This window comes from Arthrobacter sp. TMP15 (assembly GCF_039529835.1).
In the GTDB taxonomy this organism is placed as follows: domain Bacteria; phylum Actinomycetota; class Actinomycetes; order Actinomycetales; family Micrococcaceae; genus Specibacter.
The window spans coordinates 747,737-803,887 of sequence record NZ_CP154262.1 but is presented as its reverse complement, the minus strand read 5'-3'; the positions used below and the strand labels follow the sequence as shown (position 1 = coordinate 803,887).

Genomic DNA, 56,151 nt, shown 5'->3' with positions numbered 1-56,151 from the left:
GCAGGTAAGGGGCGGGGCCCGAAGGACTTCCGCCGCGTGATGATCATTTCGCGGCAGTTAAGGGCTTTTATGAGTCATGCGCCGCTGGACTCCGCGACAAGTCGGCAGGAAACAAAAACCAGTTGAGCTAGGACTCGGGTGCGTCCGCCATGGCCCGCCCACGGACTTTCGAGACATGCGCTGCCATCATCTCCGAAGCAAGTGTTGCATCCCCGCTCAATAGGGCATCAAAAATTGCCTGGTGCTCAGAAATTGCGTGATCCGCATCCGTAATGCCAATTCCGCCGAACAAACGAAACCGTTGGACTTGGCCACCCAGAGCGTTATATGCAGCAAGCATGAACGGATTACCGGCATTTTCGGCAATCAAGCGATGAAAAAGCTCGTCTGCATCAAAATAGTCTCTAAATTCAGCAAACGAGGGGCCTCTTAGGGCGGTTGCTAAATTATGAATGGATCGCTCAAGGGCCGCCAGGGTCTCCGGCGTCATCCGCTCACAGGCAAGTCTGGTGGTGACGGGCTCAATGGCAAGCCTGGCTTCCATCAATTGAGCAAAATCCTCAGAGGAGAACAGCGGCGCCACCCTGTACCCCTTCAACGCCACACGACGGACCAACCCGGTGTGCTCCAACCGAGCCAAGGCTTCCCGCACAGGAGTGGGCGAAACCTCCAGCTCCCGGGCCGTCCCGTCAATGCTCATTGAGGCGCCGGGTTCCAGCCGCCCATCCATGAGTGATTCCAAAATTTCATCATAAACATGGTCCGCCAACACTTGGCGGTTGATGGCATGGGATCCGGACAAAGGCTTCATGGCGTTAAATCCTATAGGATTCTCAATTGGTTGATGGCTGTGGCGATCATTACCGAACATACACTATGGATACCTCTTCTGAATTACCGCCAGCGGGTAACGGCTGCCGTCGACGCGCGCAGTAAAAAAAATGGCTTGGAGTCGTGGAAGCGTGAAAGAATGAGATCGAATAATTATGACTACCAGCACAGCATCTCACAGCACAGCGCATCAGGACGAGGAACCGGAACGGCCACCTTCTGATGCCAAACACACACGCCAGATTCCTGACGTTCCCCGCAGGTTCTTTTTCCTGACCATGGGCGCGGCCGCCGTAACTACCGCTTTTCAAACCAACATTGCCGTTGATACCAAGCTCACCGAGCGCACGCAATACCGGATCACAACACCGCAGAATGCGGAGAATAAATCTGCCGCATTGAAGTTTCCCGGTAGGACTTGGTATTTACTTGGCGGCTTTCGGGTCAGTTACCGTGACTCTGGCCGCAAATTAGAGGCCCTACAATCGGCAATGAACCGCCGGGCCTCGGCGTCCTACATCGGCTACTCCAACGAGGGCATCGACATTGCCCAGCTGTTCATCGCCATTCAACGCGATGTCTTTGAACGGAAAATCAACACTGTCTACTTTTACGGAGATAGTTTTGGTGGGATGGCCGCAGTGGTTTTGGCATCTCTGCTGACACAAACGGGTATCCGTGTGAAGCTGATTGTGATGGGCTCCAGCCCCAGCAACGTTTCAGACACACTGGACCCCGGCAGCGAGTACATCTCACTGGCCGGCCAGGTTGTCCCCTACCTTGGTTTGCTTGGCCGGTTGGGCGCAGGGATCTGGGGCGGGTTAGCCAATCCCAACGGCCAGGGCATGTACCAGGCCGCTCGCAGTGGAATTTCCAGCTCCCTTGACCCCAACAACAATTCACTGATCCTGAGCACAACCCAAGCTACATTTTTGCAGGCATTCCCGCGGCAGTACGACGGCGGAGTGCCCGCCAGTACCGGGATCGGTCTCATTTACGACCCCGAAGACTTTATTGTCAATGCATCTTCAGCGATTCGTGGCTGGGAGGCGCTTTTGGAGAAGAATCCGCATTTTGTCTACGACGTTCCACACACAGGTCACGCCAGTCCTGAGATCCACCCTGAGATTTACCGCACAGCGCTCACAGTGGTCCTTGATGAGCTAGATCCGCCACCAGTGACATCCAAGCCTGTTCAGCCGATCTTCTAGAGAACCGGAGTTTCAAAGTTGCCGCTGCGTCAGCGTCGCTGCGTTTGTGCCAACAGTTCTTCAAAAGGCAGCGTGGACATAGTGGCCATTATCTGCTGAGCGCGCCTGTCCTTGTGGCTGGAAGCATCCACAAGGTCCTGCTCTACCTGACCTGAGTCACCGGAAGTGGACGTGCCAGCATTGGTGCCATCCGTCGTCGTACCTTGTGAGCTCTTGGAAGAAGTCAGACGAGCCGCAAGAACGGCGGCAAGCTCACCGGCGCCTTTTCCAATACGATGCTCCAGGGGGTTGGTTCCGGAGCCGCCCCAGTCCTCCGGCGAGGCGTAAACGGCCGTGGCCATGGTGTTCGCGCGCAGGTAGCTAAAGAGTGGACGGATTGCCATCTCCAGCACCAGCGAGTGGCGCGGGGAACCGCCTGTGGCACCAAATAGCACAGGCATACTATCAATAAATTTTGGATCAAGGACGTCAAAGAACGACTTGAACAAACCTGAATACGAGGCACTGAAAGTTGGTGTAACAGCGATCATGGCATCCGCGGCCCCAACCCGTTCAATGACGGTGGCCAGCGCTGGACCGGCATATCCGGTGACCATATTGTTGGCAATATCCACGGCATACTCACGCAGGTCGATCACATCCAGGACAGCGCCGATTCCCCTAGCGGACAGGCGTGCTAAAACTTTGGCACCCATTTGATCTGCGAGCATTCGAGTGGTCGATGGAACGCCAAGGCCGGCTGAAACCACAACAACTTTTTGCCGCACAACTACCCCTTTGAAACACGCCAACCGTTCATGCATCTGCATCTGCTGGATTCAACGGCAGTGCCCCGGCTGTTATTCCCAACCGGGGCACGGCGTGTCAGTCAGGTTCGGCGCGTCAGTCGCCGAGGTTGGCCAGGTGCTCCGGGCGCAGCAGCTCATTGAGTTGTTCCGCGGTAAGCAATTTGTGCTCCAGAACCAGCTCGGCAACACCGCGCCCGGATGCAAGCGCTTCCAAAGCGATTTTGGTCGACGCCGCGTAACCCAAAACCGGGTTGAGGGCTGTGACAAGGCCAATTGAGTGCTCAACCTGTGCACGCAACTTGTCCTCATGAGCTGTAATGCCGCTGATGCACTTGTCAGCCAGCGTGGTGCAAGCAGCTTCCAGGTGACGCATGCTCTTGACCAGGCTGTGCACAATGATGGGCTCAAACGCGTTCAACTGAAGCTGACCACCCTCGGCAGCCATGGTGATGGTGACATCGTTACCAATCACCTCGTAAGCAACCTGGTTCACAACTTCTGGAATCACGGGATTGACCTTGCCCGGCATAATCGAGGATCCCGCCTGCACTGCAGGTAGCGTGATCTCACCGAAGCCAGCACGGGGGCCAGAGGACAGCAGACGAAGGTCGTTGCAGATTTTGGATAATTTCACGGCCACGCGCTTGAGTACTCCCGACAGGTGCACAAACGCACCAACATCTTGGGTGGCCTCGATCAGGTCAACGGAGGTTGTCAATGGCAGCCCGGAGATTTCTACCAGATGGCGGCAAGCCAGTTCCGAATAGCCCAGGGGTGCGTTCAGCCCTGTGCCGATCGCAGTGGCGCCGAGGTTGATTTCATGGACAAGCAGCGTTGATTCGGCGAGGCGTGCGCGGTCCTCCCCCATAGTGACCGCGTAAGTGTTGAACTCTTGGCCAAGTGTCATGGGTACCGCGTCCTGCAGCTGGGTGCGGCCCATCTTGACAACTGTCCGGAATTCAACTGCCTTGGCTGCGAAGGCATCACACAAATATTCCATGGCACCCACCAGCGACTTTGCCGCGAAAATCGTGGCCACGTTAACGGCAGTTGGGTAGACATCGTTGGTGGACTGGCTCAGATTTACATGGTCGTTCGGGTGCAGGTGCTGGTAGTCGCCTTTTTGGTGGCCGAGGATTTCCAAAGCACGGTTGGCAATGACCTCATTGGCGTTCATGTTCGACGACGTTCCGGCCCCGCCTTGGATAACGTCCACCACGAAGTGCTCGTGTAAGTTCCCGGCGATGATCTCCTGGCACGCTTGAATAATGGCGCCAGCACGCACATCATCAAGCAAACCCAGCTCGTGGTTGGCTTGGGCGGCGGCCTGCTTGACCATGGCAAGTCCATTGACAAGTTGGGTGTTGTTGCTGAGTGGAATACCTGTGATGGGGAAATTTTCCACCGCCCGCAAGGTGTGTACACCCCAGTAGGCGTCTACGGGGATGTCCCGGTCACCAATCAGATCGTGCTCACGGCGGTAGGCCACTGTTGGGGCGATGGGATTACTAACAATTGTTTGAGTCATGATTCTCCTAGGTGCGGGCGAGCTTCGTTGCGCCTTATAAAAGTGGATGAAAATATGTGTGTTTGTGTCTGGTGTTAGCCGGTCAGCGGCAATCCGCGCAGTTCCCCGACCTGGCGTCCGCCCCCGTAGACGGGAAGTTCGTTGAACGCGCTCAACAATGCAGGGTCCACACCCAATGCCACCAAGGCTGGGACTGCAGCTGGCATCCGGGCGCGATCACCGCCGTCGGCAATCTTCAGAGCTACTGCGCTTCCATCAGCGAGGGCTATGAGTTGGATACCTTCGAATCCATCTTTTGCCAGCAGTCCGGGCACGGCCAGCATGAGGGCAGTGACGTCACGGCCGCGTCCGGCAACCATGTCAGGGTGTGCACGCATGGCGTCAGCAACTCTGCGTTCGGGTGTGCCGGGAGCCGCCGTGACCAAACCGCTAAAGGCCCGGGCCATCCCTGTCAGGGACAAACCAAACACTTCCGTGCCACAGCCATCGGTGCTGATGGCAGTGATTTTCTCCCCTGTCAGCTCAGCCACCGTGCTCCGGATGAGGGCCGCTAGGGGATGGTCAGGATGTAGGTATGTCTCCAACGGCCAGCCGTTCGTCCTACATGTAGCCAGGAGTGCGGCGTGTTTGCCGGAGCAGTTTTGCGCCAGTTGGGTGGGCTTGGCTCCTACGCGCAGCCATTGCTCTCTTTCAGCCACGCCATAAGGCAGGTCGCAGGAATTGCGCAGGTTTTCAGGTGACAGCCCAGCGTTGGCCAAGATCGTGGCGGCGCTCTCTTGATGCTGCGCGGAACCGGAATGGCTTGCGGCTGCCAGAGCCAGCTGACCTGTTGGCAATTCCAGTCCAGCCCGGAGCATGGCTACGGCAATCAAGGGTTTGAGCGCGGACCTGGGGTACATGCGCGCGGTGGGATCTCCAAGCGAAACCAGGCTCACGCCGTCGGGCCCCACAGCCGTTAGCGACCCATAGTGGACGCTCTCAACAAGCTCGCCGCGGGTTTGCACGGCGAGGGGGGTGTGGGCGGGATGTTTGTTGTGGTTCATGCGTGTTCTACTCCCATGATGGTGCTCAGCGCTGAGTGCGCCGCTGAAAGGTGGTCCGCCATAGCTTGGCCTGCTGCAGCGCTGTTGCCGCTGTCTATGGCGTCCACGATGGCCCGGTGTTCGAGGTCGGATTGGTGGGCTCTGCCGGTGATCAGGTTGATAGTTTCGGACGCCATGGCCATGGCCTCGCGGATGTCATTGACCACGCGCTCGAAGACGTCATTGCCGCTGGCCATGGCAATCGCGGCGTGGAAGTTCGAGTCAAGACGAACCCATGCTTCGGGATCTTCTTCCTCAGCCATCGCCTCCACAATGCCGCGCATCTCGGCGAGCTGGTGCTCTGTCCGGCGCGAGGCAGCCAGCTCAGCGGCTGGCACTTCAATGTGGGGGCGGGCCTCAACAAGGCTGCTGGCCGAGAACTTACCCAGCACCAGATCGCGTGAGGCCTGGCTGGCAATAACAAAAGTTCCTTTGCCAGTTTGCGTCGCTGTCAGTCCCAACGCCGTGCAGGAGCGCAGCGCCTCCCGGATCACAGAGCGGCTGACCCCATATTGGGCTGCGAGCGCAGCTTCGGAGCTGAGCTTGGTGCCGACCGGTAACGCCCCGTCCTCGATGGCGGTGCGGAGGGCTTTGAAAACTGCTTCAGCGGCGCTGACGCGTACGATTTGTGACTGCGCTGCTGTCCAGCTGTCTGACAGGTTCATACTGAGGACTTTGCCACCATGTACGGCACATGTCAAAAACACTCACAAGTGGCTACCCACTCGGTGAGGTAATGCCGGGGTTGGCTCTCCCCGCGGAGTGTGCGAGCGTCGCAGGAAACACCACGCGGAGTGAGCGAGCGTCGCAGGAAACACCACGCGGAGTGAGCGAGCGTGGGGTGGGCTACCGCAGGCTGAACTGGTATTGCCCCGGAACCTCTTCGCCAGGACATACCCGCTGCCAGAGTTCCGCAATTGAGTTATCGCCTTCACGCAGGTCAGCCACCTCTATCCCGGCCCGCAGAATGGCAGCAGCCTGGCCGCTCTCCCCCACATCAGCAAGCGCCTGAGCCTGCAAGAGCTCCACCCTGCCCAACGAGGCAACGGCTTCTGGGCCATTTGCCAACAGATCCAGCGCCATCTGTGGAGCGCCATTCTCCACTGCCAGCGTCATTGCCTCAATCAGCAGCGCCCGGGTGCCGTAAGTAGTGGAACAAGCAAGTTCCAAGTGATGCAAGCCCTCCTTCACCTCCCCCGCGGCCAAGAGAGCCAACCCCTTACCACGCAAGGCCAGTTCCCGGCTTCTCTCACTCAGCGGCGCCCCTGCTCCAACAATCCCGTCCCCGCCAGTGCCCGCCTCACCAGCATCGCTCCCACCAAGAGCCCTGTCGTACAAACCAACAACAACAGCTAGGTCCGCTGCCCTGCTGGATGCTCGCGCATGAACCATGACGGCATGGTGAAAGGCAGCCTCAGCGCTAAGGTTGCGTCCTGCTGTGAGTAGATCCTCCCAATCAAGACCCCGAACAAATGACACCGCCCCACCGAAGGGCTGACTGGGTGCTTCCGCAGCGGAGGCTTCAAAAGGTTTTTCAACAATGCCTTCATTGGCGCGGAGAAGCTCAAGCCATGGGCTCTGGTCAGTGGTGAGCGTTTCTGCGCCAAAGGGCGTTCCACTCTCATCCACCCACTCCATATCGCTGTGTTGGCGACGTCCGCTCTCCAAAGCACCCCAGCCGCTGCCAGCCACCAGCAATTCGGTAGGGGGCAGATCAGCCCAGCGTCCGGCGTCGGACAGGGCATCAGCAATGCCCTGCCGTGGAACCAGCGTCTCCACGCGCTGCGCTCCATGAGTGAGCGCACTATCCCACGCCCCGGCGGCGAGCGCGGGATCCAGCGCCGCGTTACCGTAGGCCTCAACCCATTGCCAGCTCGCCCCGGCAGGCATGGGCACGTGCTCAAGTTGGGTCTGCGCCAGGCCCGATTGAATCTCCGCATAGCGTCGAGGTTCTCCGTCATTAGAGGGGCTCAACCATTCCTGCCAACGGTGTCCACCCGTACTCTCCCCCCACATGAACAACTTCCGGCCCCGCAATTGCTCGCTAGAGACCATGGCCAGCCCGTCGCCGTCAGCATCTGCGGCAAGCTCCCAGCGGCGTTCTTGCGGCTCAATATCGAAGAAGAAGTCAGCGGCCTGGCCGTTATTGACGGGCCACGTAACATCCACGCCCTCTACGTTTGTGGGGTCAATACGGCTCATGGCCCCGTCATAATTGGAGAGGAAAGCCTGCTTTGCGGGGGCAAGCACCCGGGTACCGGGGGTCTGCGGCACGGCCGCATTGCTCCACCAATACATGGGCACAGTCTTCTCATTGGGGTTACGGATACGCACCGCAGTGAACAACACCTTCGACTCGGCAGGTAACCACGCATCAATTTGAAACACCACTTCCCGCAACCGGTCAAACTCCCACATTCGGAGCACTTCCTGGCCCTCCGGGGTCCGCACAATGGCTGTGTGCAGTGGCGAACAGGTACTTGGCGAGTGTCCTCGTGTGCCAATGTTCCACTCGATCCCGCCGGCAAACCACGCGTTGCGCAGCGCCAGATTGGCGAACTGAACGCGGTCCGAGGTGTGCAGCAAGTCCTTGCCACTGGCCTTATCCTTTAGTTCCCAGAGCCGTCCACCCAGCCCGGGCAGGAAAGTCGCCTTAATGTGCGCATTTTCAAGTGCGACGGCGGTCAGCTCTGTTGCGCTTGTCTCTCTCGTGTAGTTCTCCTGCATGGAATAGGGGTAGAGGTTGTTCGCCCTTCCCCACCGCACCCCGGCCAAAATTTCTTCCGGAACACCCTCACCCACTGTGTACGGAGGTGCCAGCAGAGGCTGTACGGATGGCAGTGCGGACTCTTCACCCAGTTCTGCCAGCTCGAGGGTCCGCGTGGTGACGGTTAGCGTGGAGGAGGACTTCATAGGGTTTCCAATCAGCAATTTTGTGGCGCAGGTCCCGGCGGCGGCTTGCCAGGGCTCTTGATGCGAGCCTATCCGACGGCGCAGCAGCCACGATGTGTGGTGGCATTATGTGTCTACACTAGCGATCCCACCGGGTGGTTACGCCGTAGAGCTTTCTCCGGCGTGGGTGTCTTCTCTGCAGCCATTAGCTAGCCACCGCTTTGCTCCGCGCTATCTAGCTGTCCACCAATGCACTCTCCATATCCGGGTATTGCCAGGTAAATCCGGCGTCTTGGAGCTTCTTCGCCGCAACCCAGCGGCTCTTCAAAACAAGTTCAGTCTCCGTCCGGATCAGGACGGCGCCAAGCTTGAGTAACCATGCTGGCGTAGGTACTCCGAACGGCATTTTATGTTTACCCTGGACAGCCGCCATCAGCTCCGAGTTGCTGATGACTTGTGGGGCCGCAATATTGACTGGACCGGTTATCTCCCGGTTGTTGTGCAGAAATGTGACGGCACGGAATAGGTCTTGCACATGAACCCAGCTAAATTTCTGCCCACCGTCTCCCATACGGCCGCCCAATCCCCAACGGGCGAGGTTATTGATGGGGCGCATGGCCCCTCCCTCGGGTCCCAGGACTATGGTCATGCGCAATGGAATCTTCCGTGTTCCGCTGACATCCGCTAATGCAAGCGTTTCTTCCCAGCCCCGCGCCACCTCAACGGAGAACCCGGCGCCAAATTCGCCGTCGTACTCATCTTGGGGCTTATCCCGAGCGTCTCGATAGATGGTGCCCGTGCTGGCGTTAAACCAGTCCAGGGGAGGGTGGAGGCAGGAAGCAACCGCTCGTCCCAGCTCCGCGGTGGTATCTAGGCGCGAGCGCATAATTTCAGCCTTGTTCGCGGCAGAGTAACGGCAAGAAACTGACTTGCCAGCCAGGTTGATCAGCAACTGGGCACCCTCAAGTTCGGCGCTGATGGCAGCTGTGTCACCCCACACGGCATCACCTGATCTGCCCACGGTGCGGACCCGCCACCCCGCCGCGGCAAACTGACGATAGAAATGTTTGCCAATGAACCCCGAAGCCCCTGCGATAACGACAGTTTTCATGTTTGCACCCTTATCTTGAGCGTCAGAGCCTCTTCGATCATGGGTTTGACCACGGGCAGTCGCGAAAGGGCCACGAGTTTGGCGATCAGTGGCGCGCCTCCATCAATCAGTATCCGGGTGCGGCGCTGATTCTCGGAGCTGTCATAGACCCAAAAAAGCACCACACCCATGTAGACAAGCCAGAGGAGTTCCGGCAGTTGAGGTCGCAGGAAGTGCGGAACTTTTGTGCCCTTGATGACTTCACGGAAGATTCCCACGGCGTCCTCCCTCGCTTCGGTTGATGCCCCACCAAATGGGTTGAGGACCGATTGCGGTGGTAGCGCGCTACTAATGAAGGCCCCACCGAAGCCGTGGTAGGGGGTCATCGCATCTATTCCTGCGTTCAGGGCCGCCTTGAGCCTGTCATCGAAACCTTTGACATGCTCCAAAGTTGCCGATGCTGCCATACCCTGCTCCGCTACCGACTCGCGGTACAACTCCAAAACCAGCTCATCCTTTGAGGAGTAGTAATAGTAGGCACTGCCTACAGAAATACCCGCTTCCTCCGCGATGGCCCGCATTGTTGTCTTAGCGAATCCTTTACTGCGAAACATGCCAAGGGCCGTATCCAACACCAAGGCCTTGGTTTGCGCACTCTTACTATCCATAACCCACTCCCCAGTTTTTTGAACGTGTTCAATTATAAGTAAAGCACTCTTTTTGAACACGTTCAATTCTTCTGTTGGATAGCTCGGGCTCTTGCCGCGTCCGGAAAGCTCTGCGCCGGCGCTTCTACGGACAGAGCACACTCAAGCTCAGGCCTTTGAGCTGCCCTTACTTGCCCTTAAGGTCAGGCTATCCACGGGGTAAATGAACTCATCTATGATCTACTGACAACTATTGCCGATTTTCATAATTCGAGCCTGACCTCGCGTCGGGCTCTCACGTTAAGTAGCTCATCGAACACACTGAACACGCCACGACAGTTCTGTCTTGACACCGATTGGGGTTTTGAAGCGACATGGAAAAGCACGTCATAGCGAACAATATCGACACAGCTAAGCGTCAAAGACCTCTCCGGCGTCGACTTGTGATCGCTGGGGGAACCCTAGTCGCCGCCGTCGCTCTGACAGCAATCGTCGCCGCTATCACCCCCTGGCCATCAGTGATGGTCATCCGCACGGTTTTCGAGAAGGGCGCCGCGTCCACCGTCGCCGAGATGGAACCACACGTTCCCGATACGAAGCTCACCGAGTACCGAGATATCGCTTATGCCCCACCTACCGGCTCGCTCCCTCAATCAGATACAACCCTCGACGTCTACACTCCAGCTGGTGGCACCAAAAAGTTGACCACAATAGTCTGGGTACACGGTGGTGCATGGATTTCAGGGCAGAAGGAAAACATTGAACCCTACTTACGTATCCTCGCGGCCCAGGGGTACACGACTATCGGCGTCAACTACACCACCGCACCGGAAGCCGTCTATCCAACGGCACTCACGCAACTGAACACTGCACTGGGTTACATTAGCGAGCACGCCCCTGAATGGAACGGTGATCCAAAACGGATTGTGCTGGCAGGTGACTCCGCAGGCAGCCAACTGGCCAGTCAGCTCGCCATCCTCACTACCAACCCCCGCTACGCGCACCTTTCGGGCATGACACCTGGGCTCAAAGAAGAACAAGTTGTGGGGGCCATCCTCAACTGCGGCGTTTATGACATGCCAGCCATGTCCGCGCTCAACGGTATCGAAGCATGGGGGCTACAGGTCTCACTCTGGGCGTACGCGGGAACGAAGGACTGGTCATCTCGATCAACTGGCTCCCTAATGTCTACGATCAACTTCGTCAATGCTGACTTTCCGCCGACGTACATTAGCGGGGGCAACGGTGACGCCCTCACTTGGTCACAATCAATCCCCTTTGCGCAAGCACTTGAGGACTCTGGAGTGTCGGTGACTCGGCTCTTCTGGCCTGCAAACCACGAACCAAAGCTTCCTCACGAGTACCAGTTCCACCTTGATCTCAACGAGGCAAACGTGGCACTGGCTGACACGATCAAATACCTGCAAGCGCTCGATTCAGAGCCCACACAGAGCAGCACGAAGCCTTCTTAAGGGCCCTTCCTGGAACAGGACATCCTGCCCGTGGTGCACTCAGGCAGGGTTTGCAGCTGCGATCACCAAAGGAATCTCCTGCCCATCCCAGCTGAGTTTCAAGGTGGTGTCGCTGTGCAGTACTCCCGCAGTGTTCAGCTCTCGTAAAACAACCAAATTCAGCACTCCAGCCGGAATAGTTGTCACGGAGTTGGACGTCTGCGGAGCACCAATCTGCAACTCGGGAACTTCAGTTTCCGGCTCACCAGTCCTACTAAGCAGGGCTGTGGGGGCCACGTGCTTAAGCCCATCATTAACCACTAAATTCTCACTAGCGGCAGGTTTGCCAACCAGCAACGCCGCAGCGAGTTCATGCACGTAAACAGGGTCGGCAGTGGCGTCGTACACCCAGCGAGCGCCCAGCACCGAGTGCTCCATAGTTGTTATGAGGTACTTCTCAGCGCCAGCCAAGGGTGCGCCACGGTAAGTCAGCGGCACTTGGTAGATCCGCCCACCAACGCCCACCACATGAGTCTCAATGCCAACCTCACCGGCCGGATCATCAAAGCGAAAAGCCGCCAGCCGCCTTAGCTCCGTTGCATCCTGAATAAACCATGGCTGGGTAGGCAGCCACTGACTCAAAAGTTCGGACTTTGACGGGCTGAGTTCAGCATCATAAAGAGTAGCCATGCCACCAGCATAGATGCCTCTCCCACGAGAACATTCTGAGTCGACTTAAATGAAGTACGACGCCGTGAGGTCACCTTCTGAACGAAGGTGACCTCACGGCGTCGTACTTAGTGAGCGAGCGTCAGGAAAAACCAGACGTGAAGTGACCGAGCGTTGGCTAGATGTCCAGGTGCGTGGGGCCGAACATCTTCAACAGCACATCAACCACCACAACGTTTGGACCCTCAGCGGCGAAGGCGGCCTTAAGCGCCTCCCCCACGTGCTCGGCCTTCACACGCTGAGCGGGAACACCGAAGGCCTCCGCCACTTTCACAAAGTCCGGCCGCGCCAATTCAGTGTGCGTGGCTTTACCAAAGGTGTCGATCATGTATTCACGCAGGATGCCGTAGCCGCCGTCGTCAACAATGAGCCATGTGACAGGGGCATTGTGCTGCTTGGCCGTAGCCAGTTCCGAGATGGAATACATGGAGGAACCATCCCCGGCAACTGCCAGTACACGGGAAGGCTTGCCCGCGCTCTCCAGCCCCAGCGCGCCACCAATAGCGGCCGGGAAGCCGTAGCCCAACCCACCAGCACCTTGGGCGGAGTGGAATTCTCCATCCTTGGAATCCCAGCAGCTCCAACCCCAATAAGCTGAGATGGTCATGTCCCAGAAGGTCTGCATCTCGGCAGGGACAGCTTCGCGAATGTCGGCCATGAACTTGCGCTCCAGACCCAGATCCTGCTCATCAAGACGACCCTGGACCTTGGCAAGAGTCGCCCTCACAATGTTCTGCGGAGTTTCCCCGTGCCACTGTGCCTTCTCCCCATGAGGTTCAGTCAGGGCCTCATCCAGCGCCCTCAGCGCCTGACCGGCGTCAGCACGGATGCCCAAGGCCGGGCGGTTGGATTCAAGCACGCGAGGCTCAGCATCGATCTGAATGATGCGCCCGCGCGGCTCCATGGTGAAGTAGTTACTGGAAACCTCACCCATGGATGACCCAATAACAACAAGCACATCTGCATCTTCAAGTACTTCGGTAACGTACCGATCTTCCATCCACGACTGCAGCGAAAGCTCATGGTTCCACGGGAACGCGCCATTGCCGCCCGGGGTGCACACCACAGGTGCGTTGAGCTTTTCGGCAATAGCGAGCAGCTCTTTTTGGGCATGGCCGCGACGCACGCCACCACCTGCAACAATGACGGGACGCTCAGCGGCGGAAAGCCACTTCACTGCTTCCCGGACCAGCTCAACTCGAGGCGGGTTATCGAAAGGTTCCGCCAAAGCATCCTCAACAGCCGGCACAAAGATGGGGTCCAACAACACGTTTTGGGGTACTTCAATCCAGACCGGGCCCTGCGGGGAGGAAACTGCTTCCGTCCACGCATCCTGAATGGCAGAAGGGATTCCTGAGGCATGCTGGATCAGTCGCTGGCTCTTGGTCACATTGGCCGCGGAGGCTTTTTGGTCATCGAGCTGATGAAGCATGCCCTTGCGGCGGGCCCCCAAACCCTCAAGCGGGATCTGGCTGGCCACAACAATCATAGGCACGCCTGTGGCATACGCTTCCTGCAAGCCGGCAAGGGCAGTCAAGGCCCCGGGGCCTGTGGACAGGAACAATACGCCCACCTCACCGGTGGCCCGGGAGTAGCCATCGGCGGAAAACGCTGAATTGTTCTCCACGCGGGAAGAGACAAAGTGCAGGGGTGAACGGCCCAAGGCATCAAAGAGGCCCAGTGCATGCTGGCCCGGGATGCCAAAGACGGTTTTGGCGCCCAAGGCAGTGAGTGTTTCAACAACCAGGTCTCCACCGTTGCGCTGAATTTCTGTAGTCTGTGTTGACTCGTTTAGCTGGTCAGTCATTTGGTACCGCCTTCGGTGGTAGTAGATCCAAAGCCGGCTGTGCGGCGTCGTTTTTCGGCGTCAAGGGCTTGGGCGGCATAACCGTTGGGAGTGCCGAACCGGTCTCCTGCAACGTGGTTATCTGCCATCAACGTCACGAGTTCAAAGCCCACGTGGCTGGCAGCGATTCCGGTAATTTCGGCGTGGTCATAGGCTGGGGCCACTTCCACAATGTCAGCACCTACCAGATTCATGCCGCGGAACCCGCGGATGATCTCGATCAGTTCGCGGCTGCTGATGCCGCCGGCCTCGGGAGTACCGGTACCGGGGGCGTGTGCGGGATCAAGCACATCAATGTCCACCGAAATGTACAGGGGGCGCTTGCCGATGCGGTCACGGATTTTGGCCACTGTCTCGAGGACGCCTTGGTAATAGACGTCGGCTGCTGTGACGATGCCGAAACCGAAACGGTGATCGTCATCCAAATCCTTCTTACCGTACAGTGGTCCGCGGGTTCCCACGTGGGAAATAGCTTCGGTGTCCAGGATGCCTTCTTCAACGGCCCGACGGAACGGGGTTCCGTGAGTGTATTCGGCACCAAAGTACGTATCCCAGGTGTCCAGGTGCGCGTCAAAGTGCAGCATGGCAACTGGCTCGCCGGCTCGTTCGGCAGCCGCACGCAGCAGGGGTAGGGAGATGGTGTGGTCGCCACCGATGGTGAAAAGCTTGGCGCCGTCAGCGGTCAAATCCAGCGCATTCTGCTGGATGGTTTCAATCGCTTCATTGATATTGAAGGGGTTCACGGCCATGTCACCGGCGTCGGCAACCTGGCAGTTTTCAAACGGCGAAACGTCCCAGGCCGGGTTGTACGGGCGCAGCAGGCGTGAAGCCTCCCGCACGTGGTTGGCACCAAACCGGGCGCCGGGCCGGTATGAAACACCACTATCAAAGGGGACACCCACAACAGCGATATCGGTTTTTGTGACCTGGTCAAGTCTGGGGAGGCGGGCGTAGGTGGCGGCGCCTGCGTAGCGCGGGATCTGGGAGGAATCTATGGGACCCAGATTGCCATTGGCCTCGATACGGAGCTCTTTCATGGATGTCCTCGTTTCTGTGAAATTAGATATGCGTCACATCAGTGCAGTTGTCAACCATCGTACAACTGATGTTGCCTAATGTGAACCAAATGTTTCATCTCAGATACATTATTTGGGCACCTTTTTTTGGGGACTGCACGGTGTTTTAGCGTTTTTGAAAGATGACTGCACAGATTGCCAGTAATAGTGGGCGCATCAGCTCTACTCGCGAACATGGAACGGGTAAAGGACGCCTCTGCTGGACGGGTGAACGATCACAGAGATAGCCTAAAAATTCTCCCAGGGAGAGGATGTGTTTGTGCTGAGCTGCTCCCATCCATGATCGAGCATTTCAGATACTTCTTCACGACTCCAGCACAGGCTTCCAAGCAACTCGCCCGCGCACTGAGGCATACGTCAGGGATCTAGTGATGCACCTCGTTGGAATGAACCTGGTCTTCACAGCGATCCTCAGAGAACAACCACCGCCGCAACATGGTCTGGAGCCGCACTACTCTTTGTACAGTCGCATCTCCGTACCCAATCACGCGGCGTTCGATTCAAGCCGATGCAATCCGCCCACAGCTACCCACCCTCCTTGGATGCAACCTCCATCGATCGGCTCGCCGCGTTCCTCTGCTGATCAGTTGACACAGGGCATCCCGATAGTGGAACCACTTTCCTAACTTCTGATGTGCAACCCATCCGTGCAGAGAACGGTTACCGAAGTATCTTCGTTCAAAGCGAGCGGCAATGTGGAGCGCTTGAAGGGGAGCTTAGGTCGTATTCAGCGCGATCCATGCTTTCTTCGACAAGCGCGCCCGCATCGTCAGGGAGAAAAGAGACCCAGAAATTCTTGCCGTTCCGCTTGGCGATATCGAAAGCTCGTGTTGGAGTAACGTTCAATTATTTGCACAGCTGACGGCAATCAAAGAGTGATGACCGTTGCAGTCGTGTGGGCCAGTGAATGCAAATTAGATCCGTCGGCTTGGTTCTCAGGCAGTCACGCCATAGCGCACTGACCCATATCTGCCCGCTACGCCTATTGGGAGCGTCCCATCTAAGCGCATAGCTGACCACTGATTTCGCGCTGAAATCTGCTCTAGACCCTATGGGACTGCATGATCCGGGTCATGGGCTCACCGACGTCCTATCAGCGGTAGGCCAACGCAGCCGCTGGACAAAAAAGACGGAGATGTCGAAGCTGTCCTGGGTGCCGTTTCGGAGAGGCGGCTTTGCGGCTATTCAATAATCGGGCGGCGCGCCGTGGCTGTTCCCGCCCAGGCGCCTCGCTAAGCTCGGATCATGCCTCGCTGCTCGTCAACCGGGCCGCGAAGATATCTAAACGAACAGTGTGGTCTGAGGAGTATCAAATGACTGTTGTGATTGCCGGCTGTGGTGACCTTGGAACTGAAACTGGGCTGAGGTTCGTTTCTATGGGCTACCGGGTCATGGGACTTCGACGCTCAGCAGGCAAACTGCCCTCCGAAATCGAAGGACAGGCCATTGATCTCTCCACTGAGGTACCCACGCTGCCGCCGGACACCAGCATCGTGGTGATTGCCATGAGCCCTGATGAGCGCAGCGTAGATGGTTATCGAGCAGCATACGTCGAGAGCGTTCTGCGAATAACCGCCGCAATCCGTAACGACTGCGCAGCACCACCGCAAGTGTTATATGTGTCATCGACAGCGGTCTACGGCATTGATGACGGATCCTGGGTCAACGAAGCCACTCCGGTCAAACCCACTACCCCAACGGCACGTGTGCTGCTAGAAGCAGAGGAGACATTACTCCAGCAGATTCCCGAGGCGAAGATTCTGCGTCTTGGTGGCCTCTACGGTCCAGGACGCCCTAGGGAGATTGATCGTGTACGTCAGGGCACCGCGACTGTTTCCTCCGTGCCAGAATTTACTAGTCGGATACATCGTGACGATGCTGCGGCATCCATCGTGCACCTCATGACCAGGCAAAATGGGACCTTGGTGGAGTGGCCTGAAACCGTATACATCGGCGTCGATGACCTCCCGGCCGATCGTCGCGAAGTCACTGAATTCTTGGCACGCAGTCTTGACCTACCAGCACCGGCATTGGTCAACGACTCTTCTCAAGCTCAGGGCGGACGCGGCAAACGATGCCATAACAACAGGCTGCGGGAGACCGGATTCGTGTTTTCTTACCCCACCTACCGGGAGGGCTATACGGCCGTTCTTGATGGCGTTGGCGTACGCCATTCCTAGAAGACCTGAGACCACTTTGCTTGATCAAACAAAAATGTTCTGGGCCACAAACAGCGGCTAGATCAATTTTACGATGTGTTGTCAGAGATTGAACTTACGGCGTTGACGCGCTCCTTATATAACGCGGATACATTGATGTCTCTCTCCACGTCTTTCCGGTCACCGCGACGAACTCCTACCACTGCGGGAAAGTTTCGGTAACCGCTTCATCCATTGCCAAACCTGATTCGGGTTGATGTGGATGAACGCTAACAGCCTGCATGAACCAATGGAAGCGGTTGTTTAGCTCCACCCGATGGGTTTCGCAGAGGCAACCGCGAGCGGACAGGGTTCACCGGCTGAACCGCATGCCCATGGTGCTAGCCGAACGTGCTCAAGATGGCGTGGGGCGTCCATGGCTGGCCGCCGCTCTTGTCGCTCCACACGACCGAAAGTGCGCACCAAGCGATGACCCATGATCTCACCGTATCGACGTCGAGCCCTGAGTGCTCGCTGACGATCGCCAGTCGCCGGTGAAAATTCTTCAACGCCACGTCCGTGGACGGATTGCAGAAAATATTGGCGTAGTCGAACGCCCGATGGCCAAACAACCCTTTGGGGTCAATCGCACGCCAACGCCCGTTGAAATCGAGAACATTGCCGTGATGGAGGTCCCCGTGAAGAACCACATGGGCTTCTGCGGCCGAAGCCTCCAGTAGCTCTTGCGCCATGGTTGCCGCTCGCTCAAGGTTGCCTCCATGAGGCTTTGCAGCATGTGGCGCGATCAGGTCTTGAAACCAAAGCGCCAAGGGCACGAGATCACGGGGAGCAGACGATTTGTCAGGGACGCCGTGCAGGGAGGCGATGGTCTCGCAGAGGATACTAGTAGTCTCATCATCGCGGCCCGCCTGGCACATCGCTGTCAAGGCCCGTTGGCCGGAGGCCAAGTCCATCAGGACAGCCTGGTCGGTGACTTCATGCACGTCCACTGCGGCACAACCGGCCCACCAACCAAGGACGCGGCCACCGCGGGCCTCTTCGGCAACGCGGGCGACCTTGAGCATGACGTTTCGATCATGCCAGCGACCTGGAACTAGCCAGCTAGAAGGAGTGATGACCATATCCCCGCGTTGCCCTATAGCCCACCGATCCATGTAAGCCGGCACTGTTCCCGCAACCCAATCCATGAACAAGATCGTATCGGGTTGATAGACCGTTGGTCTTTCAATCAGCGGTTGCCGGCCCCGCTCATCCCGAACGCCCCATTCCGGTATGCCGAACCTTATGCGGGGCTACCGGGGTGTCCCGGTCAGTGGGTCTGCTTCTCATTGAGTGTTAGCAGAGATTGGGTCAGGCACGGTCGTAGGTGAGCACTCTTATGCCTGAGTCCAGCAGTGTCTCATCAACGGGCTGGAACATATGGGATTGGAACGGTCCATTGAAGAGTGGGATACCAGAGCCGATGACGGATCTGTTTTGTTTGAGCACGAGCCGGTCGATTTCTGGCAGCAATGAGTGGGCAAGTGTGCCACCTCCCACCAACCATAGATCTTTACCTTCCTCGGTCTTGAGCGTGCGCACGTGGTCTAGAGCCCCGTTGCGGACGATCTCGACGGCCGGGTCCTGGCTTTCTAGCGTGGTTGAAAATACCAGGTGACGAAGGTGTGGATAGGCGTCCGTCATTCCGGCCGCAAGACCGATCTCGTAGGACGACCGTCCCTCTAGAATGGTATCGAATACTTGGCCGGGGCTGTCAATACCCAGAGCAGCACGCGCAGGCCAGGGAAGAGTTTCGGGGTACTGCTCCACGATGAATTGGATGACATCGGGCGTCAGCGGGAAGTAATCCGCCCCGCTTGGATCACCACCGCCCGGTCCTGCTATATAGCCGTCAAGTGTTGTCGCCACGTAATAGACGAGCTTTCTCATGATTGTCCGTTCCTGAGGCGACAAATGTTTACCTAGTTTGTCAAGTGCGTCGCGTGCAGGTCAACAAGTAAACGTTCTCGAAGGGACTCCAAATACGTCATTCGTTCGTTCCCGCGAGCCGATCGGTAGCTGGCATAGCGTGTCGAGGACAGCGGCTGGAACTCAGCATAAAGTCGGGTGCGGTTTTCCGTTCGGACTATGACCTGCCTGGCTGGGGTGCGCTGTACACAATCGGCCTTGCCATTGTGTTCGAGGGTCTTGATCTGCTCACCCTGGGCCTCGTGCATCCATGTGGCAACTCGTTCCACAGTGGATTCCGCTGATACGTGGCCAGCAGGTTCGCTCGATCGCTGCGGTGATCCCGGCAGCCACCGGTGCGCCGCACATCACACTGACCACCGTCAGCCAGCTAATGCTGTAGGGCCGGGTAGACGGCTCCGGCCTTCCCCTCATGGGTTTGGCTTAGGCGCCCATGCTGGTTTGGGGGCCGCTTCTCGGCATCGTAACGGTTTCCTACTATCTGCGAACATGACCGTCTCGGTGACCGGACTGCGTTTCGCAACGTAAGCAAAACCGTTCTCACCCGTTGTTCAACACCGTAAGTACCGCGTTCAACGTCGGTGTGGTGTAGCCCGGCTGCGCCAGGTATCAGGGACAATCACCTGGTTTTCAGACTATTTTACGGTCGTCGTCACCTGTCCGCGGTCCTTCCAGTCCGGGATAATTCGGGCAAAACACAACCGACTGCCATACTCTGTTCATGACAGTCTCCTTTAGATGCACGACACGGACCGGCATGCCGAAACCGCAGCTCTTTGACCTCGCCCGCAGTATCGACGCACACGAAGAATCAATGGCGCATTCTCGTGAAAAGGCGGTCGCTGGTGTCACCTCAGGTCTCATTTCACTGGGAGAAGAAGTGACGTGGCAGGCCTGGCATTTCGGTCTTCCATTGCGGATGACGAGTCGGATAACCCAAATGGAAACGCCGAACTACTTCATCGATGAACAGGTCAAGGGGCCGTTTCGCAAGTTCCGCCATGTCCATGAGTTCAGCGAAGATACAGAGGCAACCACGATGATCGATCAGATCGAGTTCGAGGCACCCTATGGGCTCCTAGGACGCCTCGTTGAGAAGCTGATTCTGGCCCGCTACATGCAAAAGCTAATTGAGTCGCGGAATCTCCACCTCATCGCAGACTTCACGCACTGATCCTTCATCCCTGCTAAGTGAACACAGAGTGGCTAATTGGCATACGATCCGTGCTCGTAAGGCATGTTTCGTATAGAAGTTTGCCAAGGTGGCCTAGCTCTTAGTGCCGAAACAACCCACCAAGAATTGACGAAATGCAAGAAGTCCGCGACACCGCTCCCTGGCTTTTGCCGGGTCCCTGCAACCAGCTGTGACACCGGCCTGGGCTAGCCGTGCCGTCCCGCTATATGGGGCCCCAATTGGGCAGGCAATTAGTCGCTTCTTCCGCAAATACACGGCTTTCCACGGGTGCGCCTCGAGAAGCGAGTTCTGGTGGGTGGAACTGGCACACGCCGTGTTCTCACTCATTGCCTCTGCAGCCCTGAGCATTGGTGTAATCGTTGGCGCCTCGTGGGCCGCAAGCAACAAGCAAGCAGAATACTACGATTATGACAACGGTACGAAGACCCTTATTGGCTATACCCAACCGGGGGTTACCGAATATCCCCCTGCGGCTATTCTCATCGTTATCGGCCTTGTGGTTGCGGCGCAGCCGTCAAAGGATGCCGGACGCAGATTCGATCGCCAACCTAACAGCCCTGGCAGAACACAAGTGGACTGAACCTCCTCGAGTCATCTGGATTTCTCCGGCTATCCGATCCTCTCGATGGTGGTCCAGTGCGGATAGGATCCCGGTGTCGCCGCCCGCGTATATAGCGGCGCGGACCCGGGTCTGAGAACAATCCGTGCGGAAATTCACCTCAAGTGGTTCAACTGCGCGTGAACCCACCCTGATGAGAATGGAACTAGTCTTAGAAGTGGAACTTCAAGGGGGACGTTTGCGTAACTATGTGACTAAACGATTGGGCACCGCTCATTGACGGATAGTCTCGGTTCACCATGGAGACACCTTCACTCACCCTTGAAACTGCCATAATCGTTGAATGGGAAATGTACCTAACGGATTCGAATTTAGCGTGACCGAGGATGGTGTAGTGATCCGCCATCATGGGCGGAAGGCAACAACTTTGCGGGGCGCGGCGGCGGACCAATTCCTTGCAGATGCTGACCGCGGGAATTCTCAGGAGCTCATGGCCCGAGTGACGGGCAATTACAAGCACGGCAACGAGCGGATCGCCAAGAATCATCCACGCAATCAAGCTCTCTGAAGTCTTGCGGTCCGCCACACTAGAGCACAAGATACCTCGTAAGACGTTGCGCCAACGGTTGCGAAATGTCTGCGCAATGAGGGGTTGCTCAACGAATGGTTCGGGAAGTGGCCTGCTCAGGAACCATCGGGTTCGCGCCCGAATTAGCACCGATAGTGTGGGAATCGCCCAGTAGGTCAATCTAAACAAGGACGGCCATGCCGCGTGCGGTCACCTTCATCCATTCGGGTTCGCTTTCCGACGTCGCCCAATACGTCTATGCTGCAACTGCTCCCAGCGATGCACGCCTCATCTTCCTCGCAGGAGCCGGTCCTTTGAATAAGGACGGATCAACTGCTGGAATAGGTGATTACGCAGCACAAGCCTCCAAAGCGCTCGAGAACATGCATGATTACTTGGAAGCCGCTGGGGCGGGCCTGGAGAATGCGATCAGTACACGGGTTCTGGTGGCTTCTTCTGACCAAGCTGACCTAGTGACGGCCTAGGACGTAGTTTGTGAAGCATTCGGCAGCCACGGTGTCCCAAGTACGCTTATGGGCGTCACGGTTTTGGGCTACCAGGATCAACTCGTAGAGATCGAAGCAGTCGCAGCGGTTATCCACTGATCTGGATTGACCGGTGAGCGTTCCCCACGGGAACTTCCATCGGGCGACTTTTCAGCTTCCGTGTGCGCCTGACTACACAGTTCGGTATACGGCCGGCGTACTGGATGCTTTCGGCGTGAGTGTGCAGACACCCCTTATGAGCCCAGGGCTCTTCAGTGGGCGCAATCCGCGCGCCTTAACTTCCTTCACGTCCACGGAAAAGTAATAAGAGCCGTTTTTCGCAGCCTTTCGTGGCCCAAATCGTCCTGTCCTGCAGGGCCATCCGCCGGGATACTGTTTGCGTTTCAGAGATTTACCCTGGGCTACTGGACACGCCAAGTATCACTCGCTCGGGATAGCGGAGGTTCTTTGCCTGTTGCCTATAGCCTCGACTGCTGCAGCGGTGCCAAGCATGCCAGCTGTACCGAAAGTAGTACCAAGGGCAACAAGTATCGCCCCGACAACCCACAGGCCGCTCGAATCCATGGCGGAGGCAGTGCTCATCCACGCGAGCGTGAATGAAACGGGAATTACCAACAAAGCAACGACAAAACGCAAGAGCCTGTAAGCGAGCCCTACCACCACGACGCCGCACAGGAACGCCGCTACTGCCTGCCAAATTTCGTACGGCCCAGTCATTTCGCCAGTGGCCGCATCGTACTGGTACTCGCCATCCCAGCCGAACCAACCGAACCAGAGCCCTGCTGACAGAAGCGAAATCAGGATGACGGACGACCATTGCTCAAGGTGTGGCCTGTCACGGCGTCGGGTTAGTCGCATCCTTTACTATAAGGCCCCGTTCTCCTCTGGTTGTCCCTGGGGACATCTAGTGAGAACTTCCTTTTATTCAAAGGAACGGTTCACGTCGATCTGGCAGCATAGGTTCTCTATCCATGACAACCACTCGTGGCCTCGCACTTACACCCGATATTGGAGAGCCATTCAGGTCACCATGCAGGAAGCCCTCCGAGTGTTCCAGAGGAGTTTCCTTTGATGCGAGGCTTGGGAAGTTCTTGCGCCTGAGAGTTTAAGCATAAGGAAAGCCGATCAGTTTCAGATCCTTTAAACACTCAGCGTCATTTCTGGCAGAAAGCCGCATCTACAGTGTCGGTGACGGATTTATAGGTTTTCATAAGGAGCTCCTCGTCCTTGATATTGATGAAGGCCCAGGGCAGCGAAGTCACTGCAACGCTGAAAGCAGTGCCATCGGATGCCACGCCATTGCGGGTCTGGAAGCCATGGATATCTCCACCGTGACCCCAAATTACCCCGCCGCAGCTAAGAGGATAGCTTTGCAGACCGAGCCCGTATTCCGCTCCTGGCCAGAGGCTGTCATCGCTGGGCACTGTCTTTTTCATCTCTGCCAGCATCTCTGGGCCGAGTAGACGGCCATCGAGCACTGCTCGGGTGAACTCATTGAGTTCGCTGGGGGTGGAGATGACTTGTCCGGCTGCCCATCCCCACGAGGGATCCAGGCGGCTCACGTTGGTCTGTGTGCCCTTGGCATCCGGGTGAAAGCCTGCGGGGTGTGCACCTCTGAAGTCCTGTTCGCCAACCTCTGGAAAATAGGTATGTTTGAAATCCAGTGGTTCTGTGATGCGCTCCGTGATTTGCTCGAAGATGGGGCGTTGGGTCATCTTCTCAATGAGTAAGCCCAGCAGGATGTAGTTGGTGTTGTTATATTCCCAACTTTTCCCCGGGCCAAAGTGTGCTGGTTGACGGAGCGCGAGATCAATGAGGTCCCGGGGAGAGAAGTAAGTGTGTCGTATCTTTTGCAGCTCCAAAGCAATTTCATTTGTGTACTCGGGAAGACCGCTCGTATGCTGCAACAGCTGCCGAACGGTGATCGTGGCGCCGTCGATGCCTTGACCGCGAAGTAAACCCGGTAGATAGCTCTCGATGGGAGTATCGAGCTCAACGAGTCCCTCCTGGACCAGTTGGAGAACTACGACGGCGGTGAACGTCTTAGTATTGCTGCCAATCCGTACCTCCCCGTTGGTGGGTACCTTTTCGCCGGATTTTGGATCCCCCACTCCTGAGACGTAGTCTTCGTGATCCCCGCTGGGATGCGTTAATGATGCAAGTGCGGCGGGAAAGCCACGGGCGATCAGACCATCTAAATGTTTTTGTACCACGCGGTTGCCGATCGAGGTGCCAGCCGGGCTTGTAGGGGTCAGGGCTCCTGCTCCCCACCAAATGCCGGCGCCTATAGTGGCTACTGCTAGTAAGGTCGCGACTGTTATGGCAATGAATGGTCTTTTAGACGAAGAGGTTTTCGCATCAAGAGCGGTTCCATCAGGCTCTGTTTCGTGAATCATAATGATGTTCCTTCGTTTCGGGGACAGCTGGTATTCACAGTCCGCTTGAATAGGTAAGAACCAGCCTTGCCCGTCCAAGCACGCAGCGCCCTACACTCATGGTTAGGTTTAGGACTGTTCTTGCGGAGGGGGCGGTGGATATGTGGGTGTCCGTACGCTGAAGAAATGAACAAATCTAGCGCACCAGCGGTGGCCGTTCGAGGGCTAACTAAGTCCTTCAACGGCCAACCAGCGGTCAATAATGTTATTTTCGACGTCCTCGAGACTCGGGTCGTCGGTCTTTTGGGGCCCAATGGGGCGGGCAAGACCACAACCATTCAAATGATCCTTGGGCTTACTTTCCCTGATAACGGTGAGGCACTTATCCACGGCCGGAGGTACCGTGATCTTGATCGGCCGGCTCGCACCATCGGTGTTGTCCTTGATTCAGGAGGGCTGCACCCTGGCCGGACTGGCCGCGAACACTTGCGGATCCTCGCGGCACAGATTGATGTTTCGAAGGATCGTATCGATTCAGTACTTGAGGAAGTAGGGTTGCGTTCCGTAGCCGAGCGTCGTGTAGGGGGATATTCGCTGGGTATGCGGCAACGTTTAGCCCTGGCAGCGGCTTTGCTTGGTGAACCATCGATCCTGATACTTGATGAGCCCACGAATGGGCTGGATCCGGCTGGGATGCACTGGTTGCGAGAGCTCATTCGCTCGTTCGCCGACGGCGGTGGGTCAGTTCTCTTGTCTTCTCACGTGCTCTCGGAGGTAGCCCTTGTTGCTGATGACATTGTTGTTATCGCTGATGGCAGTGTAGCGGCGGCGGGGAAATTGAACGACGTCGTTGCAGCCTATGGTGGGGACCTCGAAAGTTTTTATCTTGACCTCACGGCTAAAAGCTCGGCGGTGTGCTGATGATCCGCGCAGAACTGCTTAAACTGACGACGACCACCGCGGTCAAAGTTGCTGTCATAATCGGCGTTGTTGGCCTCATCCTGACGCAGATTACACTTCTGACTCTTCTTCCTGCCCTCGCCTCTGGTGCTATAGGACCAGGCCTTGACACCCTCGGGGTAGCTTTGCCGGACTTCGGATTGGAATCTCATGCGGCTCAACTTGCTGCGTTGAGTCCACTTGGTGCTTCGACAGGTTCGGGATCGCTGGGTATTGCCGTACTGGCTGTCGTAATTTTAGGTGTGCTTGCCGGTACCAGTGATTATCGCTTCGGCGGTATCGTCACTACAGCACTGGCGCAACCGCGCCGGGGGCTGATTTTGGTAGCAAAAATTGGCGCTTTGGCGCTTACCGGACTTCTTGTCGGTTTTGTATACGCGGCGATAAATCTGCTCACACTGATAATTTCCCTACCTCTAGCAGGCGCCGAACTGCTTGTGAGTACGCCGGAGCTGATTTTGGTGCTGGTGCGAGGCACGGTGGTGGTGACGCTACTTGTGTTATTGGGCTTGGCCGTCGGTCTTCTCGCTCGTGACCAGGTGGTGGGGATATTGACCATGCTGGGTCTGCTCCTATTTGAAATTATTGTCCAATCCATTGCTCAACTCGTGAGCGGAACTCTTCCCCTCTGGGCGCAGATCATGCCGCTTTCTCTTGCCCAAAGCGCTATCTCGTCGCCCATAAACGGAGGGTTCCCGCCAGTGGTGGCGCTTGCTGTTTTAGCTGCTCTGGTTGCCGTGGTTCTGGCGGGAGCAGGCGCCGCTATGCGCACCCGTGATATCTGCGTGCTGAGGTAGCTGAGAATAGGGTTATGGCATCTACGTTTTCACACGCCCGCATTCGCAGCGTGCTCTGGCAGTTTACTCCCGTAGTGGTGGTGGCGCTGCTGGCGCTTGGCTACATTTTGGGGGTGGCTTTGATCGAAGACGGTTCAGGCCAGCGTCCGCACAGCTTACTACCGGGGGTGTTTATGTTGGCCCAGGCGTTCGCGCTACTGGCCCGGCACCGTTTTCCTTTGACCGTGTTGCTGTTCGTAACGGTATTGGATGCCGTCACGCTTCTGGTCTCTTCCGGTGAAATTGGCACGGGCACCGTTGCGGTGATGATCGCTGTGTTCTCCTACGCAAGCACGAGCACCGGCCGGGGACGTTACCTAGCCCCGGCCAGTCTCAGCGTCCTTGCTGTGATCATTACTATGATCGCTGTGCAGAGAAGCACCCTGGTTCCTTCTGAGTTTGTTCTAGCATTCGCGCTGGCACGCAACGTCTTGGTCTTTGGATTGGGAGTTGTGACAGCAGAGATCGTTGGCCAACGAGCCCGGCTTTTGGAGGCACTCCGTGAGCGTGCTGAGGCTGCTGAGTATGAGAAGGAGCACCAAGCACAGGAAGCAGTGTTGCGTGAACGAGCCTTGATGGCACGTGAATTGCACGACGTTGCTGCTCATCACTTAACGGGCATCATTGTCAGCGCCCAAGCGGCAGAGACACTGAGGATATCCAATTCTCAGGAAGCTGGGGAGTACGTCCGGCAGATACAGAACGCTGCGCGAACCACGCTCAATAATCTGCGTCAAACCGTTGGTCTCCTTCGCGCCGACGGGGAAAGTGAACTTGCTCCCATCGCCTCGATCGAGCGTCTCCCGGAGCTCGTTGCACAGGCGTCAACAACAGGCACAAGCGTGCACCTAAAGAAAAGTGGTACTCCAAGAGATCTTGGCCCACTTGCGGGGATTGCTGCCTACAGGATGGTCCAGGAATCACTGGCGAACTCGCTTAGCCATGCTCCCGGCACACATCGAGCTGTTCAGATCGACTACGGAACGGCGTCGCTGCGGGTGACGGTCACTAACGGACCGAATCTACTTATGCACAGGAAACCAGAGACAGCACGAGCAGGGTATGGGCTGATCGGCATGGCCGAACGCGCCGAGCTTCTTGGCGCACGGCTTCGCACAGGATCCGTAAAAGATGGCAGTTGGGTTAATACCTTAATCATTCCCTACGAAGGTCAGCTATGAGTATCACAGTGGCGATAGCCGATGACCAAGCGATTGTCCGCGCAGGTCTGAGCGTTATCTTGAGTGCTGCACCGAACATTCGTGTTGTCGGTGAAGCACAAGACGGATATGAGGCCGTGGCGCTGGTGCGTGAGCAACGTCCAGACGTTATTTGTATGGATATTAGGATGCCTGGTCTCGATGGGATTTCAGCAACACGGACAATAACCGGTGATCTGGAGAACACCACAGGTGTGCTTATGCTGACCACCTTTGAGCTTGACGATTACGTGTTTGGTGCTCTTGAAGCCGGCGCGTCCGGTTTCCTGCTCAAGGGGGCAGATGAGAAGTCGCTTCTGAGCTCAGTTTGTTCTGTGGCCAGGGGTGAAGGCACCCTTGACCAGCGTTTGACCCGTCGGGTGCTGCAAGAGTTCGCAAAGCGGACCGCTGCACCGATCAACCCATCCCGCTCTCTAGTGGTCCCGCTCACAGCCCGGGAGACAGAAATTCTCACCCTCTTGTGCGAAGGCCTTTCTACCCCGGAGATCTCAAGCAAGCTCTTCATCGAGTCCACTACGGTGAAATACCACGTCGCCGGAATCCTGGCCAAAGTGGGTGTTCGGGATCGACTTCAGGCCGTTGTTTGGGCGTTTAAAAATGGTGTGGTCGCCACACCCCGCTATCACAGCAGATAGGGGCGAATCGCCCTAAAAACCACAAACATAAAGACAAAGGGATAAAGAAGAACATGACAATAATGGTGGAATCAAGAAGCCTTCCCAATGGATTCTTCAGCAGTGAGCGGTGGCAAACGCGGATCGAGGAACTTGCTGGCCGGCACCAAGTCCCGGGCGTGCAAATTGGAGTGTTGCAGCTAACCGACCAGGGCTCTGCCGAGATTAGGACAATGTGCTCGGGGGTTACCAGCGTTAAGACTGGAGTTGAACTCACAGCGGACACACTGCATCAATACGGGTCGATCACTAAGGTGTGGACCGCCACGCTCATCATGCAACTCGTAGATGAAGGACTTCTAGCACTGAACACACGTGTTGACGAGGTACTGCCGGACTTCACACTGGCGGATTCCACGGCGGCTCAAGCCATCACGATCGAAATGCTGCTGAGCCACACTAGCGGTATTGATGGGGACATCCTTACTGACACTGGCGACGGAGATGATTGCGTGGAACAGTACGTCAATCGTTTGGGCACAGCTGACATCACCTCACGCGTCGGTGGCCCGCTCAGCTATAGTAACTCCGGTTACGTTCTACTGGGCCGAATCGTCGAGGTGCTGCGCGGCAAGGTCTGGGATGAGGCCATCGCTGATCACATCCTCGTACCACTGGGCTTGGAGGGGGTCATTACGAAAACGAAGGACGCGCCGTTGCACCGTGTCGCAGTAGGTCACCTTCAAACCCCGGACCATTCCAGGACAGAAAAGTATTTTCCGACCCCGGTCTGGGCACTGCCGCGTTCACTAGGACCAGCCGGCGCTGTGACTGGTACCGCCGATAATCTGCTGCGGTTCGCTGCCGCACATCTACGCGACGGCTTAGCTTTGACCGGTGAACGACTGCTCAGTGAAGAATCGGCACGTCTCATGCGTTCCCAGAAGGTAGACCTGAGGGGAATTAATAGCGTCACAGTGGGCTGGGCGACGGGTTGGATGCTGGAAAAGTGGGGTCCCACTATAGCCGTTGGACACAACGGGGATACCTTTGGCCAGTCCGCCTATCTTGATACGTTTCCAGAGCATGGGCTGGCACTAGTGGTTCTGGGCAATTCACCCGGACTTGCAGCCCTCGAGCGGGAACTGATGGTGGATGTCGCCTCTGAGTTGGGACTTGTCGGCCCCAGCGAGAACCCCATCGATAGCAGCATCCCCATCGATTTGGGCCGTGTTGTCGGTGACTACGAATCCGGTACCCAACGATTCGAGGTCCGTGCTGACGATGCCAATGCCCTCACGATTTCTGTAGTGGCCAAGGTTAGTCTCGGGGGCATCAAATCACCTCGACAAAGCGCTCCCCTGGTGCCTAACGGTCCTGCCCGGTTCCTGAGCAAGATCATTGGTCGTGTGCTTGAGTTCGCATTTGTAGACGACGGCGGTATTCAGTACCTCTATGTGGGTCGGCTCTACAAGAAGATCTCATAGAAACGCCAGCGACCCGGTGGAGTGGCCTGAAGCAGCAATCCCCATACAGCAAAATCAGAGCTCGTTACCCTGCGAGGGAACACGCAGCCGGTCGTCGTGGAAAACTAAAAGAAGAAGGGAGAGTGCATCCCTATCTTCTGGGTCTGTCCACAGGCTAATTGGGAGTTTGACGTTCTTTTATCTTTCAAGAGGGACTCCACATGCACCGCGGCGGAGGATGTGGCTCGCGCACAGCTGTACCAGCCGGATAATTCGGTACACAGGGCTTCGAATGGACCCACAGAACGGCAACATAATTTACTGAGCATGGAGCGTTCTATCGTGTAATTTCGTTCCACTACTACCAAGCCCTAGATCTGTCCATAGTGCCAACCTTCGCGGGACATCAATCAAGTTCGTACAATAAGTTGTACAACAAGAAAGAAATATTATGCGCACAATGACCTACTCAGAGTCCCGAGCACACTACGCTGCGACGCTGACCGCTGTGGTCGATGACCGTGAGGAAGTCATCATCACTCGCGCGGGTCACGAACCAGTAGTCATCGTCTCGCTAGATGATTATCAGTCATTCAAAGAAACCGCGTACCTCTTGAAATCCCCCACGAATGCCAGGAGACTCCTCGGCGCAATAGAACGCCTCGAATCTGGTAAGGGCGTCGAGCACGACATCACAGAATGAAGCTGGTCTGGGACGAGGACTCATGGGAGGACTATGAGTGGTGGCAGACACAGGATCGTAAGGTCCTCAAACGCATCATCATCCTACTGCGGGTTATCGCACGAAACGGAAACGAAGGCATCGGAAAGCCGGAACCGTTGAAACACGGTTTGCCTTGCTACTGGTCGCGACGAATCACCGACGAACATCGCCTAGTGTACAAAATCGACGATGATGAAAATCGCATTGCCGGATGCCGATATCACTATGGTCACTAGCACATAGCGGCGGTCGCGCGCGAGGAACCTTGGGTTCTTGCGGTGATTGCAACACTTAGTGAATGAGTGTTGCTATGGCGAACTATTCAATCCTTTTCCGGCCGGATCTACTGCAGGTCTTTTGGGCATGGATGCAGGCAGGTGATTTCATCACTGATGCCGTTATTCCGATCAACACCAGTAGGCGTACCGGGCGCACTGTTGTGGCTAACGCTGTTGGTGTGCGGCCACGCCGCGGCAGGAATTTAAAGGGCCGGTGCCTGACCTTCACTCAGCGTGAAGAGATCGCGATTCTCCGCGCCCAGGGACGGTCCTTGAGAGCGATCGGGGAGGTTATTGGCCGGTCTACCTCGACGGTATCCAGGGAGTTGAGACGCAACACGAAACCCGGCACCGCCTACCGGGCAACCTCGGCCCACATGCTCGCCTACGAGCGTGCCAGCCGGCCGAAACCGGCCAAACTCCACACGAACATAGCCCTGCGTACAGTGGTGGAAGCGGACCTTGCCAAGAAGTATTCACCGGAACAAATCGCAGGACGATTACGCGTCCAGTTCCCCAACGAAGAGGAGATGCAGGTGTCACCGGAGACTATTTACCAGTCCCTGTACGACCAGTCCAGGGGAGCCTTGAATCGGGATCTGGTCGCGTATTTACGCACTGGGCGGGCCGTGCGGCGCACCTCCCGCAAGACCGTGCCGTACCAGGACATTGGGAAGGAGATTTGATCATTGGCAAGGGTAACCAGACCGCTATTGGGACCCTGGTGGAACGCAACACCAACTACACGATGCTCGTCCACTTACCCCAGGGGTACAAAGGGGAGCAGATGCGTGAGGCATTGACCGCGAAGATCAAAACACTCCCGCAAGCACTGCGACATTCCCTGACCTGGGATCAAGGCATCGAAATACGGGACTGGAAAACCGTGAAGATTGATACGGGCATCGAGATCTACTTTTGCGACCCGTATTCGCCCTGGCAGCGTGGTATCAACGAGAACACAAATGGACTGATTTGAGCATCCACAGTGCCCAGGATCTTGACTGGGTCGCCGCTGAACTCAACGACAGACCACGCAAACGACTAGAGTTCACGAAACCGATCGAACTGATCGAACCCCTCCTGTTGCAATGACCGCCAGAATCCACCGAACGTCTACGGGAAACTTTGGCGGGCAGCATGGCTTCGTATTGTTTTGGTTGACTGCAGGGCACATGCTGTAGCGTCAAGTGAAATCGAACTTTGGGGAGAAAAAATGAAACTTCTGTCATTTCCGCTCGTCATGGCGGCGAGTATTGCGGTCCTTCTGCTGAGTGGCTGTTCGGCCGAGTCCGGACTCAAGGCTCTGGACCGTGCGGCCACGACCGAAGATGCGTTGCCCGCATTCGTCACTATGCAGGAACAGGTGGACAGAGACAGCTCGCGGCTCCTTGCCACGAGAGACGGGGTGCAGTACTTCGCGTTGCAGAGCGAGGATGCCAAAACGACGTGTTTGGCCGTTGTTCTACCTGACGCAGACGATGAGTGGCAGGTTGGCTGTAGCGATACGAAACGCAGCGGTGACATCGTAAGTATGTCTTCGCTAAAAGGCTCCCTGTCCACGATTCTTCTCGGAGATGACTCGGATACCGGAAAACTTGAACCAGGATGGACGAAGATCGCAGACAATATCCTAGTCTCCGCCCGTTAGGAACCCACCAGCAGTAGCTAGTTCATATCTTGATCGGTAGTGCCGCGATCGGTCCCTTAGCCGGAACGCCGAGCGGGGTACGTTTGCTCTATATCGAGCATTGCCGGTGCTAGTGCCGTGTTTCTAGAGCTAACTTTGCTGCCTTTGATCCTGCGGATGCACCAGCGATGACGCCGATGAGCATGATGAGGCACGATCCGAGAAGGAAGACTGCTTGCAGCGCTTTCCCCGGGACAAAGAGAGTTGGAAGTAGGAAAATTATGGCGCAATAAATTCCTGTTAGTGATGGCCTTTTAGCGGCTTTGTGGCCTGCGATCCATGTTTGTTCGGTAGCCATGATCGAAGATATCCGAATGCCTGCCAGACCGTTGACGCCGATCCGGCCATCAGCACATCGCACGATGACAATGATCAGCAGAACGTAGCAGGCAAGAAGAAATACCACAGAGAAGATCATGCCCTCAGCCTAGGCCCCACCGCAGCGGGCTGGTTCACTTCACACATCCTCCCGCATGCCGAACCTTGAGTGGGATTAACGTGATTCGTCGTTTTCCAAGTCAGTTATTGTCTCGGCTCTTACGCTGGCGTGTTCATCGCGCAAAATGGAATAGAGCATAGACTCCCTGCGAACTCCTCGCACCAATCGGTGGGAACGAAGCCGCCTCTCTAGGGTGAACCCGCTCTTTTCTAGAACTCGAATTGAACCGATGTTGCCAGGATGGCAGGTGGCGCTGATTCGCTCCAGTTTGAGCGTATCGAACCCAAATTTAAGTAGCTGGACCGTAGTTTCGGTGGCATAGCCGTTTCCCCAGTAGGAGCGGTGGAAGGTGTATCCAAGCTCTCCGTTGTGATCGTATGGATCGGTAGTCCAAATGGCCACAGAGCCAATGGTCTTACCCTCCAAAACAGCAGCAAGTGAAAACGCTGATCGGCCCTCTTCCAGGTGCGCACGGGCCGCATCCTTAACAAAGGAAATTGTTTGCTCTAAAGTATTCGGTCCCCATGTTGACCAGCGAGTAACCTCAGGATCTGAGGTGAACTCGTGCACAGCCGGGATGTCCTCCGCCGTGAAGTCACGGAAACTCAGCCTAGGGCCATGTGGGTAGGCCTTTGAAAGACTCATCGTTCACCTGTCAAGTTGATTGCTGATTTTCAATCCTAATCTGCTAACCGACTGGCATTAGTACATGGTGGGTAATTCCAAGTCGCTGCACATGCGGGAGCCAAACAAGATGAAAATGACGCTGGCACTGTCCTTAGGGCTGTCGCACCTAGGAATATTCGGAGTGTCCCGTAAGCCGCTCGGTCGGAGGTGCGATTAAGAAACAAACTCAGTTTGCACTCACGTCAGCTCGTCATGTTCCGCTGGGGACCCTCTATCGGTGCACTCCGGTCGCGTTGACCGATCCACATCATGCTGTGCCAAGAATATTGGCGGGATGGGGCCCAAAGACTATGCGGACCGCGGTCACGTCATATCCGGCGCGGCGAAAAGCCGCCGCCATCGGAGCGTTGGTCGTGTCAGTCGTACCCGTGATGCTGGGTGCACCGTTGTCCCGGTGCATGATCGTGATTTCCGCAAGGAGGTCATCGACGAAACCATGTCCACGATGCTCTGGGACTACTCCGAGATAGCTCACGCTCGCGTTATAGGCACTCCGGGAAGGAATGATGAACCCAACGCGATCTCCCTTCAGATTCTGGGCGATTCGCCACATCTGTCGATCACCGGGAAGCCCCAGGTAGAAATCGAGATCGTCCGCTGCTTGAACGTCCGGTCCAAGCTCTGCCAAGTCTGCCTGTGTGTGTATGTCCAGGCTTCCTTGGGCGGCCTCGCTGAAGATCTCAAGGAACACCCGATCATCAGCAGGGGTGAAGGTCAGCCTGTCGCTGCGCTTAGGTGTGGGTTTGTTCCCCGTCCAGGCATAGCTGAGCCTTTCAATGGTCTCAGTCAGCCCAGCGGACACGACGGCGTCTTGGCGCCACTTGACTGCTGCGACGGCACGCGGGTCGTCGTGCCAGTTTTGAGGGACATCCATATTCAGATCGGGAAGGCGATCGATGCCGCTCGCGCGCAACGCGTGGTGCCCGGCCTCGACGAGGCGGCCCGCGATGATGCCCGGGTCAGTGATTGACGGGTCTACCCAGAGGCAATCCAGCGAGACGGGATAATCAGAGTGGGGTTGTCCCCACCACAAGGCGCGCGCTATGAGCCGCCCGTTGATTTCGTGTAGCCAGCTCCATTCGGGCCGATATTGATGGAGTTCGAGTTCGCGGCGGTAGCGCTCCACGTCGATGATCCCTACGGGGTCCTCGGCGCGCGCAGAAAGCAGAAGATCGAGGTCAGAAATTGATGCAGGTCGAAACATGAAGGAAGCCTCCGGTTCAGGAGGCGACTCGCCCGGTGAACGATCCAGGCCCTATCGTGCCCGGGTGAGTTCATGGGAGGAGGCGCCCATGGTTGTGGTGATCACGCTGGGCCTCCTTCCCGGTAGCACTTGAGACATGTGACTCCAGTGACAACTGGTCCGTGGTGTCAACGGCTACAGCGATGGCGGCACTCCGGGCTGACCAAAGCCAGATTCTTCAACGGCCGCCACGCAGGCAAGGGAAACCCTTGCAGGACGCGATAGTCGTGAATACGAACCGAGGAGATCGAACCACTCGCTCCCCGCCCGGAGGGGACCCTCCTGCGGGACGCTGTGTTAGGTCCTCCTCGGAGGCTGCCGCTCCGTTGTGCTTCACATCTGTCCAGGCCAGAATCAGGCTAGGGGGCCACCATGAAACACTTGTTGTTTCAGCTTTTCTAGAGCTATAGGTTCAGCAGCGATCTCCACGGCGCCATGGGACAGTGCCAGAGTCAGTACCATCAGTCCTGGTGGCAGGTGGCCCGCCTTGCCACCAGCGACTGGCTCTGGAAGATCGGGGACACTGACGACGTCCAATGTTGTCGGCTTTCCCAGAGGAACTTCTGACCCGGACATGACCTCTTGGAACAGAATTTGATGTGGGTAACAGGCTGCCGTTCCGCCGGCCCACACGTCCTGCAACGACCCCGGGCGGGAACCCGGATATCTTAGGTAGACGAAGATGCCTCGCTGCTCTAAAGAGCGCTTCCGTTTCCTGGCTTCCCTCGCATACAGGAAATAGAGCCCGCCCCACCACACTAGATTGAACAGGGTTGAAAATAGCCCAAAGGACCAAGTGTTTCCACTTGTCCTGTAGGCGAGAAGTGATACCAAAGCCATCACGACTAAGAGCAGCGGAATGATGACCTTCCGGTGCTGCCCGAGCCATTCCCGCATGTCTCGACCAAACTTTCCGTGGCGGATTGCCAATATCCAAGCCCATTTCTTACACTCAATGTTGCCAGAACCGCGCCAACATCAAGCCGTGATTCAGCTCATTTTAGCCATTTGCCTCAAACAAAGTTGGAGGTACCTGACCCGTCCCAAAGCGGGGGTAGGTGTGCTTTGCCAGCGTCCCCGTCCTCTGGATTCGGAAAAGCCCACAATCCCCGAAGCAGGAACGCTTTGCGGGAGAGGTGGTAACGGGTCGGTCAACCCAGGTGCTGGTTGAAGCCGTCCGGGAGACCAGAGCTGCTAGCAGTACGCGGGCGAAGAAAACGGACTGATGCGAAGCACTGCGTGATGAGACTGGCCTCAAATACGACCTGGTCTAGCGAGGCGAAGGGCTGGCTGCCTGTCTTCACGGCGTGGCCATCGAGGATGCTGTTACAAGCGCGGTTAAGTGCCGACCAAGGCTAAGGAACCCCGCCCAGGGCGGTAGTCGCTAAAGTCTCCGGAAAGACATCCAGGGCACGCAAGTCGTGCAGGAGAACCGGGGCCGTGAAAATCCTGCGTAAGGGCCGGAGCTACTAGCAGCTCAGACATGAGGAAGGGGCCGGGAGCAATCGTCAAGGCAGAGGACTTCGATCACTTACTGCTGAGCGATTGCGAGCCATCAGGTAGGTCCCGTGCCAACCCTAGAGGCGACTTAACTCAGACCTCCCAAAGTCGACTTGACGAGATTTCAGAGAGTGGCTATATTTTTTCTCGTAAGAAAAAGAGAACGGAAGTTCCCCCGCCCACAGTGGTTGTAGTTGCTTTTCTAGAGGGGGAAGCACCGTTGCAGTAACATCCGGTTGTCGACAGCTTGAGACGGCCAGAGCAACACAAGCAGTACCAGTAATTCCTAGTCGTCGACAGCTTGAGGCGGCCAGGGCAGCACCAGCAGTACCGGACCGTCAAGCAGGAGGAGGCGGACACAGCAACATCAGTAACACCTGGTTCTCGGACAGCTTGAGAGGGCCAGAGCAACACCAGTAACATGGGGCGGGCAAGTTGAGAGCATTTTTATGCACTCCTTGTCCGCCCCGATCTTTCGGGTCTGCTGGCCGGCACAAAATGGGGTCGCCGCAGAAAAGGCATAAATCGTAAGGCAGGTCCAAGCGGTCATCACCATACCTTGCCAATGGATGTCACCCAGAGCCTGTACGTAGCGGGAACAGTCTGTGGAACGGTGCGCCCCTTTCTGTCGTTCCTAGGCTTTGAGTACACCTGTGGCGATGAACGCTTTACGGTAAATCTCCCTAATGACGAGTTCCTTGCGGGCGTTGTACTGCATGGAATGTTCGCCGGCGTCCTGAGACAAAGCTGCCGCCTCGCGCTTGGTATCTGAATAGAGAACACGATCGTCAGGATTGGCGCGAAGCCAGTCGCGGAAGATTCGATGCTTAATTACCTCGGGACTGTCGTAGCCAAAGAGGTGCAGATTGCAAGGCGGCTCCAAGTGGCGCAGGACGCGATGTCCAAACCACCAAGGTTCCCGAACCCGTAGTTCGAAACCGGCACGTTCAAGTGCTGGAACGTATGACGCCTCATCGTTGGGGTCGGCGACGATCAGGTCAATGTCGATAATCGGTTTGGCGGGGAGGCCTGGAACGGAGGTTGAGCCAACATGTTCGATGACCAGCGCGCGCCAGCCCAGAGCATCCTTGATCTGTTTAGCGAGCAATTGGAATTGCCCGGGCCATTCATCACGCCAGTCGACTATGTCGAAAGTCAGTGACGCCCCGGCGCCAAGAATAGGGTGATTGCCCTTCGGGGACAGGTGGTTCGTGAAACGTCACGATGTCGTTGGCGTATGGCATGGCCCTATTCTCACTGATCGTTACCGATTCTGAGCTCGGCAACACTCTATTGGTGGCAAAGCGCCCCCGTAAGCCGAACCTCTACTGGGCTTGCTACTTGCGGGTCATCCGTGCGGAGAATGGTGCCCTAAGTATCTTCGTCCACAGCGACCGGCGGTGTGCAGCATCTGGTGAGGAACTAAATTCGTTTTCTGCGCGATCAAGACTTTCTTCGATAAGAGCATCGTGCATAGGTCTGAAGAAGATTGGCCAGGTGAGTTTCGCCGCTCCGCTCGGCGACACGGAAAGCTCGTGCCGGAGTAGCGTTGAATTGTCCGTAAGGCTGGTTGCAGTGAAACCGTGGTGCCCATTGAAACCCGATGGGCCGGTGAACTGAAATTCGATCCGCCTGCCGGGCTCGAATACAGACACAACGTAGCGCACTGGCCCATGTCCTCCCGCTGCGCCCACGCCAAGCGGTCCATTCAAGCGCATTGCTGGCCACTCGCTTCGGGGCCACAGCCGATCATTCTTACTCGCAAGCGAGTCAATGAGGGACCCTACTTCACTAGCAGGGGCTGCAATTTCGCGCTGATGAGTGTTGTAGACCATGTGGCCAGCGTATCTTTGATCGTCACCAAACCAAGTTCGATTCGTCCTTGTCAGGATGTCCCATATGACGGTCCAGCTCCGGGAAGTTGAACCACCCAATTCAACTGTGGCGGCGAGATCGGTGCTGCTGTCCGCTGTGGAACCACCACCGTAACGCGAAGCAGCATCGGGATCGCTACCCCTTCCTGTGGCCCGAGAATGAGCTCGCGCTTTGTCGGGCAGCTGGCAGTACGAATGCGAACCGCTGTTCTGGCGGACACTCATACGTGTCATCGCACCGGTAACCCCTGAGCCACGCCCGCCCGCCCACGACACGGATGTAGAACCCCTTCGGATACTCCACGTCCCCGCTCGGCGGCTCGGAAGCGACGTGGATTGCTCCAGTCGGGGCGCGGCCTGCAGACAAGACGGAGTCCGGCGCGTCCGCCTGCTCCATCATCGCCAATCGGAGGTAGGGGCCCGTCACTAAGGGGCAAAGTTCGAGGCCTTGGTTCTTCGCAGCGGCGAAGACCCGTGACCAAGTAGCCCCGCTCTCGAAGCCAAGCTCCTCTACCGTTCTTTCCACGATTCGTAAGCTTCGACTCTCTAGTGCGTCGAAGGCGGGGTGAGCAAGCAGCGTCTCGGCGTGGACATTGAGCAAGAAATTTGCGCTGTGTAGCAATTGCATGACATCACCTCGCGATCGGCCCCCAACTCGAATCACGCAACCTTCATCCTTCACCGCGCTGACCATGCACCTATCCTCCATCACTACCCGCCGGACAAAGAATAGTCCTGATCACTTCAGGGTATCCATTCGAGGAACGCTCTACGGGATGGTTCGATCACCAGGGTGTACCCCGAAGATCGATATCACCTTGCGGGCACTGACTCGCGTGATGGTTGGCGGAACAGATGAGGTTCGGTCCGCCCTCGGACACGATGACTGACCTCTGGTCGAGGCGGGATAAACACCGTTCCGAGGCGTGGATCTGAACCCACCCCGCCGACTCGTAAAACGGCACGACTTCTTCTCGGCACCCGAGAAAGCCAAAATCGACACCGGCTTCATCTCGCATCACTTCTTGAGCGAGCCGCATCGCTCGTGCACCGAGACCAGTACCGCGTGAGCGCTCATCGACCAAGACACCTCCCGTACCGGCCACGATGACTTCATGGGTGCCTACTGAGATCGAGCGGCGCTGGAACCCGACGTGTGCAGCCAGTGTTTGACCGCGAAACGCCAGCACGTGAGTGTCTGCGGGCGAATAGCCGTAGGGTGCATCCGGGTTCCATACGCCGAACTCGCTCCGGTATTCGCTATCGAAAAGCTTCTCCAGCGCATCAAGTTCCTCTGTCGAGAGGTCGATATGCCGTCGCACTCGCATGATGTCATCCATGGTTCGAGCATATGTCGTCGGACTGTGCTGGTCACGGGGCTGATGCCGGCCCGTATCTCGAACCCTGAGGGGATCCTGAATTACGATTTTGGTCAGTTGCGTCGGAGGCATCAATAGTGGCTTCTAATGTGGTGTCGATGGCGCTAAGTCACTTGGCAAAATTTCTCGGACGAATTGTGGCACCCGGACGCAGAGGGGTGACGTTAGTGTTGAGACTAATTTCGACATCGGCTCGATATCTCCGATGCCCCATCAACGATCTAAGGATCTCTCGTCTATGGAAGTCTCCGAACACCCAAGAATCCGGATTCCATACCCCGTCTCGGTATCAGATCCAATAATGGTCGACACTGCCGACGTGGTGATAAGCCTCAGAGGACTAGCGGCAACGAACGACGAAGTGAGCTTCGTGATGAACGCAGCCATCAGAGTGGATAAAGATTTTATGGCGCAAGGCGCTACGTTATCCGCTGGCCGGCCGTTTAATATGCCGCACGAGACCCCAGATCCAGATTCACTTACAGTGCGGTGTCGCTGGCAACTGGTGGGCGACACCGAGTATCAAGATGATACTGAGTTCCTCGAAAAATGGGGTCCAGGGCCTCTATCTTCAGGCGGGTGGAGTTATATGCCTACCGCGGGTATCTGGGAAGGGTTCTTTCTCCTTATATACCCCGTTCCGGTCGCGAATCTTCAAACTTTCAGCATAGAGATTTCATGGAATAATCGCGGCATAGAGAACGTATGCCGTGACGTTATTGCCCCGCAGCTGGTCGAAGCGCTAGCTTACGCCTCCTCGCCCGAAGGATAACTGATAGCTAATTTAGATACGCCTTCAAACGGCCAGACCTCATGTGAAACAAACTCCAGGACCTTGTCGCATTGGGGGCTGACATCCCGAAGTGCGGTTGTCCGATCTTGCTGGGCGAACACACCAAGGTCAAGGTCTGACCGATCCGTATTAGGCAACCCTAAACGGACAAATTGTACGAAATGTCCGCCCACCGCATCGAGTCCTAGACGAAGGACCTGTCGATATGCCAGAGTCTCCTCATGACGAATGAGCACATGAGGCTGACAGCTTTTCTCGGCGACTGGACTGCAGAGGGCACGGCATTTGGAACCGACAGGCAAGGTGGACCGTGGCGTAGCGTTCACTCCGCTCACTGGTATTCGGGCGGGTTTTTTATAGTGCAAGATGAGCATGCCAATGGACCGTTTGACACGATGAGCTTCCTGGGCTGGGATCCCAAGCGAGGCTGCTATTTCTCGTGGACCATAGACAATGGCGGATTCGCAAACAATTATCAGGTAGACGTTGACGGGGACACGTGGCACTTCACCGGCGAACAGGCACGAGCAACGATCACATTCAGCGACGACAGTCGTACTCAAACTCACCACTGGGAGTTCAAACCCGAGGGTGAGTGGGTCACGCTCTGCGACCGTGTAGCCACGCGCGTCGACTGAAGTGCAGCGACACTCCACGCACAAGCTAGCAACTCGCAAGCCGAACCTTGAACGGTTATTTACGAGCCGAGTCTAGAAGCATTGACATGATGGCCTGTTGTACCGGCAGCAAGGCCGACTTGAATCCGTGACCGACGAAGGACGCGCTAGCGATTGCATCGGCGGAGACTTCTCGCCCACGCACGAATGGCGGGCAAGGAGCCAGCCGGACCCCATCGGGTGCCCAATGCAACACCTCGGCTGTCACCTGATAGGGGGCAAGGGCTTCTGCGTGTTTGCCAGGGCCGTCGGTAATGATCACGTCAGCGCGGCTTGAAGCGTCCCTGAGGTCGCCATTCCACGCAGCACCCGGGCTGGACAACTCGGGCGGGCAACACTGGACCAGGTCGAGCCCAAAGGCACGTGCAGCTTCCTGCCACGCCCGAGAGATGTTCCCATCGGCCCCCACGAAAAGGTAGCGCAGCTCCAATGGATCGCTGGTCACGGAGAGAGTATACAAGTCGGACAAGACCTCGCATGGGTGGTTCACATCGGTCATGGCGTTCACCACCGGAAGGACGTTCGCCGCAGCGATCTCCTCAAGAAGCGCGATGCTGGGATGACGGGCGACCACTATATCCGCCCACTGCCCAAGATAGCCCGCTACATCGACCAGTGCCTCCGGCTTGTCGAGCGTTTCGGGCGGGAGAGTTATAGGTTGTAGCCCCATCAGCAAGGCCCCGCGCTCGAACGATACCCGCGTGCGAAGACTGGACGACGGAAAGAAGAGCACGGCGCTGCCTTTTACGCGTGGCCCGCACCCCTGTTCGAATTCTCTAGCCACGTAGAACAGTTCATGCAGGTTTGAAGGGGTCCAATCATCCAGGCGCAGAAGGTGATGCATCATTCGATTCTAGGGCGTGAGTGGTTGGGCATAGCTGGTGACAGATCCGGGTGCGTCATTTTCAGTGGCCGCTTACACAGCTAACACGTACCCATAACGGGAACGGCCTACGGCACTGTTTACGGTTGATCCGTTCTTGAGGGTGCGCTTCGAGCTTTATTTCAGGTAGCAATCAATGGCTTTGGTTATAAATGGCTAGTCTCAAGCACCGTCTGCCGATGAATTGCTAGGATTTTTTGGAACAATCGGCTAAGGACGACTACCGCAGCGATGGTGGTGATGACCGCTACCCAGCTGGCTCCCCAATAAAGCACTGACGCGTTGTCAAGGATTGCTTGGCGCAGAGGCGACACATGCTCTGGAGGGAAATAGTCTGCATATCGGGGGAAAGGCATCGCCAGCAGCATCCATTTGGCCAGTAAGGCCAAAATTGATGCTCCGGATAACCCGAGCCACCAGGACGTGCTGCATCGAGAATTACGTTGCTGCAGCATCGACTTGCAGGTGGGGAAACCCAATACCAGAGTGAGGGTCACAAGGGCTGCCGCTGGAACGGTTGTCAGTGGTAGCAGTAAGGCAAGGACCACGAATAGCGGGGCCAGCAGGGAAGCGACACGCCACAGGAAGAAGCCTCGTGTTGCGATTCGTTTCGGTTCAAACATTCAGAAGCCCCCAAGCATTCTTCGCTATGAGTATAGAACAACGGTGGTCAAAGCAATGTTGCTGTTCAACAGTCAACCACAGGGCCTGAGGGCTTGGTCTGGAACAACATGATGGACGACCTGACACAACCTGCTACTGGCTGGTCCGGTCCCGGTTAGGTGGAGTTCACAACGAGACAGCGAAACGGGGTGGGGGGGGGTGGTGTCCACTGGTGAACCTTGGACGGAACACGTTGGTGGCCTGGACTGAAGGCCTGATCCAAGGGAAGCAGAACGAGGCATGTAAGTCCGAAACGGCATGCTGGCGCTAGCGCATAAATCTCTCGTCGTTGATTGTCACGGGCCCATTTCCATTGCGCCCGCGGCACGTCCGTCGAGCAGATGCTGCACAGTCGCACTAGCATTCTCGGCCAATCCTATCGCCGCCTGAGTAACGGGTTCCTCCCTAGCGGCAATGACTTGCACCTGTTCAAGCGTGTCGTTGACGATATCTTTAGTGCCGCGCATGCCCCACGAACTGAACTCGAGGACGAGATCGTCCTTGGTGACGGTCGCGTGCAAGTACTTCTTGTTCACAGCGAGGGCCAGCTGCCCATCCAACCCTTCGCGAAGACCATGAGGTACAAAGTCATACGCTGGCGCCAATGCAATGTGCCCATCGGCATAGTGCAGAAGACCCAGGTTCTTCGCGTGCATGTCGAGGTTTGAGATGGCGACACCGAGGGTTGTGACGACGGCAAGCTTCCGCATATCGTTTGCCTGACCGTGAGTTCTCAGTACTTCAGCGATGCGCTTCAGATTCACGATGCCGCCGTACGCCTGGTATTTCTGGTTCCCGGCGGCTCCGAGGACCTGGTTGAAGTCTTCTTGGTGAACCCTCCCGCCTGGAACTGCAAGATCACGGTCGAACCGTTGAATAACGAGCGCATCGGTTCCGCCAAAGTTTGCAAGATGCGTGTCAAAGTTGGCAACGCCAAGCGCACGGGTGAAGCGCGCCCCGTACTCTTCATCGAATATTTCCGTGGGCCGGTTTGAAACTATCGGCTTCACGATGTGCGTCGACGGGAACCCGCCGAAGACTTGGTGCCATCCGCCGTCCAGCTGGGCAAGAACAATCTTCGGCTGCACGCCGGCGAGCGAAGTCTTGCCCAGAACGCCGGAGTTAGCGAGCGGGTTCGCGGCGCGCTCAGTCAGCAGGACGTGCACGTCCTCCTCCGACACCGGCCGGGCTTCGGGGGTCTGTGGCTCCGTAGGATTGTCAGCGTCCCATATTTGAAGCGCGCCCGCGATGTCGCGCCCGAACCGCGCCAAGAACGCCAAAGCATCGCGCCTGCGCAACCCGGCCATCGCCAGCATGAACTCAAGCTGGTCTCCTTCCGGGAGGAGTTCCTCGAAGAAGCTCCGCCTCCGCGACGCGTGCGCCCTGTTTGGCCGCGCGACCAATGGCACAGCGACGGACAAGGCCCGGCTACCCACCCCGAAATGATCGATAGCCGTGCGTGCCGGTGTGAAGTCGAATGTGCGCTCGTCACCGCTCAGCACCCCAATGAACTGACCGCTCAACTCAACATGGAGTCTCATTGAGGTTCTCCACTTTCAGTACTATCGTCCCACTCCGCGGTGACGGTCACACCGCATTCGCGCAAGAGCTTAGAAAGCCTTTCCGCGTAGAGAGTATAGGCCTCGGACTCCAGATTGCTGATAGCGCTCTGCGTGACGCCTGTCCGCGCGGAAAGCTCCCTCTGGGACATTCCTACGGCCAGCCTCGCCTGCTGCAAAGCCATCCCTAGATCAGCCGGTGAATGGATCTTCGCTATTTGTTTCGACACTTTGAGCCTTCCACATTGACACAGACGATGCTGTGATACGAATATTCACATCATAATCGATGATATGAATATTCGCATCAATTCCGGTGTCTAGCGACTGCCGTTGACCTCAGTACCTCTGCAATTCAGGATCACAGCTGGTCATATTGACCGTTGGCTATGCAACTGTCGCTTTCAGAAAGCGACGGCACGAGTATCAGAAGTCGTTAGCCTGGTAGCTCTGAGCCCGTAGGGGAACCTGTTGCGGGGCAGAGGCCGGTAAGAGAGACTTCCAAGATGCAGTCAGAGCACAAAGTCTGGATCGTTCAGCGTGATGAGAGCCCACACGACACCATCCTTGGTGTCTTCGCCACCGTGGCCGAAGCGGATACATTCGCCGAGGAGGTAAAGACCCAGTTCAAGAATGGCGTGATTTATTCTTCCTTTACCATTGGTTACCGGTTTGATGACGGCAGAGCACATTATGGCATCAAGGAACGCTGAGACTTGGAATCATGCCCACTCAAGCACCACGTAACTTAGCCCCCGGATATCGCAAGCCGAACCAAGACCGGTACAGGCGAAACCATACTGACGGAACCAGCGCAATTATCACGTACGCAAAGAGTGAAGCACGTCGGTCTACGGGGCAGGGGTGCCTTGCTCAGGGTCGTCTTGGAATATACCGGTTAGGAGTCCGCGCTTCACCGCTGTCCTCAAGACCAGTGCGCTTGCTCCGAAAGCGATAGAGGCGAGAAGCCCGAAGAGCATAACGGGGGTGCCAATGTTTGCAATGAAAGTGGCGTGCATGATGATGCCGATCAATGTCGCTGCGGTGAAGAGGAGCCAGACTGTCATAAAATTAACCCAACGCATTGGTGACCCGGTGAACGCTGCTCCCCGCTTCACAATCGAGAGAATTTGCCAGACCGCCAGCAGTGCCAGCTCAAAGCCGGCGATCGCAACGATGACGGCGATGGTGTACGGGCGCTCTAGGTAGGCGACCTCAGGATACGCTGCCGCAAAGGACCTCGCGACGTGCGGCGTGATGAAAATTTGGGCCAGGATCGACCCAAGCGCCAGCATGACGACGGTGATACGCATGAGCCGGATCTGTTGGATGACCATGCTTCATCCAAACACGGCTGAGTCTTCCTTTCCATCCACCCTCAGGTGGAACGGCTACTGGGACGGTCGGACATGCGATCAGGGGCAGGTCTTGCCGATTGGGATGTAGGTGGTCTGGGTCGTTTGGTCCGTTGTTACCTCGAGGGGAACGCATCCGGGTTCCTTGAGCCAAAACCCGCCGGGGTAGACAAGCCAGTTTGCGTTGGCTTGTGCGGATGAACAACCGGGAATCACTAATTCGTCGGCGAGTGTATACCCGGAATTTGACCAGCCGATCTTCATGCTGTCGCGCATTTCTGCGGGCACGCTTAACGTGAAAGCGGTGCCTGCCTTCATGACGAGGCCCATCTTTTGGAATTGGAGGCCGTCAGAGGTAACGCCGGCGCCCCACTGGTTTGCGTCTATTCCGGTGGAGGCTGTGTTGATGTAGAAAACTTCCGGTACTCCTGGCTTTTCCGGCCCTGCACCAAGATCGACTGCTGTGAGCCCAGTCCTGATGGGATTGACGCATTCGAATTGAAGTGAGGTTCCCTTGGCGTGCGGACTAATTTCAGAATCCAGTGACGATGTGGACACGCTTGATGAGGGTGCGGGGACAGGGAGATTGGACTCGTTCGTTTGCTGTGGGGCCCCGGTGCACGCGGATAGTGCGAGCAAAGTAGCGGTGGTACAGGCAAGAATCGGAAAACATCTCTGATTACGCCATTTGATCCCCATTCACGAAACTTAGTGTAGAAGCCGTGCCCTGACAAGGGGACCATGGCTGCGCCCTCGGAATGGGTAGCCCGCAGAGATGCCGTCATTTTTCCAAAAACTCATACCAAATCTGCACAGATCACAGTAGCCGCAAGTGGAACCTCCTGCGGACAGGGTTCGCCAGAATTGTTTCGAACCGACTAATGGACCCGAAAGCTACTCGTTGTCACGGCAATTCTTTCGAGATCCAGCATCGCTAATTTCGTGCCGATCGGCACAAGTCTCTAATGGATTCGATAGTCTCGTCCTCTTGTGGCCGCGGCGCCTGAGACTAGTGTATGTTCCGACACCAGGTTGTGCTTGCGCGATTCGTCCTCTGCGCGAGGGGTTCGACGTCAGTCGGGGGTGTAGGAGCTGATCTCCAGCTGGTCAACTCCGTGATCGTGCAATGCCTCGACGACACGCTGAGTGGCGATGAAAACATAGTTCTGAACCGTCTGGCCATAGATATTCTGAATGTCAGAGCCCGGGAACGGATCGGTCGCGAAGCCGGTGTACCCCTCGAGAGGCGAGCCGGCGTGGTCTCGAACCTCGACGTCGAAGGTTCGGTAACCGGTGACCTCAGCGGCGCGAAGTGCCTCGATGAAACGAGTGGAGGCAATCTTCAACGCCATCCCACCGGTCCACAGCAGGTCACCGTACTTCTTGCCTCCGTTGAAGGGAGCAAGCCATACCGGGAACGGAAGTTCTTCAGGACGCCAGTCCACGATGAACGGGTAGACACTGGTGACACCGTCGGGCATGTACCAGGGATCTCCGATGATCTTCGGCTTACCTTGTCCGCAGACGCCGAGCCACACGTCGTTGCGTTTTGATCTGGCCTCTATGCGAAACCACTCGGACAAGCTCTCACCTTTCAGCAACGGTAGCAGCCCGCGTAAACGGCCTTAATCGACGCATTGAACTGAAGCACGGTTGCCTTCGTCGCGTTCGGGTTCTGGTCAATCCATCTCTTCCAGTCACGATTGTACCCGGCGGCCAGAGAAGAGTGATTGTTGGCCACCCCGGCAGTCGAAACCCACCACAGACCGAACTGCGGGTCGCGGATCTGAATGCCCTTGGAGCCGAAGTACGTACTGAAGGCCAGGGGCATGGTGTGGTGCTCCTGGCACCGTGACCCGGGGTCGTAACCGGTTCGCTGGATCAGGTTGTACCGAAAATTCGCCGACGTAAACGGTCTGTATTCTGCTGCCGCCACCATGACCGGGTCTTGACCCTGGGGCGCGGCAACGGTGGTGACGCCTACCGTTGTTTCCGACGTGAGCGATGAAGCGGACGCTGCCTGGCCTGACATCCCGACAACTACTGCCATCAGGATGGCGGCACTCAACGTACAAAACTTACGAGTCTTCATGGGGTCCCCCTGCCCTATGTGTCGTGACGATCGCTATCAACAATCACCGACGACATGAATCTAGCCGTTTCCCTTAGCGTTACACAAGAGCTTGCTTTCTGGAAGATACCCTCGGTCTTCCATGCGGGTGGCCGATCGCCCACCGTCCCATCCTCGCAAGAAGCACCCACAAGGGGTATGTCCGGATAAGAGTTTCGGCGTCCCGCAAGCCGGTCGGATACCGACCAGTGGATTCAGGGGCACGCGGGAGCCGGAAAGTCGTGCCATGGCAGTTCCAGAGGGGAACCTTGAAGGGGCTGCGCACCCTAAACCAGATCGGTGCCGCACAGAGGGTGCCTGATCTCTAATCTTACTCGGGAGACGTACCAAACAATTTCATCATCCGAGGATCTTGAACAATCTCGTAATCGGGCGCCCTCAATGCCGTCTCAAACCATTTAACGAAGAATTCCAATGGCCGGCCTGCAGCTTCGGTTTCCGCCCAGGCAATCGCCTCCCTGACGTTTGAGGCGTTGGAGATTTCATACTCATCAACAGCCCAGGAATATCCAGGCTTGGGGGGACCAGACCAAATGCGCGCCCTATATGTGGGGGCATCAAAATCTTCTCCAACATCGTGCTCTGGCATCCACTGAACATCCATTCCCTCACAGTACGGGATTTCTCGCTAGACAAGCATGGTTCCGCGAAGACCCTTATCGCAAATGCTCTCGGGTATAGATCGCAACGCTGAATGTCACCCCCGCTACCCGCAAGACGAACCAGATAGTGCACATTTTTTGGTTATCAAATCTGTGTCTTCGTCCCGTTAGAGGTCTGTTCGGATTAACATTTCGAATCGTCCCGTAAGCCGGTCCCCCACCGAACAAACCAACCCCTGACATGCAACGTTGTGACTGATAGTTGCCAACTGTGCCGTAAGAGGTGTCCGGTGAATTGACCGGTGATGGGAGGGCGGATTCTATTGGTCGACGCAACAATTGAATGAAATTGGGGTCGTTATCCCGATATTTCGAGGCTACCTCATAATCTTGGTTGATGCTTTGCGTTCGGTACTGAATAGTGCTGCTGGGGTGTCGTAGTCCATGGTCTTTCGTGGACGCGTGTTGAGTTCGCGCATGACGTTGGCAACGTGCTGTGTGCTGTGAACGGCGAGGTTGGTGCCCTTGGGGAAGTATTGGCGAAGTAGGCCGTTGAAGTTCTCGTTCGCGCCGCGTTGCCAGGGGCTGGAGCGCTCAGCGAAATACACTGGCACGCCGGTTTTTTGAGTGAGTTCCTCATGCGAGGCCAGCTCGACTCCTTGGTCCCAGGTCAGTGTTCGTTTCATGGCAGGTGGGAGCTTCGCGAACGCACCGCTGATGGCTGCGTTCACACTTGCCGCCGTGTGGTCGTACGGCAGATTAACGACGATGCCGTACTGGGTTTTCCGCTCTCGTAAAGTCACCATGGCTGATACGGATCCGACCCCGATCACCAGGTCTCCCTCCCAATGGCCAGCTTCCAACCGTGTTTCAACCTCGGCCGGCCGCTGGTCGATCATGGTCATATTGCGGATCCGTGAACCTTGCCCAGTCCGGTTACGCCAGCGAGTCTTGCGGATCCTTCGACCGGTCCGCAGCTTAGTGGCGTAACGCTTGTGAATACCTTGGCCATCGCGCAACAGCAGGGCCCGGTAGATCGTCTCCGGACAGAGCCGCAGCGTGAGGTCCTCGGGGTAGGTTTTCTTCATCCATCCACAGATTTCATCAGGGGACCAGCAGCGATTGAGTTTGCGTTGCACTAGTCCGCGCAGCCGAGGATTCGAGGCGAGCTTGTGGGTCTTCGGCCGTGCGCGCTGCACTCTGGCGTCATGATCGGCGGTGCGGGGCAGATAGCGGCCTTCGCTGTCCCGATGACGGTCCAATTCTCGTTTGATGGTGGAGGGTTGACGGCCTAGTTCGCGGGCCACTGAACGCATGGAATGACCCAGTTCCAGCAGGTCGGCTATCTGCAGCCGTTCACGGGACTGGAGATATCGGCCGGCCGGTTCCGGCACCGGTTTGAGGGACGGAATCTGGAAATTGTTGGCTTGTCGCAGTACCGTGCCTGTTCGTCTGTGCATACCCAGAAGTCTGCATGCTTCAGCGTTGCTTTTGCCCTCTCGCATCAGCTGCCAGTACTTCGTGTTCCGCTCCAAGCGGTGCTGTTTCGACTCAGACACCGTTGAAGCCAGCACCTGGTCCGCGTACCGCCCCGATGACAAGACGGCGGCGTGTTGGGCTGCAGCAGCCGCATTTCGCTGTGTTGCCAGTCGTGCAAGGCGTTCGCGTTCCAAAGCGTGGCAGCGATGATCCGTCAGCCGCAGCCTGGACTGACAACGCTTCAAGGTAACCTTCTGGCCCCGGAACTGCTCGAAACGCACCTGCAGCCACCGATACCCCGTCGAGCGGCCAACCCCGGCCACAAGAGCGGACTGGGCAAGATCTTTGCCAGCATCAAATGCCTCCCAGAATGTGACTTCATCCTTGACGTCGACCTGCAGGTGGTGCCGTCCCGTGTCGCCCACTGCAGCCTCCCACGCCGGGATCCTAGAAGTGGTGAACCCCAACGCCTCCGTTGCCTCGGCCGGATTCTTTCCATCACAGCGGAATCCCAGATAACTTTCACGCAACCAGCGATATCCAACCTCTTGGTGGACACCAGCCGCGCGGGCGGAAGGTTTGAGACCATTCCCCTGCTTAATCGAGGCCAAAAACCTGATGCCTGTTGGAGAAGAAGAACTCAAATACATATCGAATCACCTTGAAATAGGTGTTGCTTCGATCGATAGAATCCCGCGGAGCGTATATGACACACTGGACTGCATCTCTGAGATCATGGTTGGCTATGCCCGTGTATCAACGGAAGAACAAGACCTCACCGCACAGCGTGATGCCTTGGCTATCCTCGGCGTTGAGCCGGATCGCGTCTACGTTGACCATGGCTTTACTGGTAGGAACAAGAACAGGGCCGGACTTCGCGAAGCCCTCGCAGCATGCCGGGCCGGAGATACCTTCGTCATTACCAAGCTCGACCGCCTAGCCCGTTCCGTCCGGGACGCCCACCAAATTGCGGACGACCTCGCCAGCCGTGAAGTCAAGCTCAGCATTGGTGGCTCCGTCCATGACCCCGCTGACCCAATGGGCAAACTGCTCTTCAACGTTCTGGCAATGATCTCCGAGTTTGAAGCCGACCTCATCAGTATGCGCACCCGCGAGGGAATGAAGGTTGCCAAGGCCAACGGCAGGCTAAGGGGAAAGCAGCCAAAGCTCACGGTGAAGCAAGAAGCCCCCCTCCTTGAACTACACAATGAGGGTAAATACACCATGGCCGAACTAGCCGAACTATTCTCCATCAGCCGATCCACCATTTACCGGGCCCTTCAACGCAGACAGCGCAGGGCAGCCGGGCCAATAAACTCCTGAGAATTGCGCAGGTGACTTGTGGCGGGCTCCCTCAACGCGAAGTCGGGCTAAGCCTGGGATGGCTCCGGCCACAATCCCACTGCCCAAAGCCGGATCAGTACCAACACGCCTTAGCCGCGAGTCCCATGTCAGCCCCGCTCTAAGAGACTCACAATGGGCTCCTGCTGAAGAACATTGAACAGTGCTGCCGCCTGCTAAAAATGGCCTCGTCGCCTTCAGGCGTGCAAAAAAAGTCGGGCGTATAGATTTCGTCAAAACCGACCTTAATCGGTGCACACCGGTGCTAGTCTCCAGTAGCCGCGCATCAACTGCAACCGCAGCCACAGCTCGGTAAATTCCGCAATTTAGCGGTAGCGAAGACGAAAGGCCGCACGTGACATCCCTTGCCAAGGCTCCGGCCGATCCCGGAGGCGCCGGAAAGCTTCGGGGCAAAGCAGCGCTGCACCAGTGGTTGTTAGAAGGCATGCCCGAAAGTTCCGGCAAACGTCAGGGACCGCATGGCCGGCCAGCAGAACACCAGAAACCGCACTCATGGTGGCGAGTCATGTGCCTGACAGGTCTTGACTACTTCTCAACCCTTGGCTACCAGCCCGCCATAGCAGCGCTGGCAGCAGGGGTGTTGGCTCCGATAGCCACCATTGTCCTTGTCCTGGTGACCTTGTTCGGCGCACTTCCCGTGTACAAGCGGGTAGCCAGGGAGAGCCCACGTGGCGCCGGCTCTATCGCCATGCTTGAACGCCTGCTTCCGCGCTGGTGGGGCAAGCTCTTTGTGCTGGCTCTGCTCGGTTTCGCGGCCACCGACTTCATGATCACCATCACGCTCTCAAGCGCGGACGCCACCGCCCATGTGATTGAAAATCCCTTCGCACCGGACTTCCTTCATGGGCAAAACGTCATCATCACACTTGTTTTGATTACTGCCTTGGCAGCTGTTTTCATGCGGGGCTTCAAGGAAGCCATCAGCATTGCAGTGGTTCTAGTGGCCCTCTTTTTAGTCCTGAACCTTGTAGTTATCAGTGTGGCACTGGTGAACGTGGTGAACAGTCCCCTGCTGACTGCCGATTGGTGGGGCGCGCTCACCACATCACACGGCAACCCAATCATGATTGTTGCCATCGCCCTCCTTGTCTTTCCCCGCCTTGCCTTGGGCCTGTCCGGGTTTGAAACGGGAGTTGCCGTCATGCCGCAGATCAAGGGTCACCCCACCGACACGGATACTAATCCTGAGGGTCGAATCAAGGGCGCTCATAGGCTCCTCACCACAGCGGCCGTCATCATGAGTACCTTCCTGATCACGTCCTCGCTGGCCACCACTATTTTGATTCCCGCCGCCGAATTCCAGCCGGGTGGGGCAGCCAATGGACGCGCTCTTGCCTTCCTAGCCCACAAACTACTCGGCGAAGGCTTCGGCACAGTCTATGACATCAGCACCATAGCCATCTTGTGGTTCGCCGGAGCAAGCGCCATGGCCGGGCTTTTGAACCTCGTCCCACGCTATTTGCCGCGCTTTGGCATGGCACCCGAGTGGGCAGCCGCCGTGCGACCCCTGGTGCTGGTGTTCACCGCCGTCGCAATTCTCATCACAGTAATTTTCAAGGCCGACGTCGACGCTCAGGGAGGTGCCTATGCCACAGGTGTTCTGGTGCTCATCACCTCCGCAGCGATCGCCGTAACCTTATCCGCCAGGCGCAAAGGTGAGCGAGTAAAGACTGTTGGCTTTGGTGCCGTCTCAGTAGCTTTCATGTACACAACTGTGGCGAACTCGATCGAACGCCCTGACGGTCTGAAGATCGCGCTGCTGTTCATTCTAGGCATTGTCCTTGTTAGCCTGCTTTCGAGGATCCGTCGATCCTTTGAGCTGCGGGCCACCTACATTCGTTTGGATGAGGCAGCCATGAACTTTGTGGCAGCCGTGGACGAAGGCGGGTTGCGGATCATTTCCCACGACCCAAAGACTCGCAGCTCCTCTGCCTACCGACGCAAGCTTGCCCATGCCGCGCACGTCAATGATATTGGCAATCCTAAAGAGGTGCTGTTCATGGAGGTCATTGTGGATGACTCTTCAGATTTTGAGACGGCGTTGGAGGTACGTGGTATCACCCGGCACGGTTACAAAATTTTACAGGTACACGCCTCAAATGTGCCCAATACCATTGCCGCTGTTCTGCTACATATTCGCGATGTTACGGGGCTTATTCCGCACATTTACTTCCGTTGGACCGAGGGGAACCCCATCTCCAATTTACTGAAGTATCTGTTTATCGGAGAGGGCGAAATTGCACCGGTAACCCGGGAGGTGCTCCGCGAGGCCGAGCCGGATCTGGTGGCCCGCCCGTGGGTGCATGTGGGTTAGTTGACCCCAGAGCCCGAGGCTGCCGGCACAAGAATCCACAACGCTTCAACAGGATACGCCGTATGGTTCTGCCAACTGTGCGGTTCCCGGCCGGGAAATGAAAGCGTGTCCCCTGCGCGCAGGTCATAGGACTCGTGGGTCATGCGTAATGTCAATTCTCCGCTGATAATGTGCAGAACATCCACATCACAATCAACAGCATAAAGTTCAGTTTCGCCACACCCATAAGGTTCAATAGTGGCGCCAAGAATTTGCAGGCGACGTTCAGAGCGTGAGCTCAGCAGGCGCTCTACGATTCCCTCACCGCCTAAGGAGATGCGCGGGCCCTCTCCCCTACGCGTCAAGTGGGTTTCCGGGGCTGCGAAAAGTTCGCCAATGGAAATTGAGAGAACTTGGCACAGCGTCACAAGGGAGGCCACACTTGGTGAGGTGAGATCGCGCTCGACCCTGCTAAGGAACCCTTTTGTCAGTCCCGTCGCGTTAGCCACTTGCTCAATCGTTAGTCGCTGATCCTGGCGAGCGGCGCGAATGCGCGATCCAATGGCAACGGGACCGGTACTTGGTTCCACGTGCAAAGCTTTCATTAGCGGCTCCTTTGACACCACGGCTGCCGCTTGCTCTCAAGCTGCACTTTGACTGTAACTGCAGTCACAGTTTAGCCTAATAGACAACAAGTGTTGCTTAAGAGGCAATATTTCGGGGGATTACTACTACTTCGCACTCTGGAGCATCACATGGACTTAAACATTGCCATAGTCGTCTTATATTTGGTGGCCATGCTGGCCTTTGGTTGGTGGGGAAAGTCGCGGACCAAAAATAATAGCGACTTCCTGGTGGCCGGCCGTCGATTAGGACCATTCCTCTACACAGGAACCATGGCCGCCGTGGTGCTCGGTGGCGCCTCCACAGTAGGAGGCGTGGGCCTCGGTTACAAGTTCGGCATCTCCGGTATGTGGCTGGTCATTGCCATCGGTGTTGGCGTGTTACTGCTCAGCCTGCTATTTGCCCCCACCCTGCAAAAGTTGAAGATCTACACAGTCTCACAGATGCTCAGCCTGCGTTACGGTCAAGAGAGCACCAAGTTCTCAGGCATAGTCATGCTCGCCTACACCATCATGATCTCGGCAACCTCTACAGGAGCCTATGCCACCATCTTTGTGGTCCTCTTCGGCTGGGACCGCTGGCTGGCTATCGCTGTAGGTGGAGCGATTGTGTTGCTGTACTCCACGATTGGCGGCATGTGGTCAATCACCCTCGCTGACCAGGTTCAGTTCATCATCAAGACCGTGGGTATCTTCTTGCTCATGCTGCCCTTCGCTTGGAACGCGGCAGGCGGCCTTGACGGCATCCGTGACCGCGTTGATGCGAGCTTCTTCCAGTGGGATGGAATCGGCGTCCAAACAATCATCACCTACTTTGTGGTCTACACCCTGGGGATGCTCATCGGTCAGGACATTTGGCAGCGCGTCTTCACCGCCCGCACCCCCGAAGTTGCCCGCTGGGGCGGTGCCACCGCCGGTATCTACTGCATCCTTTACGGTATTGCTGGCGCATTGATCGGAATGGCAGCATTTGTTGCGCTGCCCACCATTGACATTGCCAACCTGGGCAAGGATGTTGTTTACGCAGAAGTCGCCACCCAGTTACTGCCCCTGGGCATTGGTGGCATCGTCATGGCCGCGGCTGTGGCCGCCATGATGTCCACAGCATCCGGCTCACTCATTGCCGCAGCGACAGTTGCCCGCAAAGACGTTGTCCCCTACGTTGCCAGCTGGTTCGGCAAGAAAATTGACACCTCAGATTCGGCCAACCCGGAGCACGATGTTAACGCCAACCGTGCCTACGTCCTGGGCTTGGGTGTCCTCGTGGTTTTGATTTCCATTGTGGTCAACGACGTGGTCTTCGCGTTGACAATCGCCTACGACATTCTGGTTGGCGGTCTGCTCGTTGCCATCATCGGCGGCCTTGTTTGGAAGCGCGGTACCGGTCTTGGAGCTGCCTGGTCAATGGCAGTTGGCAGCGTAGTCACCATTGCCATGCTGGTGCTGTTCGCCACCGGAGTCATCTTCAGCGAAGACGGAATCTACGCCAACGAGCCCATCTACATTGGCTTGGCATCATCATTGCTTGTTTATGTTGTGGTCTCCCTGCTGACCCCGCGCACACCCGATCACATTCGCAAGGCTTGGGATGACCGACTCGCCGCAGCCGTCACAGACACCAACTCGGATGAAGTAGGCGCCCAGCTACAGAAGTAACAGCTCTTCTCCAGAGTACGACGGCGGTTGGTGACTAACATTTATTACCTCACCTGCCGCCGTCGTACTTTAAAGCGGTAGTCTGGAGCCAGCTTCATGAGATGCGATGCCAAGCTCCGACTTATCGCGCACCTTCCCCATGCTTCAAGGGTGGTTCGGATGAGGAAGTGACCGGCGGAAAATCTTCGCGGGTAAGAGCAAGCCAAAGGCATCCACCATGATTGCTACCTCCGTAGTCCCCGCATCACGTCAGCCGCCCACACGCCCTTCCGGCATCTCGGTTCTGCCCGCCGTGGACGTTATTCTGGGTTCTGTCACCTTCGCCACGCCCGGCGGCTACCACCGCTATCAGTGTCCGGCCCCAGAAGAGTTGGCCAATGCGCTGGCCCACGCAGTCCGCCCGGCTCAGTGGATTCCGGAAATAGGCACCCTGGTGATCACAGTTGCACAGACTCGGGTCAAAGCCGGGCGCCGGATAGGCTTTGGGCTCACAGCACACTAAGCCGCCAGTGACCCATAACGCTAGGGGTTTGGCCATTCAATGCTGACGATGACTGATCCCTGCTGTACTTCATCGCCTTCTGCTACCCGCAGCCTCACCGTGCCAGCGGCGGGCGCGTAAATCTCGGCGTCGATCTTATTGATGGCGATTTCGGCGAGTAAT

The 56,151-nt window shown here is 56.8% G+C and carries 55 protein-coding genes, 2 pseudogenes and 1 riboswitch (1 of these 58 running past the window's edge); of the genes and pseudogenes, 23 read left to right on the top strand and 34 right to left on the bottom strand.

Features of this window, described 5'->3' with window-relative positions:
• Positions 1–127 precede the first annotated feature (127 nt).
• A complete protein-coding gene (locus AAFM46_RS03595; RefSeq protein ID WP_343319618.1) occupies positions 128–811 on the bottom strand; it encodes a GntR family transcriptional regulator in 684 nt (227 codons plus the stop codon).
• A gap of 175 nt (positions 812–986) precedes the next feature.
• Here AAFM46_RS03595 and AAFM46_RS03590 point away from each other — a divergent pair, with 175 nt between their 5' ends.
• Complete coding sequence (locus AAFM46_RS03590; protein ID WP_343319616.1) at positions 987–2,042, top strand: alpha/beta hydrolase; 1,056 nt, start codon at positions 987–989, stop codon at positions 2,040–2,042.
• A 29-nt stretch (positions 2,043–2,071) separates the two neighbouring features.
• Here the strand turns inward: AAFM46_RS03590 and AAFM46_RS03585 are convergent, their stop codons facing one another.
• The 7 genes from AAFM46_RS03585 to AAFM46_RS03555 all read right to left on the bottom strand — a co-directional run bounded on the left by AAFM46_RS03585 (position 2,072) and on the right by AAFM46_RS03555 (position 10,090).
• On the bottom strand, positions 2,072–2,809 hold the full coding sequence (locus AAFM46_RS03585) for an FMN reductase (RefSeq protein ID WP_343319615.1): 738 nt from the start codon (positions 2,807–2,809) through the stop codon (positions 2,072–2,074).
• A 115-nt stretch (positions 2,810–2,924) separates the two neighbouring features.
• Positions 2,925–4,358, bottom strand: coding sequence for an aspartate ammonia-lyase (locus tag AAFM46_RS03580; RefSeq protein ID WP_283530726.1), 1,434 nt, complete (start codon positions 4,356–4,358; stop codon positions 2,925–2,927).
• Between the two features lie 74 nt (positions 4,359–4,432).
• Complete coding sequence (locus AAFM46_RS03575) at positions 4,433–5,401, bottom strand: asparaginase (protein ID WP_343319613.1); 969 nt, start codon at positions 5,399–5,401, stop codon at positions 4,433–4,435.
• Complete coding sequence (locus AAFM46_RS03570) at positions 5,398–6,105, bottom strand: FadR/GntR family transcriptional regulator (RefSeq protein WP_343319611.1); 708 nt, start codon at positions 6,103–6,105, stop codon at positions 5,398–5,400. The genes AAFM46_RS03575 and AAFM46_RS03570 overlap by 4 nt, the downstream gene beginning before the upstream one ends.
• Before the next feature lie 181 nt (positions 6,106–6,286).
• Positions 6,287–8,353, bottom strand: a complete 2,067-nt coding sequence (locus tag AAFM46_RS03565) for a DUF5107 domain-containing protein (protein WP_343319610.1) — start codon at positions 8,351–8,353, stop codon at positions 6,287–6,289.
• A 214-nt stretch (positions 8,354–8,567) separates the two neighbouring features.
• Positions 8,568–9,443, bottom strand: coding sequence for a TIGR01777 family oxidoreductase (locus tag AAFM46_RS03560; protein ID WP_343319608.1), 876 nt, complete (start codon positions 9,441–9,443; stop codon positions 8,568–8,570).
• Positions 9,440–10,090 (bottom strand): TetR family transcriptional regulator, encoded by a 651-nt coding sequence (locus AAFM46_RS03555; protein ID WP_343319607.1) that lies wholly within the window; start codon positions 10,088–10,090, stop codon positions 9,440–9,442. The genes AAFM46_RS03560 and AAFM46_RS03555 overlap by 4 nt, the downstream gene beginning before the upstream one ends.
• Before the next feature lie 353 nt (positions 10,091–10,443).
• Between AAFM46_RS03555 and AAFM46_RS03550 the strand changes: the two genes are divergently transcribed.
• Positions 10,444–11,541: an alpha/beta hydrolase gene (locus tag AAFM46_RS03550; protein ID WP_343319606.1), complete on the top strand. Its 1,098-nt coding sequence runs from the start codon at positions 10,444–10,446 to the stop codon at positions 11,539–11,541.
• A 39-nt stretch (positions 11,542–11,580) separates the two neighbouring features.
• On the opposite strand, the gene AAFM46_RS03545 is transcribed toward AAFM46_RS03550, so the two are convergent.
• The 3 genes from AAFM46_RS03545 to speB form a co-directional block, all read right to left on the bottom strand.
• Positions 11,581–12,210: a hypothetical protein gene (locus tag AAFM46_RS03545; protein ID WP_343319604.1), complete on the bottom strand. Its 630-nt coding sequence runs from the start codon at positions 12,208–12,210 to the stop codon at positions 11,581–11,583.
• A 157-nt stretch (positions 12,211–12,367) separates the two neighbouring features.
• Positions 12,368–14,056, bottom strand: coding sequence for a thiamine pyrophosphate-binding protein (locus tag AAFM46_RS03540; RefSeq protein WP_343319603.1), 1,689 nt, complete (start codon positions 14,054–14,056; stop codon positions 12,368–12,370).
• Entirely contained in the window at positions 14,053–15,132 is a 1,080-nt protein-coding gene (gene speB / locus AAFM46_RS03535; protein ID WP_343319601.1) for an agmatinase, read from the bottom strand. Before speB ends, AAFM46_RS03540 begins: the two co-directional genes overlap by 4 nt.
• Before the next feature lie 1,352 nt (positions 15,133–16,484).
• On the opposite strand from speB, the gene AAFM46_RS03530 reads away from it, so the two are divergent.
• A complete protein-coding gene (locus AAFM46_RS03530) occupies positions 16,485–17,351 on the top strand; it encodes an SDR family oxidoreductase (protein WP_343319600.1) in 867 nt (288 codons plus the stop codon).
• A gap of 359 nt (positions 17,352–17,710) precedes the next feature.
• On the opposite strand, the gene AAFM46_RS03525 is transcribed toward AAFM46_RS03530, so the two are convergent.
• The 3 genes from AAFM46_RS03525 to AAFM46_RS03515 form a co-directional block, all read right to left on the bottom strand.
• Complete coding sequence (locus AAFM46_RS03525) at positions 17,711–18,517, bottom strand: aminoglycoside phosphotransferase family protein (protein WP_343319598.1); 807 nt, start codon at positions 18,515–18,517, stop codon at positions 17,711–17,713.
• A 163-nt stretch (positions 18,518–18,680) separates the two neighbouring features.
• Positions 18,681–19,259, bottom strand: coding sequence for a dihydrofolate reductase (locus AAFM46_RS03520; protein ID WP_343319596.1), 579 nt, complete (start codon positions 19,257–19,259; stop codon positions 18,681–18,683).
• 32 nt (positions 19,260–19,291) lie between these two features.
• The gene (locus AAFM46_RS03515) at positions 19,292–19,567 is read right to left on the bottom strand and encodes a hypothetical protein (RefSeq protein WP_343319594.1); all 276 of its coding nucleotides are present in this window, start codon (positions 19,565–19,567) and stop codon (positions 19,292–19,294) included.
• A gap of 452 nt (positions 19,568–20,019) precedes the next feature.
• Here AAFM46_RS03515 and AAFM46_RS03510 point away from each other — a divergent pair, with 452 nt between their 5' ends.
• The 4 genes and pseudogenes from AAFM46_RS03510 to AAFM46_RS03495 all read left to right on the top strand — a co-directional run bounded on the left by AAFM46_RS03510 (position 20,020) and on the right by AAFM46_RS03495 (position 22,225).
• Positions 20,020–20,472 (top strand): SRPBCC family protein, encoded by a 453-nt coding sequence (locus AAFM46_RS03510; RefSeq protein WP_343319592.1) that lies wholly within the window; start codon positions 20,020–20,022, stop codon positions 20,470–20,472.
• Between the two features lie 316 nt (positions 20,473–20,788).
• Complete coding sequence (locus tag AAFM46_RS03505; RefSeq protein ID WP_343319591.1) at positions 20,789–21,073, top strand: hypothetical protein; 285 nt, start codon at positions 20,789–20,791, stop codon at positions 21,071–21,073.
• A 322-nt stretch (positions 21,074–21,395) separates the two neighbouring features.
• Complete coding sequence (locus AAFM46_RS03500) at positions 21,396–21,620, top strand: hypothetical protein (RefSeq protein WP_343319589.1); 225 nt, start codon at positions 21,396–21,398, stop codon at positions 21,618–21,620.
• Between the two features lie 197 nt (positions 21,621–21,817).
• Positions 21,818–22,225, top strand: a pseudogene (locus AAFM46_RS03495) (RidA family protein).
• Between the two features lie 321 nt (positions 22,226–22,546).
• On the opposite strand, the gene AAFM46_RS03490 reads toward AAFM46_RS03495, so the two are convergent.
• Both AAFM46_RS03490 and AAFM46_RS03485 read right to left on the bottom strand, forming a co-directional pair.
• On the bottom strand, positions 22,547–22,984 hold the full coding sequence (locus AAFM46_RS03490) for a hypothetical protein (RefSeq protein WP_283530743.1): 438 nt from the start codon (positions 22,982–22,984) through the stop codon (positions 22,547–22,549).
• A 296-nt stretch (positions 22,985–23,280) separates the two neighbouring features.
• Positions 23,281–24,522, bottom strand: a complete 1,242-nt coding sequence (locus AAFM46_RS03485; RefSeq protein WP_283530744.1) for a serine hydrolase domain-containing protein — start codon at positions 24,520–24,522, stop codon at positions 23,281–23,283.
• A 165-nt stretch (positions 24,523–24,687) separates the two neighbouring features.
• Here AAFM46_RS03485 and AAFM46_RS03480 point away from each other — a divergent pair, with 165 nt between their 5' ends.
• From AAFM46_RS03480 to AAFM46_RS03440, 9 genes and pseudogenes are all read left to right on the top strand, one after another.
• Positions 24,688–25,422, top strand: coding sequence for an ATP-binding cassette domain-containing protein (locus AAFM46_RS03480; protein ID WP_283530745.1), 735 nt, complete (start codon positions 24,688–24,690; stop codon positions 25,420–25,422).
• The gene (locus AAFM46_RS03475) at positions 25,416–26,258 is read left to right on the top strand and encodes a hypothetical protein (protein WP_343319587.1); all 843 of its coding nucleotides are present in this window, start codon (positions 25,416–25,418) and stop codon (positions 26,256–26,258) included. Before AAFM46_RS03480 ends, AAFM46_RS03475 begins: the two co-directional genes overlap by 7 nt.
• 14 nt (positions 26,259–26,272) lie before the next feature.
• On the top strand, positions 26,273–27,478 hold the full coding sequence (locus AAFM46_RS03470; protein WP_343319585.1) for a histidine kinase: 1,206 nt from the start codon (positions 26,273–26,275) through the stop codon (positions 27,476–27,478).
• The gene (locus AAFM46_RS03465) at positions 27,475–28,152 is read left to right on the top strand and encodes a response regulator transcription factor (RefSeq protein ID WP_343319584.1); all 678 of its coding nucleotides are present in this window, start codon (positions 27,475–27,477) and stop codon (positions 28,150–28,152) included. The genes AAFM46_RS03470 and AAFM46_RS03465 overlap by 4 nt, the downstream gene beginning before the upstream one ends.
• Positions 28,153–28,205: 53 nt before the next feature.
• The gene (locus tag AAFM46_RS03460) at positions 28,206–29,618 is read left to right on the top strand and encodes a serine hydrolase domain-containing protein (protein WP_343319583.1); all 1,413 of its coding nucleotides are present in this window, start codon (positions 28,206–28,208) and stop codon (positions 29,616–29,618) included.
• A 430-nt stretch (positions 29,619–30,048) separates the two neighbouring features.
• Complete coding sequence (locus AAFM46_RS03455; protein ID WP_283530750.1) at positions 30,049–30,300, top strand: type II toxin-antitoxin system prevent-host-death family antitoxin; 252 nt, start codon at positions 30,049–30,051, stop codon at positions 30,298–30,300.
• The gene (locus tag AAFM46_RS03450; protein WP_283530751.1) at positions 30,297–30,557 is read left to right on the top strand and encodes a Txe/YoeB family addiction module toxin; all 261 of its coding nucleotides are present in this window, start codon (positions 30,297–30,299) and stop codon (positions 30,555–30,557) included. Before AAFM46_RS03455 ends, AAFM46_RS03450 begins: the two co-directional genes overlap by 4 nt.
• Positions 30,558–30,778: 221 nt before the next feature.
• Positions 30,779–31,694, top strand: a pseudogene (locus tag AAFM46_RS03445) (IS30 family transposase).
• A 121-nt stretch (positions 31,695–31,815) separates the two neighbouring features.
• Positions 31,816–32,250 carry a hypothetical protein gene (locus AAFM46_RS03440; protein WP_283530752.1) on the top strand — a complete coding sequence of 145 codons (435 nt, stop codon included), beginning with the start codon at positions 31,816–31,818 and terminating at the stop codon, positions 32,248–32,250.
• A 109-nt stretch (positions 32,251–32,359) separates the two neighbouring features.
• On the opposite strand, the gene AAFM46_RS03435 is transcribed toward AAFM46_RS03440, so the two are convergent.
• The 6 genes from AAFM46_RS03435 to AAFM46_RS03410 form a co-directional block, all read right to left on the bottom strand.
• Positions 32,360–32,707, bottom strand: a complete 348-nt coding sequence (locus AAFM46_RS03435) for an SdpI family protein (protein WP_283530753.1) — start codon at positions 32,705–32,707, stop codon at positions 32,360–32,362.
• 75 nt (positions 32,708–32,782) lie between these two features.
• Entirely contained in the window at positions 32,783–33,373 is a 591-nt protein-coding gene (locus AAFM46_RS03430) for a GNAT family N-acetyltransferase (RefSeq protein ID WP_343319581.1), read from the bottom strand.
• 289 nt (positions 33,374–33,662) lie between these two features.
• The gene (locus AAFM46_RS03425) at positions 33,663–34,619 is read right to left on the bottom strand and encodes a GNAT family N-acetyltransferase (protein ID WP_343319579.1); all 957 of its coding nucleotides are present in this window, start codon (positions 34,617–34,619) and stop codon (positions 33,663–33,665) included.
• A 393-nt stretch (positions 34,620–35,012) separates the two neighbouring features.
• Positions 35,013–35,234 (bottom strand): hypothetical protein, encoded by a 222-nt coding sequence (locus AAFM46_RS03420; protein ID WP_343319578.1) that lies wholly within the window; start codon positions 35,232–35,234, stop codon positions 35,013–35,015.
• Between the two features lie 1,558 nt (positions 35,235–36,792).
• Positions 36,793–37,305, bottom strand: coding sequence for a GrpB family protein (locus tag AAFM46_RS03415; RefSeq protein WP_343320343.1), 513 nt, complete (start codon positions 37,303–37,305; stop codon positions 36,793–36,795).
• Between the two features lie 1,512 nt (positions 37,306–38,817).
• Positions 38,818–39,372: a GNAT family N-acetyltransferase gene (locus AAFM46_RS03410; protein WP_343319576.1), complete on the bottom strand. Its 555-nt coding sequence runs from the start codon at positions 39,370–39,372 to the stop codon at positions 38,818–38,820.
• A gap of 277 nt (positions 39,373–39,649) precedes the next feature.
• On the opposite strand from AAFM46_RS03410, the gene AAFM46_RS03405 reads away from it, so the two are divergent.
• Positions 39,650–40,183 (top strand): hypothetical protein, encoded by a 534-nt coding sequence (locus AAFM46_RS03405; protein WP_343319575.1) that lies wholly within the window; start codon positions 39,650–39,652, stop codon positions 40,181–40,183.
• A gap of 242 nt (positions 40,184–40,425) precedes the next feature.
• Positions 40,426–40,842 carry a DUF1579 family protein gene (locus AAFM46_RS03400; RefSeq protein ID WP_343319574.1) on the top strand — a complete coding sequence of 139 codons (417 nt, stop codon included), beginning with the start codon at positions 40,426–40,428 and terminating at the stop codon, positions 40,840–40,842.
• A gap of 55 nt (positions 40,843–40,897) precedes the next feature.
• Here the strand turns inward: AAFM46_RS03400 and AAFM46_RS03395 are convergent, their stop codons facing one another.
• From AAFM46_RS03395 to AAFM46_RS03380, 4 genes are all read right to left on the bottom strand, one after another.
• The gene (locus AAFM46_RS03395; protein ID WP_343319573.1) at positions 40,898–41,728 is read right to left on the bottom strand and encodes an ornithine carbamoyltransferase; all 831 of its coding nucleotides are present in this window, start codon (positions 41,726–41,728) and stop codon (positions 40,898–40,900) included.
• Positions 41,729–41,910: 182 nt separating this feature from the next.
• Positions 41,911–42,387 carry a hypothetical protein gene (locus AAFM46_RS03390; protein ID WP_343319572.1) on the bottom strand — a complete coding sequence of 159 codons (477 nt, stop codon included), beginning with the start codon at positions 42,385–42,387 and terminating at the stop codon, positions 41,911–41,913.
• Positions 42,388–42,723: 336 nt separating this feature from the next.
• Positions 42,724–43,968 (bottom strand): HipA domain-containing protein, encoded by a 1,245-nt coding sequence (locus AAFM46_RS03385; protein WP_343319570.1) that lies wholly within the window; start codon positions 43,966–43,968, stop codon positions 42,724–42,726.
• Positions 43,965–44,171: a helix-turn-helix transcriptional regulator gene (locus AAFM46_RS03380; RefSeq protein ID WP_343320341.1), complete on the bottom strand. Its 207-nt coding sequence runs from the start codon at positions 44,169–44,171 to the stop codon at positions 43,965–43,967. The genes AAFM46_RS03385 and AAFM46_RS03380 overlap by 4 nt, the downstream gene beginning before the upstream one ends.
• Before the next feature lie 321 nt (positions 44,172–44,492).
• On the opposite strand from AAFM46_RS03380, the gene AAFM46_RS03375 reads away from it, so the two are divergent.
• Positions 44,493–44,699 (top strand): hypothetical protein, encoded by a 207-nt coding sequence (locus tag AAFM46_RS03375; protein ID WP_343319568.1) that lies wholly within the window; start codon positions 44,493–44,495, stop codon positions 44,697–44,699.
• A gap of 138 nt (positions 44,700–44,837) precedes the next feature.
• On the opposite strand, the gene AAFM46_RS03370 is transcribed toward AAFM46_RS03375, so the two are convergent.
• The 6 genes from AAFM46_RS03370 to AAFM46_RS03345 form a co-directional block, all read right to left on the bottom strand.
• Positions 44,838–45,323, bottom strand: coding sequence for a DUF2975 domain-containing protein (locus tag AAFM46_RS03370; RefSeq protein ID WP_283530762.1), 486 nt, complete (start codon positions 45,321–45,323; stop codon positions 44,838–44,840).
• Positions 45,324–45,401: 78 nt separating this feature from the next.
• Entirely contained in the window at positions 45,402–45,899 is a 498-nt protein-coding gene (locus AAFM46_RS03365) for a hypothetical protein (RefSeq protein WP_343319566.1), read from the bottom strand.
• A gap of 515 nt (positions 45,900–46,414) precedes the next feature.
• Positions 46,415–46,924 (bottom strand): hypothetical protein, encoded by a 510-nt coding sequence (locus AAFM46_RS03360; protein ID WP_343319564.1) that lies wholly within the window; start codon positions 46,922–46,924, stop codon positions 46,415–46,417.
• Positions 46,925–46,935: 11 nt separating this feature from the next.
• Positions 46,936–47,433: a hypothetical protein gene (locus tag AAFM46_RS03355; RefSeq protein ID WP_343319562.1), complete on the bottom strand. Its 498-nt coding sequence runs from the start codon at positions 47,431–47,433 to the stop codon at positions 46,936–46,938.
• 349 nt (positions 47,434–47,782) lie between these two features.
• Positions 47,783–48,061, bottom strand: a complete 279-nt coding sequence (locus AAFM46_RS03350; RefSeq protein WP_343319561.1) for a hypothetical protein — start codon at positions 48,059–48,061, stop codon at positions 47,783–47,785.
• 390 nt (positions 48,062–48,451) lie between these two features.
• Positions 48,452–50,203 carry an IS30 family transposase gene (locus tag AAFM46_RS03345; protein ID WP_343319559.1) on the bottom strand — a complete coding sequence of 584 codons (1,752 nt, stop codon included), beginning with the start codon at positions 50,201–50,203 and terminating at the stop codon, positions 48,452–48,454.
• A gap of 73 nt (positions 50,204–50,276) precedes the next feature.
• On the opposite strand from AAFM46_RS03345, the gene AAFM46_RS03340 reads away from it, so the two are divergent.
• A complete protein-coding gene (locus AAFM46_RS03340; RefSeq protein ID WP_343320340.1) occupies positions 50,277–50,876 on the top strand; it encodes a recombinase family protein in 600 nt (199 codons plus the stop codon).
• Between the two features lie 373 nt (positions 50,877–51,249).
• Positions 51,250–53,229 carry an amino acid transporter gene (locus AAFM46_RS03335; RefSeq protein WP_343319557.1) on the top strand — a complete coding sequence of 660 codons (1,980 nt, stop codon included), beginning with the start codon at positions 51,250–51,252 and terminating at the stop codon, positions 53,227–53,229.
• Here AAFM46_RS03335 and AAFM46_RS03330 read toward each other — a convergent pair.
• Positions 53,226–53,813, bottom strand: a complete 588-nt coding sequence (locus AAFM46_RS03330) for a helix-turn-helix domain-containing protein (protein WP_283530774.1) — start codon at positions 53,811–53,813, stop codon at positions 53,226–53,228. The genes AAFM46_RS03335 and AAFM46_RS03330 overlap by 4 nt on opposite strands.
• A 150-nt stretch (positions 53,814–53,963) precedes the next feature.
• Here AAFM46_RS03330 and AAFM46_RS03325 point away from each other — a divergent pair, with 150 nt between their 5' ends.
• The gene (locus tag AAFM46_RS03325) at positions 53,964–55,487 is read left to right on the top strand and encodes a sodium:solute symporter (RefSeq protein ID WP_283530775.1); all 1,524 of its coding nucleotides are present in this window, start codon (positions 53,964–53,966) and stop codon (positions 55,485–55,487) included.
• A 92-nt stretch (positions 55,488–55,579) separates the two neighbouring features.
• A riboswitch (SAM riboswitch) is annotated at positions 55,580–55,691 on the top strand.
• A 13-nt stretch (positions 55,692–55,704) separates the two neighbouring features.
• Entirely contained in the window at positions 55,705–55,989 is a 285-nt protein-coding gene (locus AAFM46_RS03320) for a hypothetical protein (protein ID WP_343319556.1), read from the top strand.
• A gap of 20 nt (positions 55,990–56,009) precedes the next feature.
• On the opposite strand, the gene AAFM46_RS03315 is transcribed toward AAFM46_RS03320, so the two are convergent.
• Positions 56,010–56,151, bottom strand: the 3' portion of a protein-coding gene (locus AAFM46_RS03315) for a lipoyl domain-containing protein (RefSeq protein ID WP_283530777.1). The gene runs 101 nt beyond the window's last position; 142 of the gene's 243 nt are visible here — the last part of the coding sequence; its start codon lies off the right edge, out of view; it ends in the stop codon at positions 56,010–56,012.

Excerpts from the sequence above, each read along its gene's own strand:
- AAFM46_RS03595 (WP_343319618.1), bottom strand. The coding sequence starts at position 811 with ATGAAGCCTTTGTCCGGATCCCATGCCATCAACCGCCAAGTGTTGGCG.
- AAFM46_RS03590 (WP_343319616.1), top strand. The coding sequence starts at position 987 with ATGACTACCAGCACAGCATCTCACAGCACAGCGCATCAGGACGAGGAA.
- AAFM46_RS03580 (WP_283530726.1), bottom strand. The coding sequence starts at position 4,358 with ATGACTCAAACAATTGTTAGTAATCCCATCGCCCCAACAGTGGCCTAC.
- AAFM46_RS03575 (WP_343319613.1), bottom strand. The coding sequence starts at position 5,401 with ATGAACCACAACAAACATCCCGCCCACACCCCCCTCGCCGTGCAAACC.
- AAFM46_RS03570 (WP_343319611.1), bottom strand. The coding sequence starts at position 6,105 with ATGAACCTGTCAGACAGCTGGACAGCAGCGCAGTCACAAATCGTACGC.
- AAFM46_RS03565 (WP_343319610.1), bottom strand. The coding sequence starts at position 8,353 with ATGAAGTCCTCCTCCACGCTAACCGTCACCACGCGGACCCTCGAGCTG.
- AAFM46_RS03560 (WP_343319608.1), bottom strand. The coding sequence starts at position 9,443 with ATGAAAACTGTCGTTATCGCAGGGGCTTCGGGGTTCATTGGCAAACAT.
- AAFM46_RS03555 (WP_343319607.1), bottom strand. The coding sequence starts at position 10,090 with ATGGATAGTAAGAGTGCGCAAACCAAGGCCTTGGTGTTGGATACGGCC.
- AAFM46_RS03550 (WP_343319606.1), top strand. The coding sequence starts at position 10,444 with ATGGAAAAGCACGTCATAGCGAACAATATCGACACAGCTAAGCGTCAA.
- AAFM46_RS03545 (WP_343319604.1), bottom strand. The coding sequence starts at position 12,210 with ATGGCTACTCTTTATGATGCTGAACTCAGCCCGTCAAAGTCCGAACTT.
- AAFM46_RS03540 (WP_343319603.1), bottom strand. The coding sequence starts at position 14,056 with ATGACTGACCAGCTAAACGAGTCAACACAGACTACAGAAATTCAGCGC.
- speB (WP_343319601.1), bottom strand. The coding sequence starts at position 15,132 with ATGAAAGAGCTCCGTATCGAGGCCAATGGCAATCTGGGTCCCATAGAT.
- AAFM46_RS03530 (WP_343319600.1), top strand. The coding sequence starts at position 16,485 with ATGACTGTTGTGATTGCCGGCTGTGGTGACCTTGGAACTGAAACTGGG.
- AAFM46_RS03525 (WP_343319598.1), bottom strand. The coding sequence starts at position 18,517 with ATGGATTGGGTTGCGGGAACAGTGCCGGCTTACATGGATCGGTGGGCT.
- AAFM46_RS03520 (WP_343319596.1), bottom strand. The coding sequence starts at position 19,259 with ATGAGAAAGCTCGTCTATTACGTGGCGACAACACTTGACGGCTATATA.
- AAFM46_RS03510 (WP_343319592.1), top strand. The coding sequence starts at position 20,020 with ATGACAGTCTCCTTTAGATGCACGACACGGACCGGCATGCCGAAACCG.
- AAFM46_RS03500 (WP_343319589.1), top strand. The coding sequence starts at position 21,396 with ATGGGAAATGTACCTAACGGATTCGAATTTAGCGTGACCGAGGATGGT.
- AAFM46_RS03490 (WP_283530743.1), bottom strand. The coding sequence starts at position 22,984 with ATGCGACTAACCCGACGCCGTGACAGGCCACACCTTGAGCAATGGTCG.
- AAFM46_RS03485 (WP_283530744.1), bottom strand. The coding sequence starts at position 24,522 with ATGATTCACGAAACAGAGCCTGATGGAACCGCTCTTGATGCGAAAACC.
- AAFM46_RS03480 (WP_283530745.1), top strand. The coding sequence starts at position 24,688 with ATGAACAAATCTAGCGCACCAGCGGTGGCCGTTCGAGGGCTAACTAAG.
- AAFM46_RS03470 (WP_343319585.1), top strand. The coding sequence starts at position 26,273 with ATGGCATCTACGTTTTCACACGCCCGCATTCGCAGCGTGCTCTGGCAG.
- AAFM46_RS03465 (WP_343319584.1), top strand. The coding sequence starts at position 27,475 with ATGAGTATCACAGTGGCGATAGCCGATGACCAAGCGATTGTCCGCGCA.
- AAFM46_RS03460 (WP_343319583.1), top strand. The coding sequence starts at position 28,206 with ATGACAATAATGGTGGAATCAAGAAGCCTTCCCAATGGATTCTTCAGC.
- AAFM46_RS03455 (WP_283530750.1), top strand. The coding sequence starts at position 30,049 with ATGCGCACAATGACCTACTCAGAGTCCCGAGCACACTACGCTGCGACG.
- AAFM46_RS03450 (WP_283530751.1), top strand. The coding sequence starts at position 30,297 with ATGAAGCTGGTCTGGGACGAGGACTCATGGGAGGACTATGAGTGGTGG.
- AAFM46_RS03440 (WP_283530752.1), top strand. The coding sequence starts at position 31,816 with ATGAAACTTCTGTCATTTCCGCTCGTCATGGCGGCGAGTATTGCGGTC.
- AAFM46_RS03435 (WP_283530753.1), bottom strand. The coding sequence starts at position 32,707 with ATGATCTTCTCTGTGGTATTTCTTCTTGCCTGCTACGTTCTGCTGATC.
- AAFM46_RS03430 (WP_343319581.1), bottom strand. The coding sequence starts at position 33,373 with ATGAGTCTTTCAAAGGCCTACCCACATGGCCCTAGGCTGAGTTTCCGT.
- AAFM46_RS03425 (WP_343319579.1), bottom strand. The coding sequence starts at position 34,619 with ATGTTTCGACCTGCATCAATTTCTGACCTCGATCTTCTGCTTTCTGCG.
- AAFM46_RS03420 (WP_343319578.1), bottom strand. The coding sequence starts at position 35,234 with ATGTCCGGGTCAGAAGTTCCTCTGGGAAAGCCGACAACATTGGACGTC.
- AAFM46_RS03410 (WP_343319576.1), bottom strand. The coding sequence starts at position 39,372 with ATGGATGACATCATGCGAGTGCGACGGCATATCGACCTCTCGACAGAG.
- AAFM46_RS03405 (WP_343319575.1), top strand. The coding sequence starts at position 39,650 with ATGGAAGTCTCCGAACACCCAAGAATCCGGATTCCATACCCCGTCTCG.
- AAFM46_RS03400 (WP_343319574.1), top strand. The coding sequence starts at position 40,426 with ATGACGAATGAGCACATGAGGCTGACAGCTTTTCTCGGCGACTGGACT.
- AAFM46_RS03395 (WP_343319573.1), bottom strand. The coding sequence starts at position 41,728 with ATGATGCATCACCTTCTGCGCCTGGATGATTGGACCCCTTCAAACCTG.
- AAFM46_RS03390 (WP_343319572.1), bottom strand. The coding sequence starts at position 42,387 with ATGTTTGAACCGAAACGAATCGCAACACGAGGCTTCTTCCTGTGGCGT.
- AAFM46_RS03385 (WP_343319570.1), bottom strand. The coding sequence starts at position 43,968 with ATGAGACTCCATGTTGAGTTGAGCGGTCAGTTCATTGGGGTGCTGAGC.
- AAFM46_RS03380 (WP_343320341.1), bottom strand. The coding sequence starts at position 44,171 with ATGGCTTTGCAGCAGGCGAGGCTGGCCGTAGGAATGTCCCAGAGGGAG.
- AAFM46_RS03375 (WP_343319568.1), top strand. The coding sequence starts at position 44,493 with ATGCAGTCAGAGCACAAAGTCTGGATCGTTCAGCGTGATGAGAGCCCA.
- AAFM46_RS03370 (WP_283530762.1), bottom strand. The coding sequence starts at position 45,323 with ATGGTCATCCAACAGATCCGGCTCATGCGTATCACCGTCGTCATGCTG.
- AAFM46_RS03355 (WP_343319562.1), bottom strand. The coding sequence starts at position 47,433 with ATGAAGACTCGTAAGTTTTGTACGTTGAGTGCCGCCATCCTGATGGCA.
- AAFM46_RS03350 (WP_343319561.1), bottom strand. The coding sequence starts at position 48,061 with ATGCCAGAGCACGATGTTGGAGAAGATTTTGATGCCCCCACATATAGG.
- AAFM46_RS03345 (WP_343319559.1), bottom strand. The coding sequence starts at position 50,203 with ATGTATTTGAGTTCTTCTTCTCCAACAGGCATCAGGTTTTTGGCCTCG.
- AAFM46_RS03330 (WP_283530774.1), bottom strand. The coding sequence starts at position 53,813 with ATGAAAGCTTTGCACGTGGAACCAAGTACCGGTCCCGTTGCCATTGGA.
- AAFM46_RS03325 (WP_283530775.1), top strand. The coding sequence starts at position 53,964 with ATGGACTTAAACATTGCCATAGTCGTCTTATATTTGGTGGCCATGCTG.
- AAFM46_RS03320 (WP_343319556.1), top strand. The coding sequence starts at position 55,705 with ATGATTGCTACCTCCGTAGTCCCCGCATCACGTCAGCCGCCCACACGC.